This is a genomic window from Isoptericola sp. NPDC055063 (assembly GCF_053608125.1).
In genome coordinates, this window is sequence record NZ_JBSGUW010000014.1 from 46,107 (window position 1) to 102,830 (window position 56,724).

Genomic DNA, 56,724 nt, shown 5'->3' on the forward strand with positions numbered 1-56,724 from the left:
TCCCGATCCTTCTCCCTTGCCGCCCTTCCCCCCCCCCCCCCCCCCCCCCCCCCCCCCACCCCCCCCCCCCCCCCCCCCCCACGCTCGTCGTCAGGTGCGGTTCGCGTCCACGACGTCGGGCGTTCGTTCGGTGCCTGCTGTGCCGTGGGCGGGGCGTGATGGGATGGCCTCGTGACTGAGATCTCCGAGCCCGAGCAGCCCGCGCTGCTCGGGCTCGACGACGTCCCGGCCCCGCGCACGACGGGCAGGGCGGGCAAGGGCGGCACGGGTGCGAAGCGCCGGAAGGCGGCACTGGGTGCCACGCCCGTGGCCGACGAGCTGCCGGTGGCCCGGGTCGTGCTCGACCTGCAGCCCGCGCACCTGGACCGGCCCTACGACTACCTCGTGCCCGCCACGATGGCCGACGACGCCCGGCCCGGCGTGCGCGTGCGTGCCCGGTTCGGGCCGCAGGAGGTGGCCGGGTACGTCGTGGAGCGTCGGGAGACGTCGGACCACGACGGGCGGCTCGTGCCCCTCAAGCGGCTGGTGTCCGCCGATCCCGTCCTGTCGGAGCCGGTGCTGCGCCTCGCGCGGGCGGTGGCCGACCGGTACGCCGGGACCCTCGCCGACGTCCTGCGCCTGGCGGTGCCGCCGCGGCACGCGCGCGTCGAGAAGGAGGTCCTCGCCTCCCTGACGCAGGGTGCCCCGCAGGACGCGTCTGAGGCCCCCCAGGACGCCGCGGAGGACGAGTCGGCGGGCCTCGTGACTCCTCGGGCGGTACGGGCCCTGACAGCGGGCTCCACGGCCGCGTGGGAGTCCTACCTGGGCGGGGAGGCGTTCTGCCGCCACCTGCTGGCCGGGCAGGCGCCGCGCGCGGTGTGGACGCCGCTGCCGGGACTCGCGCCGCCGACGGGCGACGGGCCCGCGCACGTGCCGCACTGGGCGGCCGCCGTCGCGCAGGCCGCGCGCTCGACCCTCGCGGGGGGACGGCGCGTCCTGGTCGTCGTGCCCGACGCCCGCGACGTGGAGCGGACGGTCACCGCGCTCACCGAGGCGGGCGTCGACGACGTGGTCCGCCTCCTCGCCGACGACGGTCCCGCCCCCCGCTACCGCGCCTTCCTGCGCGCCCGGCACGGCCTCGCCGACGTCGTCGTCGGCACCCGCGCCGCCATGTTCGCGCCCGTGCCCGACCTGGGGCTCGTCGTGCTGTGGGGCGACGGGGAGGACACCCTCGCCGAGCCGCACGCCCCCTACCCGCACGCCCGCGACGTGCTCGCCCTGCGCAGCGAGCTCGAGGGCGCCGCGTACCTGCTCGCGTCGCCCGGGCGCACCGTCCAGGCCCAGGCGCTCCTGGCCGCCGGGTGGGCGCGGGAGATCGCCGCACCGCGCGACGTCGTGCGCGCCCGTGCCCCGCGCGTGCGCGCCCTGACGTCCGTGGAGCTCGCGTCGGAGGGACCGGGTGCGGCCGCGCGCCTCCCCACGGCGGCGTGGCGGGCCGCGCGCGACGGACTGACCCGGGGTCCCGTCCTCGTCCAAGTGCCCCGCACCGGGTACCTGCCCGTCGTGGCCTGCGCCCGCTGCCGCACCGCCGCCCGCTGCGGCGCGTGCCACGGGCCGCTCGGCATGCCCCGCCACGGGTCGGCGCCCCAGTGCTCCTGGTGCGGGCGGCTCGCCGGCGGCTGGCGCTGCGACGAGTGCGGCGACACCCGGGTGCGCGCCGTGCGCGTCGGGTCGGACCGAACGGCCGAGGAGCTCGGCCGCGCCTTCCCGGGCACCACGGTGCGGGTGTCCGCCTCCAACGCCCCCGGGGGCGTCCTCGACCGCGTGGGCGCCCAGCCGGCCCTCGTCGTCGCGACCCCCGGGGCGGAGCCGGTCGCCGACGGCGGGTACGCCGCCGCCCTCCTGCTCGACGCCGCCGTGTCGACCGCCGGGACCGGGCTCGCGACCGCCACCGAGGCCCTGCACCGCTGGCTCGCCGCCGGAGCCCTCGTGCACCCCTCGCGCGCCGGGGGGCAGGTGCTCCTCGTGGGGGACGCCGCACCCGCCCCGACGAACGCCCTCGTGCGGTACGACCCCGGCGGCCTCGCCGACCGCGAGCTCGCCGAGCGCCGCGAGCTCGCGCTCCCGCCGTCGGTCCGCGTCGCCGCCGTCACCGGGGACCGGGGCGCCGTGGACGCCCTCGTGGGCCGGGTGGCGCTCGCGGGCCCCGAGACCGTCCTCGGGCCCGTCGAGCTGCCCGACGGCGCCGACCCGCGCCGCAGCGGCACCCTCGAGCCCCAGGTGCGCACCGTGCTGCGCGTCCCCCTCGCCCAAGGTGCCGAGCTCGCCGCCCAGCTGCGCGCCTCGCTCGCGGTGCGCTCCGCCCGGCGCGAGGGGGGCAGCGTCCGCGTGCAGATCGACCCCAAGGAGATGCTCTAGATGACGCAGGACGTCCCGACCGGCAGGCCGGGCCCGGAGACAGCGCGACCCGAGGATGGCCGCCCCGGGGTCGACGGTCCCGAGATCGACACCGTGGTGCTCGACTTCGGCAACGTCCTGGTCGGCTGGGACCCCTACGGCGCGTTCCCCGGCCGCTCCCGCGCCGAGGTGGACGCCTGGATGGCCGAGATCGACTTCCCCGCCTTCAACCTCGCCCAGGACGCCGGGCGCAGCTGGGCCGACGCCCGCGCCACCCTCGCCGACCGCCCCCACCTGCAGCCCCTGCTCGACGAGTACGTCGAGCGTTTCGCCGGCACCCTCACCGGCCCCGTCCCCGGCTCCGCCGAGCTCGTCGACGAGCTGCACGACGCTGGCCTGCGCCTCCTGGGCCTGACCAACTGGTCCGCCGAGCTGTTCCGCCACGCCGCCCCCGCCGCGCCCGCCACCACCCGCATGGAGCAGGTCGTCGTCTCCGGACGCGTGGGACTCGCCAAGCCCGACCCCGCGATCTTCCGCCACCTCGCCACCACCCACGACGTCGACCCCGCGCGGGCCGTGTTCGTCGACGACAGCCCCGCCAACGTCGCCGCCGCCCAGGGGGTCGGCTTCCACGTTGTCCGGTTCACCACCACCCCCGCCCTGCGCGCCGCGCTGCGCGACCTCGGGCTCCCCGTGCAGCCGTAGGGGACGTGGGAAGCCACCTCAGGTGGCAGAGGCCTCCGGCCCGCGCAGCCCCACGCAGTCCATCCGCCAGAACACGTCCGGGTACACCAGCGCCCCCGCCATCCACGGCTCGTGGCGCTCGCGGACCAGCACCTGGAACGCGGCGGGCGGGATGCGGTCCGACGGCGGGCGGAACCCGCGCGTCCCGCCCGGCACGAACCCGAACCGCGGGTAGAACCCCGGGTGCCCCTCCAGGAACACCAGCGGCTCCGCCCGGCCCGCCGTGCCCTCCAGCGCGTGCCGCACCAGCGCCGACCCGACGCCCGCCCCCTGCGCGGCCGGGACCACCGCCAGCGGGCTGAGCACCAGCACGTCCACCAGACGCCGAGGAGCGTCGAGCCACGCCCCCGTCAGCAGCACGTGCCCCACCACCTCGCCGTCCCGCTCCGCCACGAACGACAGGTCACGCCAGGCGTGCGACTCCCGCAGCGCCAGCACCAGGCGCGCGACCAGCGCACCCTCGTCACCGAACGCCGCCCGCACCACCGCCTCCACCGTAGTGATGTCCCCGGGACGCTCCCGCCGCAGGAGGAGACCTTCCCGGGGAGGGGGCGAGACCCCACCACCTTGCCCGCCGGAGGAACCTCGCCCGCGCCCGTCGACCGTCATGCGCCGCAGGCTAAGCGCCCCGGCGCTCGCGGACGCAGCGCAAATCCGCACGACTACGATCGGGTGGTGCGCCTGCTCTTCGCCGGAACCCCCGAACCCGCCGTCCCGTCCCTGCGTGCCCTCCTGGGGTCCCGCCACGAGGTCGTCGCCGTCCTGACCCGCGCCGACGCGCCCGCCGGCCGCGGCCGCCGCCTCGTGCCCAGCCCGGTCCGCCTGGCGGCCGAGGAGGCCGGCGTCCCCGTCCTCACCGAACGCCCCCGGGGCGAGGAGTTCCTCGCGACGCTGCGCGAGCTCGAGATCGACGCCGCCCCCGTGGTCGCCTACGGGCACCTGCTGCGCCCCGACGTGCTCGCCGTGCCCCGCCTCGGCTGGGTGAACCTGCACTTCTCCGTGCTGCCCGCCTGGCGCGGCGCGGCCCCCGTGCAGCACGCCGTGCTCGCCGGCGACGAGGTCACCGGCGCCACCACCTTCCTCCTCGACGAGGGGATGGACACCGGGCCCGTGCTCGGCACCGCGACCGAGACCATCCGCCCCCGCGACACCTCCGGCGACCTCCTCGGCCGACTCGCCGTCAGCGGCGCCGACCTCCTCGTCGCCACCCTTGACGCCCTGGAGGACGGGACCCTCGCCCCGCAGCCCCAGCCCGCCGACGGCGCCTCCCTCGCCCCCAAGGTGACGACCGACGACGCCCGCGTCCGCTGGGACGACCCCGCCCTCGCCGTCGACCGCCGCGTGCGCGCCGTCACGCCCGCCCCCGGGGCCTGGACCACCCTGCCGTCCACCCCCGGCCCGGACGCCGCCCCCGGCGCCCGCCTCGGCCTCGGCCCCGTGTCCCCGCGGCCCGAGGTCACCGACCTCGCCCCCGGCCAGGTGCGGGTGGGCAAGAAGGAGGTCCTCGTGGGCACCGCCACGCACGCCGTCGCCCTCGGGCACGTGCAGCCCGTGGGCAAGAAGCCCATGCCCGCCGCCGACTGGGCGCGCGGCGCCCGGGGGCTCTTCACCGGCGACGCCGACGTGCGCCTTGGGCAGGACGCCCGATGAGCGCCGAGCGGGGCTCCGCCGGCCGGGGCGCCAGGGGACCCGGCGGGAGCGGAGATCGCCGCGAGTCCTCCCGAGACTCCTTCCGGGACAGCAAGGGACGCCAGCGGGGCGCCGCGCGCTCCCGCGGCGAGACGCACCGCTCCGCCCAGGCCCCGGGGGAGCGCCGTCGCCGCACCGACCCCGCCCGCACCGCCGCCTACGACGTCCTGCGGCAGGTGGACGGCTCCGACGCGTACGCCAACCTCGTCCTCCCGCCCCTGCTGCGCGAGCGGCGCATCTCCGGGCGCGACGCCGCCTTCGCCACCGAGCTCGCCTACGGCACCCTGCGCCTGCGTGGACGCTACGACGCGATCCTCGCCCACTGCGTCTCGCGCCCCCTCGACCAGCTCGACCCCGAGGTGCTCGACGTCCTGCGGCTCGGAGCCCACCAGCTCCTCGGCATGCGCGTGCCCTCCCACGCCGCCGTCTCCGAGACCGTCGCCCTCACCCGCGACCGGGTGGGCGCCGGGCCCGCGCAGATGGTCAACGCCGTCCTGCGCGCCGTCGGACGCACCCCGCTCGACGACTGGCTCACCACACTGACCGACGAGGCCACCGACGTCGTCACCGGGCTCGCCACCACCGGCTCCCACCCCGTCTGGATCACGCGCGCCCTGCGGGAGGCGCTCGCGGGTCACGGGCGCAACCCGGACGAGCTCGGCGCGCTGCTCGACGCCGACAACGCCGCCCCCCGGGTCACCCTGGTCGCGCGGCCGGGGCTCACGGAGCCCGACGAGCTGCGCGCGCAGGCCGAGGACGCCGACGTGCGGCTCGAGGCGGGCCGCTGGGCGCCGACCGCCCTGGTGCTCGCGGGCGGCAGCGACCCGGCCGGGCTGGCCGCCGTCGCCGACGCCCGCGCGGGCGTGCAGGACGAGGGCTCCCAGCTCGTCACCCTCGCCCTCGCCGGCGCGCCGCTGGACGGGCCCGACGGTCGCTGGCTCGACCTCTGCGCGGGCCCGGGCGGCAAGGCCGCCCTCCTGGCCGCGCTGGCGGGGGAGCGGGGCGCCACCCTCGTGGCGAACGAGCTGCAGCCGCACCGCGCCCGGCTGGTGGAGCGCGCCCTGCGGGCGGTGCCGGGCGGCGTCGTCGAGCGCGTGCGCACGGGCGACGGCCGCGAGGTCGGGCACGAGGAGCCGAGCGCCTACGACCGCGTGCTGGTCGACGCGCCCTGCACCGGGCTCGGTGCGCTGCGGCGGCGCCCGGAGTCGCGGTGGCGGCGCACGCCCGCGGACCTGGGCACCCTGAGCGCGCTCCAGCGCGAGCTGCTCACCTCAGCCCTGGACGCGGTGCGGCCGGGCGGCGTCGTGGCGTACGTGACGTGCTCGCCGCACCTGGCGGAGACCCGCCTCGTGGTGGACGACGTGCTGCGCCGCCGCGACGACGCCGAGCGCCTCGACGCCCGGGCCGCGGTGCGCGGGGCGCTCGTGCCGGGCGCCGACATCGACCTCGGCGCGCAGGATGGCGGCGCAGGCGGGCTGGACGTGCAGCTGTGGCCGCACGTGCACGGCACGGACGCGATGCACCTCACGCTGCTGCGCCGCCGCGGGTAGCGACGTCGCCGGGCGGCGAGGCCGTCAGCCCAGCGACCGCTGCAGCAACATCGTGCTGACGCTGCGCCCGTGCTTGACGCCGACGTCACGCAGCACGCCCGCGACCTCGAACCCCAGCCGGCGGTGCAGGGGCAGCGAGCCTGCCGCGGCGGGGTCGTCGGCCACGACGGCGACGACCTGCCGCACCCCGGCGAGCGAGCAGGCGTCGAGCAGCGCCGAGAGGAGCCGGGTGCCGACGCCGCGGCCCTGGGCCGCGGGGGCCAGGTAGATCGTGTCCTCCACGGTGTACCGGTACGCGGCCTTGGGGCGCCAGGGGGAGACGTACGCGTACCCCACGACCTCGCCGTCGAGCTCGGCGACGAGGAAGGGCAGCCCGCGGGCGGCGAGGTCGGCGAGCCGCTGCCGCCAGACGGCGAGGTCCGGGGGCTGCTCGTCGAACGTGACGGCCGTGCCGCTCACGTACGGCTCGAGGATCGCCGCGACGGCCTGGAGGTCGTCGGTCTCGGCGGCGCGGACGACCGGCGGGGCGGACGGGGAGACGTCCGGGGAGGGCGGCCCTGCGGGGGAGGGGAGCGGTGGCACGGAGCGAGCGTAGTGGGTGCCGCGCCTAGGCTGGGCGCATGCCTGCGCTGATCAACCCGAGCATCCTGTCGGCCGACTTCGCGAACCTCGAGCGCGACCTGGGGGCCATCGCCACCGCCGACTACGCCCACGTGGACGTCATGGACAACCACTTCGTGCCGAACCTCACGCTGGGCCTGCCGATCTTCGAGCGGCTCGCGCAGGTCTCCCCGGTGCCGCTCGACGCGCACCTGATGATCGCGGACCCGGACCGGTGGGCGCCGGCGTACGCGGAGGCGGGGGCGGCGTCGGTGACCTTCCACGCGGAGGCCGCCACGGCCCCCGTGCGCCTCGCGCGCGAGCTGCGGCGCCTCGGGGCGCGGGCCGGAGTCGCGCTGCGCCCCGCGACGCCCGTGGAGCCCTTCCTGGACCTGCTCGGCGAGGTCGACATGATCCTCGTGATGACCGTGGAGCCCGGCTTCGGCGGCCAGTCGTTCATCGACGGCACGCTCCCCAAGATCCGCCGGGCGCGCCAGGCGGTGGGGGAGTCGGGGCTGGACGTCTGGATCCAGGTGGACGGGGGAGTGTCTCGCGACACGATCGAGCGAGCCGCCGACGCGGGGGCCAACGTCTTCGTCGCGGGGTCGGCGGTCTACGGCGCCGAGGACGTGCCCGGCGAGATCGCGGCCCTGCGGGAGCTGGCCTCCCGGCACTCCCACTGAGCAGCACGACGCATGGTCGGACAGCCCCGACCCCGTCGCCTCCAGGTAAAAATAGTGTGCCAAGCGCCCTGAACAACAAGGACGGACCGTCCCGAGGGACGAAACCCCGCCGGGAGGGCCGGGTCCCGGCGTCTAGGCTGGGCGGGTGAAGACGTTCGACTCCCTGTTCGCCGAGCTGACCGAGAAGGCCACCACCCGCCCCGCCGGGTCGGGGACCGTGGCCGAGCTGGACGCCGGCGTGCATGCGATCGGGAAGAAGATCGTGGAGGAGGCCGCCGAGGTCTGGATGGCCGCCGAGCACGAGACCGACGAGGCCGCTGCCGAGGAGATCTCCCAGCTGCTCTACCACCTGCAGGTGCTGATGCTGGCCAAGGGGCTGACGCTCGAGGACGTGTACACGCATCTGTGAGCGCCCGGACCGGGGCCGCACCGTCACGGTGCGGCCCCGTCGTCCGTCGCGCGCGCCCAGACGCCCGACACTCCACGACCCGATCAGAACGAGGTATCCGCTGTGCTCCGTATCGCCGTCCCCAACAAGGGGTCCCTGTCCGTCCCGGCCTCCGACATGCTGCGCGAGGCGGGCTACCGCCAGCGTCGCGACACCCGTGAGCTCGTCCTCGCCGACCCCGACAACGGGGCGGAGTTCTTCTTCCTGCGCCCGCGCGACGTCGCGGTGTACGTGGGCTCCGGCACCGTCGACGTCGGCATCACCGGGCGCGACCTGCTGCTGGACTCGGGTGCCGACGCCGTCGAGCACCTGCCGCTCGGCTTCGCGGCGTCGACGTTCCGGTTCGCCGCTCCCGCCGGCACCGTGACCGACGTCGCGCAGGTGGCCGGGCGCCGGGTCGCGTCGTCGTACGACACGCTGGTCCGCGCGTACCTGCAGGAGCGGGGGATCGAGCCCGCGGCGGTCGTGCACCTCGACGGCGCGGTGGAGAGCTCCGTGCGCCTGGGCGTGGCGGACGTCATCGCCGACGTCGTGGAGACGGGCACGACGCTGCGCGCCGCCGGCCTGGAGGTCTTCGGCGAGCCGATCCTGCGCTCCGAGGCGCTGCTGATCCGCCGCTCCGGCGCGGAGGAGCCGGCCGGGCTGGACGTCCTCACGCGCCGCCTGCAGGGCGTGATCACGGCGCACGAGTACGTGCTCATGGACTACGACGTGCCGATCGAGCTCGTCGACGCCGCCGTCGCGGTGACGCCCGGCTTCGAGTCGCCCACGGTGTCGCCGCTGCACAACGGCGAGTCGGCCGCGGTCCGGTCGATGGTGAAGCGCGCCGAGACGAACCGCGTGATGGACGCGCTCTACGAGGTGGGGGCCCGCGGCATCATCGTGACCTCCATCCACGCCAGCCGGCTCTGAGCCGGTGCCGTCCGCCGGCAGGAGCGGCGGCCGACCTGTCGAGCTCGGCACGACGGTGGCAGCGTGGTGGGCATGACGGACCCCAGGCAGCCCCGCGACACCGCCCGAGGCCGGTCGGCGCCAGACAGGTTCCGCACCTTCCGGCCCCTCTGGGGGCAGGTCGCCGCGTGGTTCGTCTGGGTCGTCGCCGGGGTGGGCAGCGTGGTGGTGGGTCTTTCCGCGAAGGGGCCGCTCGGCGCCGCGGCCGTGAACAAGGCGTCGTTCGTCGCGTTCGCCCTCGCCGTCACGTGGCTCCTGTGGCGGCTCGGCGGAGTGCACGCCGTGCCCACGCCCGAGGGTCTGCGCGTCCGTAACCTGCTGCGTTCGAGGACCCTGGTGTGGCCGGAGATCGTCGAGGTGCGGATGGGGCCGAACGACCCCTGGGTGCGGCTGGACCTGGCCGACGGCGGCACGCTAGCCGTGATGGGCATCCAGCGCGCGGACGGGGAGCGCGGGATGGCAGAGGCGCGCCGCCTGCGCGGCCTCGTCGTCAGCCTGGGCGAGGCCCCGGACCGGACCTGAGCACGGCGAGGACGCCGCGACGACGAACGCCCCCGAGCCAGCAGGCTCGGGGGCGTTCGTGCGCGGTTCCGGTGTCGTCAGGCGGTGCGGGCCGGACGGCGGTCGGTGCGCGGGCGCTCCGTGCGGGGTGCGCGACGCTCCGGCGCACCCTTGTCGAGGGAGATGCGCAGCGCCTTGCCGGCGACGTGCGCGCGGCCGATCCGGGTCATGGTCGCGTCGTCGAGCGGCCGGGTGATGTCCACCAGCGAGAAGTTCCCGAAGATGTCGATCTTGCCGATGTCGCTGCCGGACAGCCCGCCCTCGTTCGTGAGCGCCCCGACGATGCCGCGCGGCTGCGCGCCGTGGGAGTGCCCGACGGAGATCCGGTAGCGGGTCCCGTCGGCCGGGCGGCGGATGCCGCGACCCCGGTCGTCCCGGTCGGAGCGCGGGTGGCGGCCGGTCCGGTCGCCGTCCCGCTCGGTGCGCTCGGCACGGTGGGTCTCACGGGTGCGACCGCCCTTCGCCTCGGCGCGCTCCCGCTCGTGCTCCTCCTGCGCGGCACGCTGCTGGGGGCCGTCGTCGCCGACCGCGAGCGCCAGGAGGGCGGCCGCGACCTGGGTGACGTCGACGCGGGCCTCGGTACCTGCCTCGGTACCACCCTCGGCCTCGCTGTCGTCCTGCTGGGCGGCGGCCCGCTCCTGGAGCATGCGCGTGTACATCTCGAGGCGGCCGGACTCGATGCGGGTGCCGACGGCGTCGAGCAGACGGCGTGCGCGGTGCTCGGAGACGTCCCGCGGGGACGGGATCTCGACCTCGACGAGCTGGGCGCGGATGGTGCGCTCGATGTGCTTGAGCTTGCCGCGCTCGTGCGGGGTGACGAACGAGAGGGCGCGGCCGGTGCGGCCGGCGCGGCCGGTGCGGCCGATGCGGTGCACGTAGGCCTCGGCCTCGCGGGGGATGTCGAAGTTGACGACGAGCCCGATGCGGTCGACGTCGAGGCCGCGGGCGGCGACGTCGGTGGCGACGAGGACGTCGAGGGCGCCGGACTTGAGGCGCTCGACGATCTTCTCGCGTTCCTTCTGGGCGACGTCGCCGGAGATGGTGGCGGCGGAGGTGCCGCGCTCCACGAGGGCGGCGCCGACCTCCTCGGCGTCCTTGCGGGTGCGGGTGAAGACGATGGCGGCGTCGGCGTCGGAGGTGGCGAGGACGCGCACGAGGGAGCCGATCTTGTGCCGGAAGGGCACGACGGCGTAGGTCTGCTCGACGGTCGACACGGTGGACGACTGGCGGGAGACGGCGATCGCGACGGGGTCGTTGAGGTGCTGGGCGGCGACGGAGCGGATCGCGGGCGGCATGGTCGCGGAGAAGAGTGCGACCTGTCGCTTCGTGGGGGCCTGGCCGAAGATCGTCTCGACGTCCTCGGCGAAGCCCATGCGGAGCATCTCGTCGGCCTCGTCGAGGACGAGGAACTTCACGCCGTCGAGGGAGAGGGTGCCGCGCTCGAGGTGGTCCATGACGCGCCCGGGGGTGCCGACGACGACGTGGACGCCGTCGCGCAGCGCGCGCTGCTGGGGCTGGTACGGGGAGCCGCCGTACACGGAGGTGACGCGCACGCCGGGCAGGTGGGTGGCGAACGACTCGACGGCCTCGGCGACCTGGAGCGCGAGCTCACGGGTGGGGGCGAGGACGAGGGCCTGCACGTGCCCGCCGGAGACGTCGGCGGCGGGGTCGAGCGCGGCGAGCAGCGGGATGCCGAAGGCGGCGGTCTTGCCGGTACCGGTCTGGGCGACGCCGGTGATGTCGCGCCCGGCGAGGAGCTCGGGGATGGCGCGGGCCTGGATGGGCGACGGCGTGACGAAGCCGAGGTCGTCGACGGCGGCCTGCAGCGGGGCGGGGAGGCCGAGGTCGGAGAAGGTGGGCCCGGTGGGGGTCGTCTCCTCGACGGCGGGCGTCTGCTCGGGGTTCTGCTCGGGGTTCTGCTCGGTGGGCAGCGTGGAGTCAGGGGTGCTCAAGGCGGGGTCACCGTTCTGTGGGTGGTGGGGGAGGAGTCCTGCGTCGCCGAGCTGGCGACGCGGTCGCTCTGTCCCGGACACACACCAGCCCCGCTCTTGGACGGGGCGCAACGAACACGCGGGAGGCACGACGAACTCCGAAGGTGTCACCAGTCTACGGGGTGGGGGCGAGCCCCGGTTCGTGGGGGCCGGTGAGTTCGGCCACTGCGGGTGGTGCCGTGCGTAGGATGTGCGGGTGCACGAGGGCCGGGAGATCAGCAGCCGGGTCTTCACGATCCCGAATCTGGTGAGCTTGCTGCGGTTGGCACTGGTGCCCGTCTTCGCGGTGCTCATCGTGGTGGGCGAGGACGTGTGGGCCCTGGCGGTGCTGGCGTTCTCGGGGTTCACGGACTGGCTCGACGGCGTGCTGGCACGCCGCCTCGACCAGGTCACCCGGCTGGGGCAGATGCTGGACCCGGCGGCGGACCGGCTGTTCATCTTCGTCACCCTGGCCGGCCTTGCCTGGCGGGACGTGGTGCCGCTGTGGCTGCTGGTGGTCATCCTGGCGCGCGACCTGATGCTGGCGTGCCTGCTGCCGGTGCTCGCGCGGCACGGGTACGGGCCGCTGCCGGTGAGCTTCGTGGGCAAGGCGGGGACGTTCGCCCTGCTGTACGCGTTCCCGCTGCTGCTGCTCGCGACGGTGCCCGGCGCGCTCGGCTCGGCCGCCCATGTGGTGGGGTGGGCCTTCACGTGGTGGGGCGTGGGCCTGTACTGGGTGGCCGGCGCGCAGTACCTGCGCCAGGCGCGTGAGCTGGTCGGGGCCGCGAGCGCCGGTTCGGCCGCGGGCGGTGCCGAGGAGGAGCGCGCGTGACGGCGCCGGTGCGCCCGTCGGGGCGGCGTCGCCCGGACGAGTCGATGACGCTGCTGGTCGAGGTGATGGAGAAGCCTCTGGACCCGGGGTACGCGGAGGCGGCGCAGCGGCGTGCCGAGGCCGAGCGGGCGGGCCAGCCGCCGAGGCGGCGCGGGACGGGTGTGGCCCTGCTCGTGGTGCTCGCGATCGCCCTGGGGCTGCTGACGGTGTCGGCGGCGCGGCAGCTGCGAGCGCCGCAGGCGGACGTGGCCGCGGCGCGCGAGGTGCTGGAGACGCAGATCGTGGACCGGCGCGCGGAGGTGGATGCGCTGCAGCGCCGCTCGGTGGCGGCGAGCGACGAGATCGAGGCGTTGCAGCACTCCGCGCTGGCGAGCGAGGACCCCGCGCTGTTGCAGACCCTGCGGCTGGACGCGGTGGTGAGCGGTTCTGCGGCGGTCGCGGGTGAGGGCCTGGTGGTGAGCCTGTCGGACGGCGACGCAGCCCAGTCCGAGCAGGATCCCGATCCGAGTGCGCGGGTGCGGGACGCGGACGTGCAGACGGTGGTGAACGCGCTGTGGGCGGCGGGGGCCGAGGCGATCTCGGTGGACGACCAGCGCCTGACGTCCCTGTCGGCCATCCGCAACGCGGGGGACGCCATCCTGGTGGACCTGGTGCCCCTGCCCGGGCCGACCTACGTCATCCGCGCGATCGGCGACCCTGATGCGATGCAGACCGCGTACGCTCGGTCCGGCGCGCCCGCGTACCTGCAGCTCTTGGGGTCGCGCTACGGGATCGGTTCGTCCGTCACACCGCAGGGCGACCTGTCGCTCCCGGGGGTGGGCAGCCAGACCCTGAGGTATGCCGAGCCGTCGGCTGCGGGGGACTCCTCGCGGCCGGGCGCCGGGTCCAGCTCTCCGTCGTCCAGCACGCCGTCGTCCGACACCGAGGAGGAACGTCCATGATCGCCGCGATCGGGCTCGTGATCGGCGTGATCGCCGGTCTGGTGCTGCAGCCGACCGTGCCGGTGGCGCTGCAGCCTTACCTGCCGATCGCCGTCGTCGCCGCGCTGGACGCCCTGTTCGGGGGCCTGCGTGCCAAGCTCGACGGCCTGTTCGACGACAAGGTCTTCCTGGTGTCGTTCCTGTCGAACGTCCTGGTGGCGGCGTTCATCGTCTTCCTGGGCGACCAGCTCGGCGTGGGGGCGCAGCTGTCCACCGCGGTCGTGGTGGTGCTCGGCATCCGCATCTTCTCGAACGCCGCGGCGATCCGCCGCCATCTGTTCAAGGCGTGACGGGCCCGATGAGCGACCGCACGGGCGACCGCCCCGACGCCCCGGGGGACGAGGACCGCGAGGCTGCCGAGAGTGTCGAAGCCGCCGAGGCCGCGAGCGCCGGGGACACCGCGCCCGACGACGCGCCGCCCACGGGCGACGTCTCCGGTGATGCCCCGGGGCCCGAGCCTGCCGAGGCCGCCCCGACGGAGGCCGTGCCGCCCGTCGCATCGACGGACGGCCCTGCCCAGGACCCGGAGCCCCTCGTGTCGCCGGCCGAGGAGGACGACACCGACGACGCCGACGACACCGGCGACACCGGCGACACCGGCGACACCGGCGACACCGGCGACACCGGCGACACGGAGCGCGCTGACGCCGCTGACCCCGCTGACCCCGCTGACGACGCGCCACGGACGGCGGGCGCGGCGGGCGGCACCCCGAGCGGATGGCGACGGCTCGGCTCGGCCCTGCACCCGCGCGCCACCCGCTCCCAGGTGCTGGCGGGCGTGCTGTGCGCCGCCCTGGGGTTCGCGCTGGTCGTCCAGGTGCAGCAGTCCGCGTCCGACCAGCTCTCCTCGGCTCGCCAGGAGGACCTGGTACGCCTGCTGGACGAGGTGACGGACCGGGCGCAGCAGCTCGGCGACGAGGTGTCGGGGCTGGAGGCCACGCGCGACGAGCTGCGCTCCGGTACCGGCAAGGCGCAGTCCGCCCTCGAGCTCGCGCAGCAGCGGGCGGAGTCGGAGGGCATCCTCTCCGGCAGGCTGCCCGCGCAGGGCCCGGGCGTCGAGGTGACCATCCAGGACCCGGGCGGCCAGCTGCGCGCCTCGCAGATGTTCAACGTGCTCGAGGAGCTGCGCAACGCGGGGGCGGAGGTCGTCGAGCTCAACGATGTGCGCCTCGTCACGTCCACCTGGTTCGAGGACAAGGGCGACGCGATCGTCGTCGACGGCACCCGGCTCACGTCGCCGTACGAGTGGACCGTCATCGGCGACCCCGAGACGCTGGACCGCGCCCTGGAGATTCCCGGCGGCGCGCTGGCGACGGTGCGCACGGCGGGGGCGGAGGCGTCCACCACCCGGCAGGACAAGGTCACGATCACGGCCGTGACCCCGCCGCAGGAGCCGGAGTACGCGCAACCGGAGCGGGAGCAGGGCTGACGTGCGCCGACGGGCCGCCGGCACAGGGAGCGGGGTTCCCGGTCACGGCCCCGTCGGGGTAGGTTTGTCGGACGACGGCGCACGTCGGACGCACAGCCAGCCATCGACGGACACCGGTCCGGGGTCCACGACGGCGGCAGCGTCGCCCGACCCACCCGGCCCGACCTCACAGGAGGACTGATGACGGACCCCCGCGCTCTTCCGCCGCACCAGGCGGCCGCGGACACCACCGCGCACCTGGGGCGCGTGGGCGCGCCCGCGGAGGAGCAGTCGTTCCGGATCCCGCTGACCGCGGAGGAGGCGGCCGCCGTGGCGGCCCTGCCGCGGCACTCCGCGCTCCTCGTGGTGCAGTACGGGTCCGGCGCGGTCGGGGAGCGTTTCCTGCTCGACTCGGACCGCGCCGTCGCCGGCCGCAGCGAGCAGGCCGACATCTTCCTCGACGACGTGACCGTCTCCCGCAAGCATGCGGAGTTCGCTCGCGAGGGCGACCGGTTCGTCGTCCGGGACATCGGCTCCCTGAACGGCACGTACGTCAACCGCGAGCGGATCGACGCGGCCACGCTCACCACCGGTGACGAGGTGCAGATCGGCAAGTTCCGCATGTCGTTCCACGCCAGCCCGCAGGCGCCGCGGGATCCGCAGGCGCCCGCGTCGTGACGGCGGCGCAGGCCGCGCACGGCGAGGAGCCGGCCGGCCCCCAGGCGCCTGAACCGTGGCCGCGGGGCATCTCCCGCCAGGCGACGATGCGGATCTCCGACGTGCTGGGCCAGCTCGGCCCGGAGTTCCCGTCGGTGTCGCACTCCAAGCTCCGGTTCCTCGAGGACCAGGGGCTCATCGACCCCGTCCGCACGTCGTCGGGCTACCGGCAGTACAGTCCGGCGGACGTCGAGCGGCTGCGGTTCGTCCTCACCGAGCAGCGCGACTCCTACCTACCGCTGAAGGTCATCAAGGAGCGGTTGGCGGAGATGGACGCGGGGGAGCCCGCCCCCGGGCCGGCCCCGCGCCTCGCCGAGGCCGCCGGCGCGACGGAGGTGACCCGCCGCCGCTGGACCGCCGAGAGCGTGGCGGAGGCCACGGGCACCACCCCCGCGTTCGTCCAGGAGCTCGTGTCGTCGGGCGTGCTGCACTCCCGCTCCGGGAGCAGGCTCGACGCCGGGGCACCGGACGTCGTGCGCATCGCGGCACGGCTCGCGGAGCACGGCATCGAGCCGCGGCACCTGCGGTCGCTGCGCGCGTCCGCGGACCGGCACGTGGGTCTCGTGGACCAGCTCGTCGCCCCCTACCGCAGCCAGCAGACCCCGTCGGCGCGCGCCCAGGGCGCGGAGCTCGCGGCCGAGGTGGGCGAGCTCCTCGCCCGCCTGCACTCCACCTGGGTGCGGCAGGGCACCGGCGACCTCGTCTGACCTGGCGTTCCCCGCCACCGGCGGCCGCCCGCCGACGGCCACGTCCTCCCGCACGACGTGCGGCGACCGCGCGACGTACCGTGGGTCGGTGGAACCCGACGAGGCGAGCGACGCACCGATGGTCCCGGTCGAGGTCCTCGGGGTGCGCCAGCAGCAGCACGACCAGGAGATCGTGGTGCTGCTGCTCGACGCCGCGGCCAACCTCGCCGTCCCCATCGTGATCGGCGCGCGGGAGGCGTCGGCGATCGCGATGGCGCAGGCCGGCCTCGTCACCCCCCGACCCATGACCCACGACCTGCTGCGCGACCTCCTCGTCGCGGTCGGCGTGGAGCTCGAGCGGGTCGAGGTCGTCGCCCTCGACGGCGGCGTGTTCTTCGCCGAGCTCGTCCTGTCCAACGGCACCCGGCTCGACTCGCGGGCGTCGGACGCGATCGCGCTGGCCGTCCGTACTGCCAGCCCCGTGTTCTGCTCCGCGGAGGTCGTGGCCGTCGCCGGGGTCGAGGTCGTCGACGTCGAGCAGCAGCGCGAGGTCGAGAAGTTCCGCGACTTCCTCGACCACGTCACCGCCGAGGACTTCACCACTCCCGGCGGTCCCCAGGACCCCGGCGCGCCCGGCCCCCACGGGGGAGGGCGGCCCGACGACGCACCACCCTGAGACGGCGACGACGCAGGGTTCTCCCACCGTCGCGCCACGCCGAGGGCAACCCTCGACCTCGGGTCGAGCCTCAGGCTCGGCTACCGTAGGACCCGAACCTTCAACCAGTAGTCGATAGTTGAGGGTGAGGCGTGAGGTCCCCGGGCGTCGGGGAGGACGCGCGACACGCGGTCGCGCAGGCGCCGACGTCGTTGACGACCCCCCAGGGGCGTCCTAGCGTGGAGTCGAACACCAGGAGGCACAGTGAACAGCAGCGGTGAGGCAAGCGTCCCCACGGGTGCGTCGGTGCCGCACGGCGCCCAGGGCCTGCTCTTCGGCGAGGACCTCACGGAGCAGGACGCCGCCACCGGGTACCGCGGCACCACGGCGTGCCGCGTCGCCGGGATCACCTACCGTCAGCTCGACTACTGGGCGCGCACCGGCCTCGTGGAGCCGTCGATCCGTCCCGCGACGGGATCCGGCACCCACCGCCTCTACAGCTTCCGCGACATCCTCGTGCTCAAGGTCGTCAAGCGGCTCCTCGACACGGGCGTCTCCCTGCACCAGATCCGCAGCGCCGTGACGCACCTGCGGGAGCGGGGCGTCGAGGACCTCGCGCAGATCACGCTCATGAGCGACGGCGCTTCGGTGTACGAGTGCACGTCGCCCGACGAGGTCGTCGATCTCGTCCAGGGCGGCCAGGGCGTCTTCGGCATCGCCGTCGGACGCGTGTGGCGCGACATCGAGGGCACGCTGTCCGCGATGCCCACGGAGTCCCTGGAGGACGAGGAGCCGGCGCCGCACGAGGGCGACGAGCTCGCCGCCCGTCGTGCCGCGCGCACCGCGGGCTGACCCACCACCCGCAGACAGCAGAGAAGGGCCCGCCGTCTCCGGCGGGCCCTTCTCGTGCGCGGGCGGACGCGTCGAGCTGGATCAGAGCAGCGGGCGCAGGGGCGACATCAGACGCTCGGCCACCTTCGACAGCGGGTGCCGTCGCCGCCACTCGTCCAGGGTCAGCTCGCGCGAGTTGGACTCGTCCATCCGGAACGCGTCCTCGAGCTGGGTCGCCAGGCCCTCGTCGACGACCTCGAGGTTGATCTCGTAGTTCCCGGTCAGGCTCAGCCGGTCGATGTTCGCGGTGCCCACCGTGGTCCAGCGGCCGTCGATCGTCGCGGTCTTCGCGTGGATCATCGCCCCCTGGTACAGGAAGATCCGCACACCGCCGCGCAGCAGGGTGGAGTAGTGGCCCCGCGCGAGCCAGTCCGCCACCACGTGGTTGGACCGCTCCGGGACCAGGACGCGCACGTCCACCCCGCGCGCCGCCGCCGCCAGGAGGCCGGCCTGGATGTCCTCGTCGGGGATGAAGTACGCCTGCGTGATGTAGACGTGCGAGCACGCCCGGTCCATCGCGTCGAGGTAGATCCCGCGGATGGGGAAGACGAGCTCCGAGGGCGCGTTGCGCGCCGCCCGCAGCTGCGGCAGCCACAGCGACGTGCCCACGTCCTGCAGCACGGGCAGCTGCGGGCTGCGCCAGCGGTTCCAGAAGTCGACGAACGCGTTGCGCAGCTCCCACGCCGACGGGCCCGTGAGGCGCAGGTGGGTGTCGCGCCACTGCGTCGCGTACAGGGAGCCGATGTTGTACCCGCCCACGAACGCGGTGTCGTCGTCGACCACGAGGATCTTGCGGTGGTCGCGGCCAGAGCGCCGCACGTCCAGCATGAGCAGCCCGGGCCGCATCGCGGGGAAGCGGAGCATGTGCACGCCCGGCATCTCGTAGAACCGCCGCGGGACCACGAGGTTCGCGAACCCGTCGTAGACGACGTACACGGCCACACCGCGCCCGGCGGCCTCCGCGAGGGCCTGCTTGAACTGGCGGCCGACCTCGTCGTCCTTCCAGATGTACGTCTCGAGGAAGATCTCGCGCTGCGCGCCGCGGATCGACTCGAGCATCGCCTCGTAGAGGTCCGCGCCGTAGGTGTAGAGGGTCGCGGTGGTGTCCTCGACCTCGGTCGACGACGGCGGGGCGGTGGGGAACGGGGTGTCCAGCGGGTACTGGTGGCGGCGGAACCGCTCGAGCCCCATCACCGTCGCGGCCGCGGCCACCGGGACGGCGGCCGCGAGGAGCGCCCCGCGAGTCGCGTAGCGGCGCAGCGAGGGCCAGTCGATCTGGACACGGACGGGCTTGCGGAGGCGGGGAAGGCGAGGCGGCACGAGCCTCACGGTAGCCAGGGGGCCGGGTCGGCGCGCGCCGAACTGTCGGGTTGGTCGGTGATGTCACCCGCCTCCCGAGCATCGGGCGACGTGGCCGGCCCGGCCGGTTCGGCCGGACCGGACGCCTCCGGCGCCTCCGCCCCGACGTCCGTGGGGACGGCGAGGTCCGCGGAGAGCGGGTGGGAGCGGATCGCCGCGGCGAGCTCGCCCTCGATGCGGTCCAGGTACACCCCGGTGGTGGCGATGGAGCGGTGCCCGAGCAGCTCCGCGACGACCTTGACGTCCCAGCCCTCCGCGACGAGGAGGGTCGCGGTGGTGTGCCGCAGGGCGTGGGGCGTCGCGGGACGGCGGTAGGGCGCGGGCATGCGCTCGACCGCGCGGGCCAGGAGCGCGCGCACGGCCTGCGTGTCGACCCGGCGGCCCCGCCAGGTGAGCAGGAGGGCGCGCTGCGCGTCGGGGTCGTCGGGGCGGCGTGCGGCGAGCCGGGGCCGGAGCTCGGCGAGATAGTCCTCGAGCGCGGCGGCCAGGGGCGGCGAGAGCGCCACCGTGCGGATCGAGCCGCCCTTGCCGACGATGCGCCAGCGCGTCTCCTCCGGCTCGCGGGTGAAGTCCGCGACGTCGGCGCGGGCGAGCTCGGAGACCCGGGGGCCGAGGACCAGCAGGAGCGCGACGACGAGCCGGTCGCGCAGCACGAGGGCCTGATCCGTGCGGGGCGCGCGCGACCCGAGGGCTCCCTGCGTGGCGGACGGGCGGGGCGTCGCCGCGGCGGACGCCTGCAGGAGGGCGCCGGCTGCGGTCGCGGACAGCGCGGTGCGCTCCACCCGCAGCCGGTCGCGGGACCGGGCGGGCGGGGCGGCCCACTGCATCGGGTCGGCCTGCACCCAGCACTGCCGGGTGGCGTGGGCGAAGAAGCGGCTGACCGACTGGCGGAAGCGGTTCACGGTCGCGACAGAGCGGCCGGGACCACCCTTGCGGGCCGGGTCGCTGTACCGCTGATCGGGGGTGGCCTGGTAGCGCACGAGGGCGTCGTCGACGTCCTCGCCCGTGACGTCGTCGAGGACGCGATCGCCTCCGACGAGCCGGCCGAGCTCCCGCACGTCCCGCTCGTAGCTGCGCGCGGTGGCGGGGGAGAGGACCCCGCGCACGCTCTCCACCCGGACCGTGGCGAGGTACCGCTCGACCGCGGTCGCGACGTCGACGCGGTCCAGCCGGGGCGGGGCGACCATGCTCGTCCTCCTGGGTGCCTTGGCGGCCGGGCGCGGACCACCCGCGCACCGGTGACCTGCGGCGACGCCCACCGCACGGCCCGGCCCCAGGGTAGGCGGCCGCACCGACATCCCGTCCGGCGACGGGGCGCCGACCGACAAGGACCGGGGGGCGACCCGGTCAGCGGCCGAAGAGGCTCACAGGTCGAACAGGGTGGGCTGCTCGAGGTGGACGCCCTCGGCGTCGAGCATGCGCAGCTTGGTGCGCCGGCCGCCGCGCGCGGAGAAGCCGCCCACCCGGCGCCCCGCGGCCAGGACGCGGTGGCACGGGACGATCGGCGGGAACGGGTTGCGCCCGAGCGCCTGCCCGACGGCCTGGGCGGCGCCGGGGCTGCCCAGGCGGGAGGCGACCTCGCCATAGGTGAGCGTGGCGCCCGCGGGGATGGTGCGCACGACCTCGTAGACGCGACGGTCGAAGTCCGCGACGCCGCTCATGTCGACGTCGATGGCGGACAGGTCCCCGGCCCCGGACCCGAGGAGTCCCGCCACGGCGGAGACCGCGTCGGCCAGGTCACCGTCCGGGGAGGACTCCCGCGCCGACGGGTACCAGCGGCGGACGGCGTCGCGCGTGCCCTCGGCGGAACCCTGGGGGAGCGCGGAGCCCACGACGCGGCCGGGGGAGCGCCACACCAGCGCGCAGTGCCCGATCGCCGTCGGGAAGATGCAGAAGGCGAGCCCGTCGCGGGGTGCGGCCATGTCGTTCACCGTAGGGCCGGGCACCGACACCGCCTCCGCGCCGGGGCAGGCGACGTGCGGAGTCGTGACAGGGGAGCCGCGGATCGCTCCTGCGGCAAAACCACTGTGTTGTGTCATACACAATGGTTTGAGGCGTATGTCCGAATTAGCCTAGCGCGGATCGCGGGCGATGGCGAGGGGTCGATCGGCGGCAGGTCAGGTTGCCCGGCATGGCCGCAGGATGCGCCGCGGCCTGGGCCCGGCAGTCTGCCGGACAGCGCCGGACCGCCACCCGGGGGACCGCGGGGACGAGGTCGCGTCAGGAGCGATGACGAGCGAGGCGCGAGCGACGGCACGGGCGGCCTGCGGGCGCCGGAGAACGCGCGGGGTGCGTCGCAGTCATGACCGTCGGCGCACGGTGGCGCGTGGCGAGGCCTGAGGTCGGATCTGAGGCGAGAACGTCGCAGGTGGTCGATGTCGACGCCGCCCAGAGGTTTCCCGTCAGATTCGTCGTCCGATCGTCGTCCGATCGTCGTCCGATCGTCGTCCGATCGTCGTCCGATCGTCGTCCGATCGTCGTCCGATCGTCGTCCGATCGTCGTCCGATCGGCGTGCGTGCCGCTCGTGCGCCGTGGGCGCGAGCCGCCGGGACGCACCGTCGCCACCCACGGTCGGCGCGGCTCGCCGTCCAGCCGGGCACGCCTATCCGGCGCGACGTCCGGCAGTCGACGCGGGGCGGGTTGTCCGCCGAGAGGGGGCCGCTCTCGAGCCTCGTTCTCCTCCGCGTAATGACATAATGTGCATTATCGGCCATGCATTCAGGATGGCCGCTCCCGCCGAGAACGCCGTCGGGACGCGTCAATCCAGCTCGCGCAGCTCGGCCGTCATCTCACCGCCGGCGTCGCCGGTGTTGACCGTGCCCTGCGGCTCGAACAGCAGCGCGTGCGTCTCCTCGTCGGCGCGCGGACAGTGCTCGACGCCGCGCGGCACGACGAACACGTCCTGCGGCCCCAGCACGACGTCCCTGTCCCGCAGCTGGATCGTCAGCCGCCCGCTGATCACGACGAACAGCTCGTCGGTGTCAGGATGCGTGTGCCACACGAACTCGCCCTTGAGTTTGACGACCTTGACGTCGTAGTCGTTCACGGACGCGAGCCGGTGTGGCTGCCAGGGCTCCGGGACCCTCGACAGGGCGGCGGAGATGTTGCGGACGTCGTCACTCACGCCTCGACGATACGACGTCGGCCTCGGCGGCGGCTCCAACAGGGGCTCGGCTCCCCCGGTACTCCCTGGGCCAGCGGCTCGGGCCCCCCGAGACGCGAAGCTCGAGCTGGCGGAGTCCGTCGTGGCCCGCTACCACGGCGCGGTAGCGGCGGCCGACGCCCGGGCGGCGAACACGCGCCGCGGGCCGACGGTCTTCGTCCAGGCGGTGAACTTCGCCATGACCTCTGGGATCGGGCGCGCGCCCTCGGTCGCGGCCGCCCAGACCGACGGCGGCTGGGTGTCGAACCAGTCCAGCGTGTCCGGGTTCGGCGCGGCGCCGGGCAGCGGCTCGAGCACCGCCTCGAACTCGTCCACGACGCGCTCCCCCGGCCGCCGTCGACCGGTCCAGGACGACAGCGATGTCCACGACGACATGTCCACGACGGGTCAGCGGCCGGGGTGCGACCGCCAGTGCCCGGCGACGGGCCGGCCGGCGCGCTCGTGGGGCGGAACCCAGGTGGCGGCGGGGCCGGTGCCCGCTCCCCCGCCCCGCGTCCTGCCGAGGGCTCGCGCGACGTCGGCGGAGCGGGCCGCCGCGCGGTCGGCGAACCGTGCGGCGACGTCGGCGGAGACGAGGTCGCGCTCGCCGGCCGCGGCGTCGCGCACGGCGTCCGGCCAGGCGGCCGCGTACGCGGCGGCGGTGCCCAGGAGCCAGCCCGCGTCGACGCCCAGCTCTCCGGCGGCGCGCTCGACGTTCCGGGCGCCCAGCGCGCGCAGCCGGTACTCACCGCCGAGCTTCATGGCGAGCCGCGCCTTGAAGCGGACCTCGTCGGCGGGCCACAGCAGCGCGGCGCTGACCAGGTCGTACAGGGGCGCCAGCACGGTGCGGGCCCCCACGTGCAACAGGGCGAGGTTCTTGGCGTGCGCGTCGGTGCCGGCGACCACCCAGTTGAGGACGACGGAGCGTGCCAGGTCGTCGCGGGAGCGGGCGAGGTCGCGCCGGTCGACGGCCCGCGCGACGACGGCCGCGACGTCCCGCACGCCCGGGCCGCCGTCGGACTCGTACTTGGCGGAGCGCCACAGGCCGAGGGCTTGGCACAGGTCCTCCTGGTGCAGCCGGCGCGCGCCGCCGCCGGGCGTCGGCACGCGGTCGAACCTCTCGACCACCACGGCGCCCTGGTCCTCGAACCAGGCCGTCTCCACGCCCGCGACGGGGAGCCCGAGCGAGCGCGCTGCGCGCATGGTCACGAGCTCGGCCGCGGCGGAGTCGGCGACGCCGTCGACGCCGATCTTGAAGATGTGGGTGCTGGCGCCGCGCCCGGTGGGCTGGTGCCAGGTGCCGTCGGCGGCGCGAGCCAGCGCGAACTTGCCCTGCTGCCCACCCAGGGAGAACCGGCCCCCGTGCCGCTCGAACGCCCACGAGCTGTCGTCGGCGCGCAGCTCGCGCAGGTGCGCCGCGACCTCCGCCTCGTCCAGGGGGCGCGAGCCGGCGCCGTCGTGCGGCTCCTCGCCCTCGGGCACCACCTGCACCGCGCCCGCGCAGTCGGCGCCCATGTGGCGCAGCAGGGCGAACGCCGTCGCGCGCCGCTCGTCGAACTGCGCGGCCCAGCGGGCGCGGACGGTGTCGCTGTCGGGCAGGAGGTTGTCGATCCACGGCATGACGACGTCCGGGCCGTGCTCGGTGACGTGCCGGGGCATACTCACCGACAGCGACGGCGCGGCGCGCAGCGTCTGGTAGGCGGGCACGTAGGCGAAGGTGACGTCGCCGCCCCGCCCGCGCCGCAGCGTGCCAGCATGGGCGCCGTCGAGCCAGACGTCGAGCCGGTCAGCCACGCGCCCGCCCCAGGACGGTCTCGAGCGCGTCGTCCGGCTCGTCGGGGACGACGTCGACGACGAGGTCGACGGCGCGCAGCGCGTCCAGCACCAGGTCGAGCCGCGCGGTGGGCGCCCCCGCCTCGGCCGCGATGACCCACTGGCGGGACACGTCGACGGCGGCCGCGAGCTGGGCCTGCGTCATTCCCTTGTCCTTGCGGGCGCGGCGCAGCAGCGCGCCGAGCTGCTCGGCGTCGGCGACGATCATGGTCCCCTCCCCTGCCCCGCGGACGGATGTCAGCGGTAGACGACATCTGGTGCGATGTCAACGCTAAGTAACATTGGTCCAGATGTCAACGAACGGTGACATCGATGCCCCAGCGACGCTTCCACCGGGGCGCCCAGTCGTCATCCATGAAAGTTCCTTTCGCCGCCGGGTGGTGCCGGGGGCAAGTCTTGACGTCGCCCGGGGGCGGTCCTAACTTTCAGGTCAGGCGCACCCGGACAACGACGTCCCACGGTCCCGCACCGTCGCGCGCCAGTCCGACACAGGAGGACCTCGTGAAGGATCTAGGAACCAGGCGCCTCGTGCGCTCGACGGCGGTGCTGGCGGGCGCGGGCCTGCTGCTCGCCGCCGTCTCCCCCGCCCAGGCGCAGACCACCGCCCCGACCAGCACCACCGGCAGCCCGGCCGCCGCGGCGTCGAGCGCCGACATCGCGGCGATGGTCGACGCCATGACGCTCGACCAGAAGATCGGCCAGATGACGTGGACCCACGTCTACGGCTCGTCCGCGCACGACACGTCCATGGCGGCCAGCAACCAGGCCCGCTACGGGGTGGACACCCCGGCCGAGGTGGTGCAGAAGTACGACCTCGGCGGCGTGCTCTACTTCGCCTGGTCGGGCAACACGAACAACCCGCAGCAGGTCAACGGGCTGTCCAACGGCCTGCAGGACGCGGCGCTCGCGGACGGCGGGCCCGGCATCCCGCTGGCCGTCACCATCGACCAGGAAGGCGGCCTCGTGGCCCGCGTCGGGCCGCCGGCCACGGCGCTGCCGGGCAACATGGCGCTCGGCGCGACCTTCGACGCGGGCCTCGCCCGCGCGCAGGGCGACATCCTCGGCTCGGAGCTGAAGGCGATGGGCGTCAACGTCGACTTCGCCCCCGTGCTCGACCTCAACACCAACCCCGACAACCCCGTCATCGGGGTGCGGTCGATGGGCGCCGACCCGGCGACCGTGAGCAGGCTCGGGGTGGCCCAGATCCAGGGCATCCAGCAGCACATCACCGCCACCGCGAAGCACTTCCCGGGCCACGGCGACACCGAGACCGACTCCCACTACGGGCTGCCCGAGGTCACCTACGACCGCGCGACCCTGGACAAGCACCTGGAGCCGTTCCGCGCCGCGATCGACGCAGGGATCGACATGATCATGACGGCGCACATCGTCGTCGACGCGATCGACCCCGACCTGCCGGGCACCCTGTCGCCCAAGGTCCTCACCGGGCTGCTGCGCGACGAGATGGGCTTCGACGGGATCATCACCACCGACGCCCTCGACATGGAAGCGATGACCGACAACTGGTCGCAGGAGGAGATGTCCGTCAAGGCCATCCAGGCCGGCTCCGACATCCTGCTCAACTCCCCGGACGTGGACGCGTCCATCGCCGGTGTGAAGCAGGCCGTGGCGGACGGGGCGATCACCGAGGCCCGGCTCGACCAGTCCGTCACCCGGATCCTGGAGTGGAAGGCGAAGCGCGGCATCCTCGCGGACCCGTACGCCGACCCGGCCCAGGTCGGGCAGGTCGTGGGCTCCCCCGCGCACCTGGCCACGGCCGCGACCATCGCGGACCGGTCCATCACCAACGTGCGCAACGAGGACCGGGTTCTCCCGCTGCAGCCGGGCGAGGACTCGGTGCTCGTGGTGGGCGCCGGGTCCGGGTGGCCCGAGCGGCTGGCCCCGCTGCTCGCCGCACGCGGGTTCGAGGTCACCACCGAGCTCGAGAACGGCAGCTCGCCGTCGGCGGCCTACCGGGCCCGCGCGGTCGCGGCAGCAGCGGGCGTCGACGCCGTCGTCTTCACCTCGTACAACGCGAGCGGCAACCCCGCGCAGCAGGCGATGGTGGACGCGCTCGCGGCGACGGGCAAGCCCGTGATCGTGGTGGCCTCCCGCAACCCGTACGACATCAACGTGTTCCCGGCCGCGGACGCCGTGCTGAACAGCTACGGGTACGCGGTCGTGAACTACCAGGCAGTGGTGCGGGCGATCGCTGGCGACATCAACACCCTCGGCAAGCTGCCGGTCGCGGTGCCGACGGCGGACGGGACACAGACGCTGTTCCCGCTCGGCTTCGGCCACCGGTACCCGAGCTGGCCGCACCTTCCCGGGTCGGGCAAGCCCGGGAAGTGACGGCCTGAGGTCGCACGCGACGGCGGGCGTGGGGTGCTCCCCCACGCCCGCCGTCGTGCGAGGTCGTCCCTGTGCGGCCCTCGCGTGCGGTGTCGCACTCAGACGCCGCCGAGGCGCTCGAAGCTGAGGAGCGGGCCGACGGTGATGCCTCCGTCGACGGGCAGCGTGACGCCCGTGATCCAGCCGGCGTCGTCGGAGGCGAGGAACGCGATGGCGGCGGCGACGTCCTCGGGCTCACCGACGCGGCCGAGCGGGTACAGCGGGGTGAGCTTGTCCGGGCCGCCCTGGTGGTCCCACACGCGCGTGCGGACGGTGCCGGGCGCGACGACGTTGATGCGCACGCCGCGTTCCCCGAGGCGGACGGCGAGGTTCCGCGCGAGGGAGACGAGCCCCGCTTTCGCCGCGGAGTAGTCGTCGCCGCCGAAGGCCTGCAGCCCGTTCACGGATCCGACGAGCACGATCGCCCCGCCGCGGGGCAGGTGCGGCACCGCCGCGCGGACGCAGCGCACGGGTCCGGCGAGGTTGAGGTCGAGGCCGGCCGCCCAGGTGGCGTCGTCCATCCCCTCGACCACCGACGGGTGCGGGGTGTCGCCGCCTGCGACGCCGACGAGCGCGTCCAGGCGGCCGTGCCGCTCGAGGACGGCGGCGACCGCGGCGTCGACGGACGCACGGTCGCGCACGTCGCACGGGACGGTGCTGGCTTCGGCCTGCCCGGGCCCGGCGGGCGGGAGGTCGTCGACGGTGTGCCGCGCGGCGTCGTGGTCGAGATCGGCGACGACGAGGGTGGCGCCCTCGTCGTGCAGGCGCCGCACGGTGGCGGCGCCGATGCCGTGCGCGCCGCCGGTGACGAGCACCACGCGTCCTTCGAAGCGTCGGGTCACGGTCTCCTCCTCATCGAGTCCAGTCGTGTCCTGCCGGGTCCTGCCGTGCGTTCTCGTGCCCACGGGGCGTCAGAGCGTGAGGCGGTAGTACCGCTCCTCGCCGTACCGCTCGAAACCCGCCTTGCGGAGGATGCGCGCGGAGGTGCTGACGCGCCCCTTGACGAGCGCGAGGGTGGCGCCGGCGGCGTACGCGATGCGGAGCCGCTCGACGAGGACGGCGCGGTACGCGCCGCGCCCGCGCCGGTCGGGCAGGGTGCCCGCGCCCCACAGCCGGGCGACGGTGCCGAGGTCGGGGCGCGGCCCGGGCGCGAGGGTGAGGCCGGCGGTGGCGACGGGCTCGTCGTCGAGGTAGGCGACGACGCGGGCCTCGTGGCCGCCGTCGGCGAGGAGGGTGCGCGCGTTCTCGGCGAGCCGGTCGTCGTCCATGGGCTGCTGGTCCCACACGACGGTGTCGACGCGGTCGGCGTCGCGCAGACCGTCGATGTCGGTGACGCGCCGGACGACGACCCGCTCGGCGGCGTCGCGGGGCGGCTCGTCGAGGGCGCGGGCGAGCACGTCGACGGTGTCCTCGAGGCGGGCGCCGCGCGCGAGCAGCTCCGCGGTGACGTCGGGGGTGCTGCTGGCCGACACCCACACGCCGAGGGTGTCGCTCTTCCACTCCCGGGCCTGGTCGACGGCCCCGCGCAGGACCTCGGCGGGCGTGCGCTGCGAGGCCAACCCGGTCAGCACCACCCGCCCGTGCGCCCAGGCGGGCCACCGCGTGAGGGTGACGTCGGTGGTGCGGCACTCGGCGTCCGGCGGCACCCACGACCAGTCGGCAGCGGCGCGCAGCACGGTCGAGGCGTCCCAGGCGTCGCTCATGACGGCAACCTAGCGAACGGCGCCGGACGGCGGGCGGCGGCGCGCGGTTCCCCCGGACCGGCGCGGACGCGGCCGCTCAGAGGCCGGCGGCGAGGGAGCGCACGACGTCGGCTGCGGGCCCCGTGGGCGCCGCGCGGTGGCCGGCGCCGGCCCACAGGTGGAGGCGGTCGGCGTCGCCGGTCGCGGCGGCCCGGCGGCGCAGCTCTCGGGTGAGGTGGTGCACCTGCGGGTACCCGAGCGGGGCGGCCTCGTCGTGCCGGCGGACGAAGCCGTTGCGCAGCGCGCGGGCGGGGCGCCCGGTGAAGGCGCGGGTCACGGTCGTGGCGTCGAAGCGGGGGTCGACGAGCGCGTCGCGGTGCGTGGTCGACGCCCCCGACTCGTCGGTGCGCAGCAGCAGGGTGCCCATGGCGACGGCCTGCGCCCCCGCCGCCAGCAGCCGGGCGGCGGCGCGAGGGCCGTCCACTCCCCCGGCGGCGACCAGCGGCAGCCGGGTGCGCGCCGCCACCGCCGCGACGACCTCCGCCGTGTCGGCGTCGCCCACGGCCCGGGCGGGGTCCCAGGCGCCGCTGTGCCCGCCCGCACGAGGTCCCTGCACGACGAGCCCGTCGGCGCCGAGCTCCTGCGCGGCCGCGGCCTCCTGCGGCGTCGTGACCGTCACCAGGACGAGGGACCCGACCGCCTGCAGGGCGGCGACGTCGGCCGCGGGCGGCGGCCCGAACGTGCACGACACGACGGGCACCGGGTCACGGCGCAGCACGTCGACCTTGGCCGCCCACGCGTCGTCGTCGGCCGCGGGCACCGCGCCCGGGTCGAGGGTCACGCCCAGCGCCGCGGCCTCGGGCGCGAGCCTCCGGGCGTAGGCCGCGAGCGCCGTGGGGTCGAGGGTGGGGGTGCCGGTCGGCGGCGGGACGAAGAGGTTGACGCCGAAGGGGCGTCCGTGGGCGTGGGCGGCGCGGACCTGTGCGGCGAGGGCGTCGGGGGTCTGGTAGCCGCCGGCGAGGAAGGCGAGGGCGCCGGCGTCGGTGGTGGCGGCGAGGAGGTCGTGCGTGGTGGCGCCGCCGGCCATGGGGGCGGCGACGAGGGGCAGGTCGGTGTCGAGGAGGCGGGTGGCCGTCGGTGGCGTGGTCGGCATGCTGCCATCGTGCCCCCGTGCCGTCGTAGGGTCCGGTCATGACGCGGACGGACGATGCCAGTTCCCGGAGCTCTGTGCCTTCGTCGGAGGGGTCGCCCTCGGGGAGTCCGCTCTCTGGGCGGTTGGCCCTCGGGCGGCTGGTCTCGCACGTGCGGCAGGCGGGTGACGGTGTGGTGTCGACGCTGGGGCCGGACGGGGGGCCGCAGGCGGCGTACCTGGCGGTGGCGGTGACGGACGCGGGTGAGCTGGTGTTCGACGCTCGGGTGGGGTCGCGCAAGGTGGTGAACGTGGCCCGGGACGCACGGGTCGCCGTGGTGGTGGGCGGCGCGGGTGGGACGACGTTGCAGGTGCAGGGGGTGGCGGACGTGCCGTCGGGCGTGGACCGGGAGCGGTGTGTGGCGGCGTACGCGGCGGCGTTCCCGCAGTTCGCGGGGTCGTTGGCGGACCCGGGGATCGTGGTGCTGCGGGTGCGGGTCCGGTGGGCGCGGTGGGGTGACTTCCGGGTGTCTCCGCCGGTGCTGGAGGAGGCGTCGGGGGGTGTGCGTGCCTGACGGTCCCCGTGTGGTGCGGCTCGTGGATCCGCCGGGGGTGAGGTGCGTGCCCGGCCGTCCTGTCGGGACGGGTGCCCTGGTGCTGGCTGGGTCGAGCGGTCGGGTGGACGAGGGGCGGGCGCGACTCCTGGCCCGGCACGGGGTGCTGGCGGAGTCGGTGCGCTGGTTCGGGGGCCCTGGGCAGCACGCCGGCGCGTGGGAGATCCCGGTGGAGACGTTCGTGCGCCGTGTGGAGGCGCTCGTGTCCGGGTGGGTGCCGGCCGACGACCCGCCGTCGTTCCGGGAGCTGTACCGGTTGTCGAGGGAGGCCGATCCCGGGCGGGTCGCCGCGGCCGCGATCGCGGCGGAGCGCGTCCCGGAGGTGGTGCTCGTCGCGGGTGGCGACGACCGGGTGTGGCCGGCGGCGGCGCACGCGGAGGCGATTGCGGCGCGCCGGGCCCGGCACGGGCTGGCGACGACGGTCGTGACGGATGCCGAGGCGGGTCACCGGGTGGTGCTGCCGGGCGAGCCCCGGGTCGCGGGCGGGATGGCGATGCGCCGGGGCGGCACGGAGGCGGCGGACCGGCGGCTCGGCGCGGCCGCGTGGGCGGCCGTGCGCGAGGTGCTGCGGCTCCCCGGTGTCGAGGCCTGACGGGGTGTGACCCTGCCCTTGATCCCGATGTCCCGGACCGGCCGGGCGGTCAGCGCCAGCCGAGGGCGGGCGCGACGTGCTGGACGACGTTCTCGATGATGTGGGCGTTGTAGTCGACGCCGAGCTGGTTGGGCACGGTGAGCAGCAGGGTGTCGGCGGCGGCGACGGCTTCGTCGGTGGCGAGGTCGGCGACGATGGCGTCGAGGTCGCCGGCGTAGGTCTTGCCGAACCGGGAGCGGACGCCCTCGAGGAGGCCGACCTGGTCGGTGCTGGCGGTCTCCGTGCCGAAGTAGGCGCGGTCGCGGTCGTCGGTGAGGGGGAAGATGCTGCGCGAGACGGAGACGCGGGGCTCGCGCTGGTGCCCGGCGGCCTTCCAGGCGTCGCGGTAGCGCTGGATCTGCTCGGCCTGCAGGCGGTGGAACGGCACGCCCGTGTCCTCGGACAGCAGGGTGGAGCTCATGAGGTTCATGCCCTGCGCGGCGGCCTGTTCGGCGGTGGCGCGGGTGCCGGCACCCCACCAGATGCGCTCGCGCAGCCCCTCGGAGTGGGGCTCGACGCGCAGCAGGCCGGGCGGGTTGGGGAACATGGGGCGCGGGTTGGGCTCGGCGAAGCCCTCGCCCTCGAGCACCTCGAGGAACCGGGCGGTGTGGCGGCGGGCCATGTCGGCGTCGGACTCCCCCGGCCGGGGCTCGTGCCCGAGGTGGCGGTACCCGTCGACGACCTGCTCGGGCGACCCGCGGCTGATGCCGAGCTGCAGGCGCCCGCCGGAGATGAGGTCGGCGGCGCCGGCGTCCTCCGCCATGTACAGGGGGTTCTCGTAGCGCATGTCGATGACGGCGGTGCCGATCTCGATGCGGCTGGTGCGGGCGCCGACGGCGGCGAGCAGCGGGAACGGGGACGCGAGCTGGCGGGCGAAGTGGTGCACGCGGAAGTACGCGCCGTCGGCGCCGAGCTCCTCCGCGGCGACGGCGAGGTCGATCGACTGCAGGAGGGCGTCGGACGCGGAGCGGGTGGCGGACTGCGGGTGCGGTGTCCAGTGGCCGAAGGAGAGGAATCCGAGGTTCTTCACGGGGGCGTCAACCTCCTGGGCGTCGGGGGGCTTCCCGGTCGTTCTCGATCCTTGCCGTGGTCGGCCCTGTTCGCCCGTGCGACGTCGCTCCGCCCAGGTGGTGGCGCACCTTCGGAGCGCTCCGAGGGTGCACGACCGCCTGCTCGGTGGTGTGGCGGCGACGGCGTGGCGGCATCCCGGGTGCTTTTGCCCGTGCCGCGGGGTCCGCGGCGCCCCTAGCCTGGGCGCATGACCCTCGCTCACGACGTCGCCGGTGACCCCGGCGCGCCCGCCGTCCTGCTGGTGCACGCCGGCGTGGCCGACCGCCGCATGTGGGACGCCGTCGTCCCCGCCCTCGCCCGTACGTTCCGGGTGATCCGCCCCGACCTGCGCGGCTTCGGCGACTCGCCGCTGCCGGTGGGTGCCGGCCCGACGGCGGACGGCGAGCCCGCCCACCGGTACACGAACGCGGGCGACCTGGCCGCCCTGCTGGACGAGCTCGGCGTGGCCGATGCCGCTGTCGTCGGTTCGTCGTTCGGTGGGAAGGTCGCCCTCGAGCTGACCACGGCACACCCCGGGCTGGTGCGCGAGCTGGTGCTGCTGTGCCCGGCGGCGCCCGGCGTCCCCGACACGGACACGTCCGACGCGTTCGACGCCGAGGAGGGGCGCCTGCTCGAGGCCGGCGACGTGGAGGGTGCGGTACGGCTCAACGTGGCGACGTGGCTCGGCCCGGACGCCGACGACGCCGCCCGGGACGCGCTCGCGACCATGCAGCGGCGGGCGTTCGAGGTCCAGCTCGCCGCGGACGCGGCCGCGAGCGCCGCGGGGGCGCCGGAGCCGGGCCCGGACGGCGTGGAGGTCGACCTGCCGGGGATCCACGTGCCGACGTTCGTCGTCCAGGGGGCGCACGACATGGACCTGCTGCGCGCGTGCGCCCGGCACGTGGCCGACGAGGTGCCGGGGGCCGAGCTGTCGGTGCTGGACTGGGCGGGGCACCTGCCCGTGCTGGAGCGGCCGGACGCGGTGCAGGCGCTGCTGCTGGACGTGCTGCGCGACGACCCGACGGTGCACGCCCCCTGACGGCGCCGTCGACCGGCGTGGGGTGACCGGGAAGCCCTGCATGGTGGCCCGGGCCCGAGGGCGAGGTCAGCGGGCGAGCCACTGGTCGTGCACGATCTTGACGACGAGGCCGACGACGACGATCAGCAGGACGGCGCGCACGAACCCGGCGCCGCGGGCGAGCGCGGTGCGCGCGCCGACGATGCCGCCCGCGACGTTCGCCACGGCCATGCCCGCACCGAGCAGCCACAGCACGTGCCCGAGGAGGCCGAACAGGGCGAGCGCGCCCAGGTCGCTGCCGATGCTCACGACCTTCGCCATCGCAGACCCGCGCAGGAAGTCGGTGCCCAGCGCGGTGACGAACAGGGCGACGAGCAGCACCCCCGTGCCGGAGCCGACGACGCCGCTGTAGAACCCGACCGTCGAGGCCCCGACGGCGAGCACGAGGGTGGGCCGCCACGCGGGCACCGCCGTGCCGGCGCAGGGTTGAGGCCGAGGGTCGGGGCGCGGGTCGGGGTGTGCCCGGTCCCCCGGCCGGGCGACGACGGCCCACACCCCGACGGCGACGAGGGTCGCCGCGACGACGAGCACGATGACGTCGCGTGGCAGGTGGGAGGCGGTGACGGCGCCGACGAGGGCGGTGGGCAGCCCCAGGGCGGCGGCCACGAGCGCGCGCCGGCGGTCGAGGCCCACCCGGGTGACGTAGGTGACGGCGGCGCCCGACGTCCCGGTGATGGCGACGAGCTTGTTGGTGCCGAGCACGGTGGCGACGGGCACGGACGGCAGCGCCAGCATGAGCGCGGGGACCTGGACGAGCCCGCCCCCGCCGACGACGGCGTCGAGCCATCCGGCCGCGAAGGCGACGGCGATGAGCAGGCAGATGGCGGCGGGGTCGACGTGCAGGCCCATGGGGTGCTCCTCGGTGCGTGCTGCGGTGCGTTCCTCGCCGGCGTCCACCGAGCCTGGCCGTCCGGCGGGAGCCTCGGGCGGCGGGGACCGGGGGTCCACCGTCCGGTGGACGACACGGCCCGGGGGTGCGGTCGACGATGGTGCGGACGGTGGTGCGGACGGTGGTGCGAGGGACGAGGGTGGAAGGCAGGTGGCCGCTGTGCTGGCCGCTGGGTCGGTGACCGGGTGCCGGGGGCGCCGGGGGTGCGGCGCCGCCGTACACGGAGCCAGAGGGTGACTCGCGGCGCGGTGACACGGACCGGGCGCACATTCGACGAGGGTGCAAGGTCGGGTGCCCGGTGCCGGGGGCGACTAGCGTGGGACGGCGGAGACCAGGGCGGTGGCGGCATGCTCACGATCGACCTCACGGCGGAGGACCTGACGCGCCTGCGCGTGGCCGCCCGCCCCGACCCGATGTGGGACGTCGTCCTGAGCCTGCACCTGCTGCAGAACCGGCAGGCCGCGATCGCGTTCGACCCGTGGCGCAGCCAGGTGCGCGCGCGGGTCGTGGAAGCGGGGCTGGCCCGGACCGTCGCGGCGCTGGCCCGGCTGGCGCCGTGGGCGTCCTACTTCCCCGACTTCCTCACGCCGACCCCGACGGATCTGGGCAGCGGCTCCGCGACGCCGGTCGAGGTGGCGGTGGACCGGGTGGCGAGCACGCCGCGGCAGCGGCTGACGCGCGAGCTCGCGGTGACGTTCCCGGCGGGCGCGCCGTCGTGGGTGCGGCGCATCGCGAGCGGGGAGACGGAGGCGATGCGCTGGCTCGCCGGGGCGCTGCACCGCTACCACGACGTGGCCGTGGCCCCCTACGCGCCGGCGACGGGCGTGGCCGTCGCGGCCGACCAGGTGGCCCGCGACGCGGCCCTGCGGCGCGGCGGCGTGCGGGGTCTGATGGCAAGCTTCGACCCGGTGCTGCGGCGCGTCGACGACGGCACGTGGGCCGGCCGGTACCCGGTGACGCGGGCCCTGCCGCTGCGGGGCCGGCCCCTGACGGTGATCCCGTCGGTGTTCTGCGTGCTCGCGCCCGTGGCGCTCGCGGACGAGGCCCTGGACCCGGCGCTGGTGTACCCGGTGGCCCCGGCGCCCGGCTGGCTGGCCTGCGCCGACGCCGTCGACGGGGAACGGCCCCCGGTGGCGCACCTCATCGGCCCGACCCGAGCCCGCGTGCTCGAGGTGCTGGACGTGGGCCGCACGACCACGGCGCTCGCCCGGGTGCTGGACCTGACCCCCGCGACCGCGAGCCGGCACGCGACGGTGCTGCGCGAGGCCGGGCTGGTCTCCTCCCAGCGGCAGGGCAACTGCGTGGTGCACACGCGCACCCCGCTCGGCGACGCGCTGCTCGCCGGGCACCTCGCCTGACCGCGCGTCTCGCCTGAGCGGGCCAACAGCTCAGCGCGGACGACACCTGGGCAGGCGACACCTGGGCGAAACACGCGCGGGGCAGGATGTGGGCGTGATCATCGCCCCCGAGGTGCCGGGCCGGGCGGACGTGCGCGCCCTGCTGGCCGAGCACCTGGCCGACATGCACGCCACGTCCCCCGCAGAGTCGGTGCACGCGCTCGACCTCGCCGCGCTGCGGGCCCCCACGGTGACGTTCCTGACGGCGCGCGACGCCGACGGCGTCCTGCTCGGCTGCGGGGCGCTGAGCGAGCTGGAGCCGGCGGCGCCCGACGGTGGGCCAAGCAGACCAAGCGGGCCAGGCTGCCGGCCGGGAGGCCACGGCGAGGTGAAGTCGATGCGCACGGCGCGCACGGCCCGTGGCCGGGGCGTGGCGGGAGCGGTGCTGGGGCGCCTGGTCGACCTGGCGCGCGAGCGCGGGTACGCACGGGTCAGCCTCGAGACCGGCCCGCAGGAGTACTTCGCGGCCGCGAGACGGCTGTACGCGCGGCACGGGTTCGTCCCCTGCGGGCCGTTCGGCGCGTACTCCCTCGACCCGTGCAGCGTGTTCTTCGGCCTCGACCTGCGCCGCGACGGCGACGCCCTCCCGGGGCCGGTGCGCGCCGAGGGTGTCGGCCCCGCCGCCTAGCCTCGCGGGATGGGCGACACCGGCCGCACCCCACCGACCTCCGCCACGGCGAGCGCCGCGAGCGCCGTGGGCGCCGACGCCCCTGGGCCGCGAGCGCCCGCCGGGCAGGACGTGCTCCTGGACCGCCGGTTCGTGTGGCGGGGCCGTGCGGTCGCGTGGACGGCGTTCGGCTCCGGCCCGCCGCTCGTGTTCTGCCACGGCACGCCCTGGTCGTCGTGGCTGTGGGAGCCGTACGCGCGCGCCCTGGCCGCCGAGTTCACCGTGCACCTGTGGGACATGCCGGGCTACGGCGCGTCGTCGATGGACCCCGATCACGCCGTCGACCTGGGGGTCCAGGGCGAGGTCTTCGCCGCTCTGCTGGAGCACTGGCGCCCCTCCTGGTCGGCGCCCGGCGTGCCGCCCGGTGCCGTGCCCGTGCCGCACGTCGTGGCCCACGACTACGGCGGTGCGGTGAGCCTGCGCGCCGCGCTGCTGCACGGCGCCCGGTACGCGTCCCTGTGCCTGGTGGACGTCGTCGCGCTGCGTCCCTGGGGCTCGCCGTACTTCGCGCTCGTGCGCGAGCACGCCGACGTGTTCACCCGCACGCCCGCCGTCGTGCACCGCGGCGCTCTCGAGGCCTACGTGCGCACGGCCGCGCACCGCCCCCTGTCCGACGCGGACCTGGACGCGCTCGTGGCCCCGTGGACCGGGCCGCAGGGGCAGGCCGCGTTCTACCGGCAGATCGCCCAGGCCGACGAGCGGTACACCGCCGAGCTGGAGCCGTTGCTCGGCGCGCTGGAGGTGCCCACGCGCGTGCTGTGGGGCGCCGAGGACGCGTGGATCCCCGCCGACCGGGCGCGGCGCCTGGCCGACGCGCTGCCTCGCGCCGACATGCGCCTCGTGCCGAGCGCCGGCCACCTGGTGCAGCTCGACGCGCCGGTCGCGCTCGCCGTCGAGCTGCAGCGGTGGCTGTCCGCGCGCGGGTGATCCGGCGTGACCGGGGTCAGTACCAGGACGCGCGCGCGTGCTGGAAGATCAGGTTGGTCTCGGTGAGGGCCACGTCCGGGTCGGTGGACAGGTGCTCGATGACGAACTCGTTGAGCGCGTCGGAGTCCGCGGCGGCCACGTGCACGAAGAAGTCGTGCACGCCGCCCAGCAGGAAGACGTTCAGCACGCCGGGGAGCTCCGCGAGGCGCGCCAGGTAGGTGCTGAGCCGGGTGCGTGCGGCGCCCCTCATCTGCACGGCGATCATCGCCTGCAGCGGGTGGCCGGTGCGCGCCGGGTCCACGTCGGCGTGGAACCCGCGGATCACGCCCCGCTCGCGCAGCTGGCGCACCCGCGTCAGGCAGGTGGACGGCGCCACCCCCGCCCGGGCGGCGAGCGCGTTGTTCGGCAGGCGGGCGTCCTGCGCGAGCGCGGCGAGGATGCGCTGGTCGACGTCGTCGAGGCGCTCCGGAGCGGGGCCGCGCCGGTCCAGGCCCCACGACGGGTCGGGACGAACATCCTTCGGTCGTGACGCCCGCGCCGCGGGCCGAGACTGCCCCATGTTCGACATGGGACGAATCTACCGAAGGATGTTCGCAATCGTGGTGTCGTGCCGAATCGCGGCCTCACACTGGGAGGTGAGCGGGGTCACACACCCACGCGACCCACCGACCGACCGCGACCGCCGGCCACCGCCGCGCGGCCGCGGTCACCGAGCCTCGAAGGCGAGCTCCCATGCGCATCGGCGTCCCGAAGGAAGTCAAGAACCACGAGTACCGGGTGGCCATCACCCCGGCAGGCGTGCACGAGCTCGTCGGCCGCGGCCACCAGGTCGTCGTCCAGGCGGGCGCCGGGCTCGGCTCCGCGATCACCGACGACGAGTACCGCGCCGCGGGCGCGGACCTCGTCGACAACGCGGACACCGTGTGGGCCGGCGCCGAGACCGTGCTGAAGGTCAAGGAGCCCGTCGAGCAGGAGTACCACCGCCTGCGCCCCGGCCTGACGCTGTTCACCTACCTGCACCTCGCCGCCGACAAGGCCCTCACCGAGGAGCTCCTCGCGAGCGACGTCACCGCCGTCGCCTACGAGACGGTCCAGACCCCCGACGGGCGGCTGCCGCTGCTCGCCCCCATGTCGGAGGTCGCCGGCCGCCTCGCCCCCCAGGTCGGCGCCGCCACCCTGCTGCGCGCCGCCGGCGGGCGCGGCATCCTCCTCGGCGGCGTGCCCGGTGTCCCCGCGGGGCACGTCGTGGTCATCGGCGCCGGCGTCTCCGGCATGAACGCCGCACGCATCGCCGTCGGGCTGGGCGCGCGCGTCACCCTCCTGGACACCAACGCCGACGCCCTCAAGGCCGCCGACCGCGAGCTCGGCGGCCGCGTGCAGACCCTCGCGTCCAACCGGCTCACCCTCGCCGAGGCCGTGCTGGAGGCCGACCTCGTCGTGGGCGCCGTCCTGGTGCCCGGCGCGAAGGCCCCCGTGCTCGTCCCGAACGACCTCGTGGCGCGCATGCGCCCCGGCGCCGTCCTCGTCGACATCGCGATCGACCAGGGCGGATGCTTCGAGGACTCGCGCCCCACCACGCACGACGACCCCACGTTCCGGGTGCACGACGCGGTGTTCTACTGCGTCGCGAACATGCCCGGCGCCGTGCCGCGCACCTCCACCTACGCCCTGACGAACGTGACCCTGCCGTACGTCGTGGCGCTCGCGGACCACGGCTGGCGCGAAGCCCTGCGCCGTGACCCCGTGCTCGCGGGCGGGCTGAACGTGCACGGCGGCCGCGTCACCAACGCCGGCGTCGCGGAGGCGCACTCCCTCGAACGGGTGGACGTCGCCGACGTGCTCTGACCTTGCCGGTCGTGGGGCTGGGGCCGGGAGGCGGGAGGTTTCTTGTCGCGAGGCGCGCCATCCGGAGGCTCGTTCCTCGCCTCCTCCCGCCAGGCCCGACCAGCCTCGCGACAAGAAACCTCCCCCTCCCGGCGCTGTCACCTGTCCTTCGCGCGAGGTCCGGCCGACGAAGGAAGACCCGACGAAGGAGGCTGCCGGTCGGCGCCTGCGGGGGGAGGCAAGGGTCAGTGCCGGCGGGGCGGCAGCGGGACGCGGTCGAGGTCGGAGGCGACGGTCAGGCCGCCGTCGAACACCTCGCGGGCCTCGCGCTCGAACTCGTCGGGGAGCTCGTCGGGCACCCGGTAGCGCTGGGAGAAGTGCGTGAGCACGAGGTGTCGCACGCCGGCGCGGGCGGCGACCACGGCGGCCTGCCGGCACGTCAGGTGGGCCCAGCGGGCCGCGAGCTCGGCGTCGCGGTGCAGGAACGTCGACTCGATCACCAGCAGGTCGACGCCGTCGGCGAGCTCGAGCACCGCGTCGCACAGGCGCGTGTCCATGACGAACGCCACCGACTGTCCCGGGCGCGCGACCGAGACGGCGTCGCGCTGGACGGTGCGGCCGTCGGCCAGGGTGAGGCTGCCCTCGCGCAGCAGCCGTCCCACCGCCGGACCCGGCTCGACCCCTGCGGCCGCGAGCGCCGCCGGGTCGATCCGGACGCCGTCGGGCTCGTCCAGGCGGTAGCCGACGGCGTCGATGCGATGGTCCAGCGGCCGCGCCGTGAGGACGGGGGCGCCCGGGCCGGCGCCGCGCTCGCCCTCCACCCGGGGCAGCGTCGCAACCCGGGCCGCGACGGAGGCTGCGTCGGGCGCAGCGCTCGTGGTGGCCGGGGCGGGGCCGGTCGACGGGAAGGACACCGGCCGGAAGGCGACGCGCTCGTGGTGGTCGTAGGCGCTGGCGTGCAGCAGGTGGCGCACCCACTCCTCGCCCGAGGCGGGGAAGGAGATCGGGACGGTGTGGCGCACCTGGTCCCCCGACAGCCGCTGCGCGACGCCCGCCAGCCCCAGGGAGTGGTCGCCGTGCAGGTGGGTGATCGCGATGCGGGTGAGGTCGGTGGCCGAGACCCCGGCCAGCGTCATCTGCCGCTGGGTGCCCTCGCCGGGGTCGAACAGGATCGCGGCGTCGTCGAAGAACAGGACGTACCCGTTGTGGTTGCGCGCGCGGGTGGGCACCATGCTCGCCGTGCCGAGCACGACCAGCTCGCGTCGGGACACGTCGTGACGCGCCCGCCGCTCAGCGGCCCAGGGCGCGCCCGACGACGCGCACCAGGCCGGTGGTGACGTGCTGCACCGGGCGCCACAGGTCGCGGTCGAACACCGCAGTGCGGGTCAGCGGGCGCGGGCGCAGGCGCCCCGCGAGCCGGGGCGTCGACGACGTCGACGATGTCGACGATGTCGACGCAGCGGTCGGCGCCGGCGCGACGGCCGCGGGCCGCAGCGACGGCAGGCCCGCGAGCACGGACGGCCGGTACCGGGCACCCGGGTCCCACCGCTGGTGGAGGCGCTGCGTCGCGTCGTCGCGCGTCGGGTCGGGCATGGGGTCATCGTGGCGCGGCGGGCAGGCCCCCGCAAGGCCGCACGACGACCCGCGGCCGGGCCCGTGCGCTCAGGCCCCGGGGAAGCCCTGCGGGTTCTCCGACTGCCAGCGCCACGTGTCGGCGCACATGTCGTCGATGGTCTTGACGGCGCGCCACCCGAGCTCGTTCTGCGCGCGCGTGGGGTCGGCCCAGAAGGCGGCGAGGTCACCGGCGCGGCGCGGGCCGACCTCGTACGGCAGCTCGCGGCCCACGGCCCGCTCGAACGCGTGCAGCATCTGCAGCACGGACGTCCCCGTGCCGGTGCCGAGGTTGAAGGCGCGCACCGGCTCGGTCATCGCGTCCAGGTGGTCCAGGGCGGCGACGTGCCCGGCGGCGAGGTCCTCGACGTGCAGGTAGTCGCGCTCGCAGGTGCCGTCCGCGGTCGGGTAGTCGTCGCCGAAGACGACGAGCTTGTCGCGCTTGCCGACGGCGACCTGCGCCAGGAACGGCATGAGGTTGTTGGGGATGCCCTGCGGGTCCTCGCCGATCTGCCCCGACGGGTGCGCGCCCACGGGGTTGAAGTAGCGCAGCAGCGCCACCTTGAGCCTGCCGACCGCGACCGCGGCGTCGGCCATGATCCGCTCGATCATCACCTTCGTCTGCCCGTACGGCGAGGAGGACGACAGGTACTCGTAGTCCTCGCGGTAGGGCACGGGGGCCTTCTCCCCGTACACGGTGGCCGAGGAGGAGAACACCAGCCGCGGCACGTCGTGGCGGCGCATCGCCTCCAGCAGCGACAGCGTCGAGTCGAGGTTGTTGCGGTAGTACTCCAGCGGCTTCGCCACCGACTCCCCCACGGCCTTGAAGCCGGCGAAGTGCACGACGGCGTCGAACTTCTCGTGCGCGAACAGCCGTTCCGTCTTCTCCGCGTCGGTGAGGTCGATCGCGTGCACCGGCACGTGCACCCCCGACAGCGACTCCACGCGGCCCATCACCGTGGGCTTGGAGTTGGAGAAGTCGTCGACAACGACGACGTCGTGCCCGGAGGCGACGAGGGACAGGACCGTGTGGGAGCCGATGTACCCGGCGCCGCCGGAGACCAGAACGCGCATGGGCCCAGCCTAGGGCGTGGGGCCGCCGTCCTCGGACGGCGTCCGCACCCCGGGCCGGGCCCGTGCGCGTCGTGCTCTTCTGTGACCGTCAGCGGCCCGTCGGCGGCCCGTCAGCCGCCGAGGAGCTCGGTGAAGCTCGGCGTGGCGGCGAACGGGTCGGCGGGCCCCTCGTTCTCCCGGCGGGCGACGCGCTGCGCCAGCTCGCGGCCGGCGCGGGCGATGCGCTTCGGCAGGCCGGCGCCGGGGTCGTCGGCGCTCGCGGCCCAGTCGTCCGTGGCCGCGAACACGCTGGTGGGCACGACGTCGGCGCGCAGGTAGGTGAACAACGGGCGCACGGCGTACTCGAGGGCCAGGGAGTGGCGGGCGGTGCCGCCGGTGGCGCCGAGCAGCACGGGCATGCCGGTCAGGGAGTCGGGGTCGACGACGTCCCAGAACGACTTGAACAGACCCGAGTAGCTCGTGGTGAAGATGGGCGAGACGGCGACGAGGCCGTCCGCGCCCGTCACGGTCTCCAGCGCGCGGGCCAGGTCGCCGGTCGGGAACCGGGTCAGCATCGCGTCGACGACGGCGTGGGCGACGTCGCGCAGCTCGATCGTCTCGACCCGCACGCTGTGCCCGGCGTCCTGGAGCTCCCGCACGGTGGCGTCCGCGAGCCGGTCCGCCAGCAGCCGCGTGGACGACGGCTGCGACAGGCCCGCCGAGACGACGGCGAGGGTGCGGGTGGGGGTCTGGATGCCCGAGGGCCCCGAGGACATGGTCATGCGCGTGCCTCCTGCTGGGTGGTGCCTGCCGTGCCGGCGGCGGGCTGGGTGCCCTCGGCAACGGTACCGGTGTACGGGTCCGAGGTGTCGCCGACGTGGGTGGCGCCGGCCTCGCCCGTGGCGCGGGCGGCGGCGACGCGCTCGGCGTGCGTCGGCGGGTTCAGCGGCACGTCGGCGGGGCGCTTGGCCTCGACGATCTTGCGCAGCTCGGGCACGACGTCCTCGGCGAGGAGGTCGATCTGCTCGAGCACCGACTTCAGGGGCAGCCCGGCGTGGTCGACGAGGAACAGCTGGCGCTGGTAGTAGCCCACCTCGTCCACGAACGACGCGTACCGGTCGATGACCTGCTGCGGGGAGCCGACCGTCAGCGGCGTCTCGCGCGTGAAGTCCTCCATCGACGGGCCGTGCCCGTACACGGGCGCCTCGTCGAAGTAGGGGCGGAACTCGTTCCACGCGTCCTGCGAGCGCTTGCGCATGAACACCTGGCCGCCGAGGCCCACGATCGCCTGGTCGGCGCGGCCGTGGCCGTAGTGCTCGAACCGCTGGCGGTAGAACCGCACCATCTGCCGCGTGTGGTGCATGGGCCAGAAGATGTTGTTGTGCAGGAAGCCGTCACCGTAGAACGCGGCCTGCTCGGCGATCTCGGGGCTGCGGATCGAGCCGTGCCACACGAACGGCGGGACGCCGTCCAGCGGCCGCGGGGTGGAGGTGAAGCCCTGCAGCGGGGTGCGGAACTTGCCCTCCCAGTCCACGACGTCCTCGGTCCACAGGCGGCGCAGCAGCGCGTAGTTCTCCACGGCCAGCGGGATGCCCTGGCGGATGTCCTGCCCGAACCACGGGTAGACGGGCCCGGTGTTGCCGCGGCCCATCATGAGGTCCATGCGCCCGTCGGAGATGACCTGGAGCATCGCGTACTCCTCGGCAAGGCGCACCGGGTCGTTGGTGGTGATCAGCGTGGTGGCCGTCGACAGGGTGATGTGCTTCGTGACGCCCGCCAGGTAACCGAGCATCGTCGTCGGCGAGGACGCCACGAACGGCGGGTCGTGGTGCTCGCCCGTGGCGAAGACGTCCAGGCCCGCCTCGTCGGCGTGCCGGGCGATAGTGAGCATGTTGCGCACCCGCTCGGTGTCGTCCGGCGTGCGGCCCGTCGTGGGGTCGGTGGTGACGTCGCTGACGGAGAAGATTCCGAACTGCACGGCTGCGCTCCCTGCTCGTGGACTGCTCCTGGGTCCTGACCTGACGCCCAGGTCCATGCGTTTGCATGTACATGCGGCTGAACCGCGGCACCCGCCCCGTTGTTCCCCGCCGTCCGCCGACCACAGGTGACGTCGCGCACAAAGGGCGCCCGCAGGGCGGTCTCGAGTTGCGTCAGACGCGCCGACTGGCCAGCCTGAGGGGGCAACCGTCACGTCCACCGCCACCATGCCCATTCTCCGGCACTCGGTGTGGACCGTGCTTCACGGGACCTTCACGGACCGCCGGAACATCCCCCGGTAGGGCCGCGTTGGAACCTCAGGCCCCTTCCCACCGACCTCCAGGAGGACGACATGCCCGACCGGTCCCTGCGCGGCATGAGCATCGGCAGCAAGAGCATGGAGTCCGACGAGGGCGTGGACTTCGCCCCGCGGTTCCAGGCCCACTACGACTGCCCCAACGGTCACACCATCATCCTGCCCTTCTCCACCGAGGCCGAGGTGCCGCCGGTGTGGGAGTGCCGGTGCGGCGAGGAGGCGCTCCTGCGCGACGCCGAGCGCCCCGAGGTGAAGCCCGGCAAGCCGCAGCGCACCCACTGGGACATGCTGCTCGAGCGCCGCACCGTCGCCGAGCTGGAGGAGCTCCTCGACGAGCGCCTCGAGCTGCTGCGCGCCGGCAAGCTGCGCCGCAGCGCCTGACCTGACACGCCAGAAGGGCGGGCACCCCACCGGGGTGCCCGCCCTTCTCGCGTGTCACCGGGTTCACCGGGGACGTCAGCGCCGTCGTGCCCGCACCGCGGACACGATCCCGCCCAGGACGAGCACCACGGCCGCGGCCCCGACCGCCCAGCCCGGCCAGTAGCCTGCCCGCACCGCCGGCGTCAGCTCCGTGCGCAGCGGCAGGTCGGCCACCCAGTGGTCCGGCGTGAACAGCTGCGTGCGCGCCACCAGCGTCCCGTCCGGCGCCACCACGCCGCTCACTCCCACCGTCGAGACCTGCACCGCCGCCCGGCCCGTCGTGATCGCCTGCATCCGCGTCATCGCCAGCTGCTGCGTCGACTCCGCCGTGTACCCGAACGACGCGTTGTTCGTCGGCACCACCAGCACCTGCGCACCCCGCTGCACGGCGTCGCGCACGATCTCGTCGTACGCCACCTCGAAGCAGATCACCGTCGCCATCGGCACCGTCGCCGGCCCCGAGCCGCGGCCGATCGCCGCGCCGTCCACCCGCAGGTCGACCACCGCCGGCTCCGTGCCCGGGATCATGTCCGTCGTGACCCGGTCCACCTGCGCGCTGAACAACCGCACGAAGGAACGGATCGGGATGTACTCCCCGAACGGCGCCGGGTGCTGCTTCGCGTACCGCTGCGTCACGCCCTGGCCCGGCTCCCACAGCAGCGCCACGTTGTAGCGGCCACCCGTGGCGGGGTACTCCTGCGCGCCCACGAGGATCGGCGCGTCCACCGCCCGGGCCGCCGCGTCGATCGCGTCGCCCACCTCGGGTGTCGTCTGCGGGTCCAGGTCCGAGCCGTTCTCCGGCCACAGCACCACGTCGACGCCGTCGGTCGGGCCGTCGCCGAAGTCGCCCGCCGCCTGCTCGTCCGCGATCGCGTACGTGCCGTCCAGGTGGTTGTTCAGCACCTCCGCCCGGTTGGCGAAGGAGCCCTCCCCCGGCTCCGACACGTTGCCCTGCACCCCGCCCGCACGCAGCACGCCCGCCTGCGCCGTCCCGGTCCCGGCGTCCACGACCGTGCCCTGGTGCCCCGGCTCGTTCGCGTCCGTCACCTCCCGGGTGCCCGCGTCGTGCGCCAACGGCAGCAGGAGCGGCCCGAGGACCAGCGCCGCCGCCGCGACGACCATCGCCCCGGCGCTCGCGGACCCGCGGGCCCGCTGCGCGGCGTCGCGCCAGTCCGTGCGCAGCACCCGGCCGACGGCGAGCGCGAGCAGCACGCCCGCGGCCGCGACGAGGAGCGACACGAGCGTCGTGCCGCCCAGCCACGCGGCGCGCCCGGTGGGGGCGCCGGCCACCGTCCAGGCGAGCCGGCCCCACGGGAACCCGCCGAACGGGATCTCCGAGCGCCACTGCTCCACCGCGACGAACAGCACGGCGAACACCAGGCCCTGCGCGAGCGGGTGCCGCCGCACCCAGCCCCAGCGGCGCGCCCACGTCCACAGCGCGCCGAACCCCGCCAGGAACAGCGCCTCGAGGGACGCGAGCGCGATCCACGGCACCGTGTCCGTGGCGAAGTTGGCCCACCAGATGTGCGGCAGCCAGAACGTCGCCCCGGCCACGAGGCCCACGAGGAAGTTCCAGCCCGCCGCGCGGCGTCCGTCGCGCCGCAGCGCGGCGAACAGCAGCGCCACCCCGACGAACGCCAGCGGCCACGCCCCCACGTCGGGGAACGACGCCCACAGCGCGACGCCGGACGCGACGGCCAGCAGCAGCGTCGCCGGACGGCTCGCCCACCGGTCCGACGGCGTGGGCGCGCCGGTCCGGGCACGAGCCTCGTCGCCCCCCTGGCCGCGCTCCGGGCCACGCCGCTGATCGTGCGTCGGGTCGCTCTCAGGGGCGCGGTCCGGTGCCGGGTCGGACCCGCTGTCGGAGGGCCCCTCGAGCGGGGTCGGGCTCACGTGCAACACCCCCGCAGGGTACGTGAGAACCGACGCCCCTCGGGCGCGGCTCGGGTCGGCCCCGGGCGGTGGGAACCGTCGGTCGGGGCCGCCGGGTCAGTCGAAGGTGTCGTACAGGACGACGCCGTCGCGCACCGTCTGCAGGCACACGGGATCCGGCTCGCCGGGCGACAGGTCGGGCAGCAGGGGCTGGCCCGCGCGCGCCTCGGGGTTCCATGCGGACAGGCGGCCCTCCGGCGCCTGCACGGACAGGGCGTCCGCCCGCCACACCGCCAGGTGCGCGGGGGCGCCGACGCGCAGCTCGCCCGCGCCCGTGTGGTCGAGGCCGGCGAGCCGCCACCCGCCGCGCGTGTGCGCCCGGAACGCGGAGCGGGCGGAGATACGTTGCGTGGCGTCCTCGTGCGTGAGGGTGGCGCGCACCGCCTGCCACGGGTCCAGCGGGGTGACCGGGGTGTCCGACCCGAACGCAAGCGGGACGCCCGCGCCGGCGAGGTCCGCGAACGGCGACAGGGTGGACGCGCGGGCCACGCCCAGGCGCGCGGCGTACATGCCGTGGCTGCCGCCCCACGCGGAGTCGAACGCGGGCTGCACCGACAGCGCCACCCCGTACAGCAGGAGGGCGGCCAGCGCCGACGCGTCGACGAACAGCGCGTGCTCGATGCGGTGGTGCCCGGAGCGCAGCAGGCCCGGGCCGTGCTCGGCGGCCGCGAGCTCCAGGCCGCGCACCACCTCGTCCATCGCCCGGTCGCCGATGACGTGGAAGCCGCCCTGGGTGCCCGCGGCCGAGCAGGCCGCCAGGTGAGCGGCGATCTCCTCGCCGCGCAGGAACAGGCGCCCGTCGGCCTCGGCCGCCCCCGGGCCGGCGAGCAGGTCCGCGTACGGGTGGCGCAGCGCCGCCGTGCGGGAGCCGATCGACCCGTCGGCGCACAGGTCGCCGGCGATGCCGGTGAGGAACGGCAGCTCCGCGAGCATCTGCCGCGCGTCGTCGGCCGTGGCGCACAGCTCGCCCCGGTAGGCCACGACGTGCGGCAGCGCGCCCGCCGGGTCGGCGGTGAGCGCGACGAGCTCGGCCAGCCCCTCGCGGGTGTCCATGTTGGGCTCGCTCATCTCGTGCACGCTGACGATGCCGCGCGCCGCGGCGTCCTCGAGGGCCCGCCGGTAGGCCCGAGAGCGGCGGGCGGGCGACACCTGGCGCACCACGGCCGCGGCCGTGTGATGCGCGTCGGAGGTAACCATGCCGGACGGGTCCCAGCCGGGCAGCCGGTCGAGGCCCGCGGACCGCGCGAACGACCCCGACACCACGGCGGAGTGCCCGTCGACGCGGGCGGCGTACACGCGGCGGCCGCCGCACGCGGCGTCGACCTCGTCGGCGGAGGGGGCGCGCCGCTCGGGCCAGGTCTGCTCGTCCCACCCGAACGCGAGGAGCACCTCCTGGCCGCCCGGGTCGGCGGCGTCCAGCTCGCGCGCCCCGCGCGCCAGCGCGTCCAGCGCCGTCGCGAGCGACGTCACCGCCCCGGCGGTGAGGTCGACGGACTCGGCGGCCAAGCCTGTCTCCAGCAGGTGCACGTGCGCGTCGACGAACCCGGGCGCCACCAGCGCCCCGTCGAGGTCGATCACGCGGTCCGCGCGCGCCGCGAGCCCGACGGCCGTGTCCTCCGCCCCGATCCAGGCCACGACGCCGTCGTCGACGAGCAGCGCCTCCGCGAACGGGTCGGCGGGGGTGTGGACGGCTCCGTTGCGGTAGAGAGTGGACGTCACGGCTTGCACTCTAGGGCACCGGCCCACGCACGACCCCCGCCGGACGGACACGACTTCGTCACCTCGGCGCGGGACCGAGGTGACGAAGGGTGAACGGGGGCGACGGGGAGGGCGACGGGCCGGCGGCTCAGACGCTCGAGTAGGCCACCACCCCGCGCAGCACCGCCGTCTGCGCCTTGCGGGCGGTGGTCCGCAGCGCCGGCCGCGGCGCCGCCTTCGCCAGCTGGTCCAGGACGTCGAGGACCTGCTTGCACCAACGCACGAAGTCGCCGGCGGCCACGTCCGTGCCGCGCAGCACCGTGTCGAGGTTCTTGCCCGACGCCCACCGGTGCACCGGGGCGACCAGGCCCAGGTCCAGCGGCCCCGTGGCCTCCAGCCGGTGCGCGGCCTCCAGGTCCGTCACCTCCGACCAGATGCGGGTCGTGGCGTCCAGCACCTGCGCGAGCCGCCCGTGCGGGCCGCCCGGCACGTACGGCTCCGCCGCCTCCTCCCGGCGCCCGGAGTACACGACCGTCGACACGGCCGCGGCCAGGCCCGGGGCGTCGAGCTCGTCCCAGACGCCGCGCCGCAGGCACTCCGCGAGCAGCAGGTCGTCCTCGGCGTACAGGCGCCCGAGCCAGCGCCCGTCCTCGGTGACGCCCAGCGCGCCGTCGCCGTCGGACCCCGCGCCGCCCGCCGGCGTCGCCAGGTAGCCGAGCCGTGCCAGGACGTCGCAGGTGCGGTCGAAGGTGCGCGCGATGGACCCCGTGCGCCCCTCGACCCGGTGCACGAGCTGCTCGTGCTCGCGCCGCAGCCGCTCCCACCGCTCCGCCCAGCGGGCGTGCTCGTCACGGTCCGGGCAGCCGTGGCACGGGTGCGCCCGCAGCGCGGCCCGCAGCCGCTGCAGCTCGGCGTCCGAGGCCGCGTCCCCGCGGCGCCCGGCCCGGCCGCCCGACGACGCCCCGCCCTTGCGGCCCGGGTGCCGGCCGGACCCCGCGTCGCCCGCGAACGCGCCCAGCGCGTTGCGCATGCTGGATGCCAGGTCGCGGCGCTGGTCCGGGCGGCGGGCGTTGAACGACTTCGGGATGCGCACCGTCGCCACCACCGCCACGCCGTCCGGCGCGTCCGCGAGGGTCAGCTTCTTGACCTGCCGCTCCTGGGTGAGGACGGTGGGCCGCGGCCCGTCGAAGCTGCGCTCGTCCTTGCCCGCGTCCAGCACGACGACGTACCCGCGACGCCGCCCCGACGGCACCTCCACGACGTCCCCGCGCCGCAGCTTCTCGAACGACTCCACGGCGTCCGCGCGCCGGGCGCCCGACGCGGCCCGCGACAGCTCCTTCTCCCGGTCCTTGATCGCGACCCGCAACCCCATGTACTCCGCGAAGTCGCCGCGGTCGCACGCCATGGCCTCCGCGTACCCCTCCATGGCCTCGGCGTGCGCCTGCGCCTGCTTCGCGAGCCCCACCACGCCCCGGTCGGCCTGGAACTGCGCGAAGCTCGTCTCCAGCACGTCGCGCGCCCGCTCGCGACCCACCTGCCCCACCAGGTTGACCGCCATGTTGTACGTGGGGCGGAAGCTGGAGCGCAGCGGGTACAGCCGCTTGGACGCCAGGCCCGCCAGGGCCACCGGGTCCAGGCCCGTGTGGTCCACGACCACTGCGTGCCCCTCCACGTCGATCCCGCGGCGGCCCGCGCGGCCCGTGAGCTGCGTGTACTCCCCCGGCGTCACCGGCTGGTGCGCCGTGCCGTCCCACTTGACCAGCTTCTCCAGCACCACCGACCGGGCCGGCATGTTGATCCCCAGCGCGAGGGTCTCGGTGGCGAACACGATCTTCACCAGGCCCCGGGAGAACAGCTCCTCCACGGTCTCCTTGAACACCGGCAGCATCCCCGCGTGGTGCGCCGCCACGCCCCGCGACAGCGCCTGCACCCACTCGAAGTACCCGAGCACGTCCAGGTCCTCCGCCGGGATGGTGGCGGTACGCTCCTCCACCACCCGACGGATCTGCGCCTCCTCCTCCGCGTTCGTCAGCCGCAGGCCCGCGCGCAGGCACTGCTGCACCGCCCCGTCGCACCCCGCGCGCGAGAAGATGAAGTAGATCGCGGGCAGCAGCGCGTCCGCGTCCAGCGAGTCCACGACGGCGAACCGCGGCGGCGTGCGCCGGTGCGCCACCGGCCCGCCCGCGCCGGGCCGGTTCCCGCCCCGGCCCCGGTAGCCGCGGTCGCCGCGCCCCCGGTGCCCGTGCCGCCCGTGCGGGCCCTGTGCCCGCGCCGACGTGCGGAACATCGCCTGCAGGTCCGGGTTGATGGGCGGGTTGGTGCCCGGGTCGGTGGGGTCCACGTGCCCCGCGTACAGGTCCATCAGCCGCGGCACGCCGCGCGGCTCCGGCGCGGAGACCACGACGTGCTGCCACAGCGGCACCGGACGGCGCTCGCTGACCACCACGGCCGTGTCGCCGCGCACGGTGGCGAGCCAGTCGCCGAACTCCTCCGCGTTCGACACCGTCGCCGACAGGGAGACCAGCTGCACGTGGTCGGGCAGGTGGATGATGACCTCCTCCCACACAGGGCCGCGGAACCGGTCGGCGAGGTAGTGCACCTCGTCCATGACGACGTACGCCAGCCCGTCCAGCGCGGACGACCCCGCGTACAGCATGTTCCGCAGCACCTCGGTGGTCATCACCACGACGGGCGCGCCCGCGTTGATCGACGTGTCCCCGGTGAGCAGGCCCACGTTCGCCGCCCCGTGCCGCGCGACGAGGTCGGTGTACTTCTGGTTGCTCAGCGCCTTGATCGGCGTCGTGTAGAACGCCTTGCTGCCGCCGGCGAGCGCGAGGTGGACGGCGAACTCCCCCACCACCGTCTTGCCGGCGCCCGTGGGGGCGGCCACGAGCACGCCGCGGCCCTCCTCGAGGGCGACGCACGCGTCGACCTGGAACGGGTCGAGCTCGAAGCCGACGACCTCGCGGAAGCGGCGCAGCTCGCCCTCGGCGTCGGCACGGTCACGCGCGCTGCGGGCCCGCGAGGCGGCGTACCGCTCGGCCGGGCTGAGGACGTCCTGGCCGGCGTCGGGGCGGGGGTGGGCGGTCATGCCGCCAGCCTAGGCGCCGGACCCGACGCCACGGTGCGACGCCCGGCCGCAGGCGGGCACGAGCGCCCCTTCGCCCGGCCACCTGACCGGCGACCGCGCTCAGCGGGGAGCGACCAGCACCTCGACGGCCCGGGCGCGCGCCTCGACGCGCAGCGGCAGGGGGCCCAGGGGCTCGCCGTCGGCGTGCGCCACGGGCAGGGGCCGTTCGCCGGCGACCCAGGCGTCGGGGCCGGGCTCGACCGTGACGGCGCGCGCCCGCACCACGTGCACCTGGTGGTGGTGCACGTGCCGGCCGGTGAACATGCTGGGGAACAGGGCGAGGGCGCCGGGGCGGGACAGGTCGGTGGCGACGACGACGTCGAGCAGGCCGTCCTCGAGCGACGCCCCGGGGGCGACGCGGATCCCGCCGCCGATCTGGGGGCCGTTGGCCGCGGTGACCAGCGCGGCGCGGCCGGTCCACGTCGCCGTGCCCGCGGGCCCCGGGCGCAGGCGCAGCGCCCCGCGGGCCGGCGGTGGGCGGTGGCGCCGGGCCCGCACGCCGGAGCCCTGGGCGTCCCCCGGCCCGCGCTCGTCGGTGCCGTGGTCGACGACGCCGTCGAACGTCAACCGGTACGACCAGGGCCGGTACCGCACCAGCTCGAGCGCCGCGGCCACGGTGTACCGGGCGCTGCCGCGGGGGTGGCTCAGCAGGTTGGCGCGCGCGTTGACGGCGGCGTCGAGCCCCGTGGACACGGCGCCCGCGACCCACCGCCCGCCCGGCGGCACGCCCGGGCCGGTGACGAACGCGGCGTCGAGGGCGCGCCGGCCCGCGGGCCCGGCGTCCAGGGCCCGGCACAGGGCCTGCCCGGCGGCGGCGGGGTGGCGCACGGGCAGCCCCAGCGTGGCGGCGAAGTCGTTGCCGGTGCCGACGGGGACGATGCCCAGCGGCACGCCCGTGCCGGCGACGGCCTGGACCCCCAGGTGCACCATGCCGTCGCCGCCGACCACGACGAGCGCGTCCACGCCCCCCGTGCTGCCGGTGCCGTCGACGGCGGCGCGGGCGCGGGAGAGCGCCATGTCCGCGTCGGGGCCGGACAGGTCGACGACGTCGTGCCCGGCGCGCCGCAGCCCCGCGAGGACGCCGACGCCCGCGTTCGCGGCGCGCCCCTTGCCGGCGGTGGGGTTGACGACGACGCCGAGGCGGCGGGGGCCCGCGCCGGTCCGTCGCGCGTCAGACAGCGGGGGCGACCCGTTGCTTGTCGACGCGCCGGTCGTGCAGGACGCACAGCCCGAGGGCGCCGAAGTAGAGCACGACGATCGGCGCGGCGACGAAGATCATCGTGAGCGCGTCCGGCGTCGGCGTCATCACCGCGGCGAACACGAACGCGACGAGCACGGCCCACCGCCACCCCTTGGCGAGCGTCTCGTGTCGCAGCACGCCGGCCATGTTCAGGCCGACGAGGAACACGGGCGACACGAACGCGATGCCGAACGCCAGCACCAGCCGCATGACGAAGCTGAGGTACCCCTGCGCGTCCGTGAAGTTGGTCGCGCCCTCGGGCACGAAGCCCGCGAGGATGTCCACGGCGTGCGGCAGCACCCACCAGGCCAGGGCGGCGCCGCCGAGGAACAGCGGGACGGCCGCGCCGAGGAACCCGTACGCGTACCCCTTCTCCTTGCGCGTCAGCCCCGGGGTGATGAACGCCCACAGCTGGTACAGCCACCACGGGCACGACACGATCACGCCCAGGAACAGCGCGACCTTGATCTTCATGTCGAGCGCGGACGCCATGCCCGTGAAGTTGAGCGCGATCGTCTTGCCCTGCTCCTCCGCCGCGACAGCCAGGGGCGACTGCAGCGCGGACAGCAGCGGTTCGTACAGGACCCATCCGGCCGCGGCACCCACGACGAGCCCGCAGGCGGCGAGGAAGAGCCGCTTGCGCAGCTCCAGCAGGTGCTCGCGCAGGGGCATGCGCCCCTCGGGGTCCCGGGTGTCTCCGGGCACCGACTACCCCCGCGGGTGGTTCGGGTCGACCAGACCCGGGATCTGCTCCTGGCCGGCGCCCGTGCCCGGGTTCGCCTGCGTCGGAGTGGTGGTGCCGCCGGCGACCGGGGTCGACGGCGCCTGTGCCGTCTGGTCGGTCTTCGGCTCGTTCGAGTCGTTGAGCTTGCCGTCGTCCGTGAGGTCCTTGACCTCGGACTTGAAGATCTTCATCGACTGCCCGACGCTTCGCGCCAGGTCAGGGAGCCGGCGCGCCCCGAACAGCAGCAGGATCACGACGACCAGCACGATGATGTGCCAGGGCTTGAGCATGCCCATGAGAGTGGCTCCTCGTTCTCGACCGCCCGTGGGCGGGGTGTGTCGGGTTCAACCCTAATGGGTCCTGGGAGTGCTGGGTGTCGCGCGTCACAGGTTCGCCGCCCGGCGGGGTCGCGCGGCAGTCCGTCCACCGGCGCGTCCGCCGGCCCGGGACGCCTTCTCCGCGGTGCGGCGATCGAGCCAGGCCTGCGTGCCCCAGCCGCGCCAAGTGTCCTCCTGGCGGGTGCGGCGCACCGCCGCCCGCTCGGCGCGCCGGCGGCGCTGGTCGGCCACACGCTCGCGCAGCACGACGGGGTCGTCGAACATCGTGGGGGACGTGTCGGCCCGGTGCGCCTGGGCCTCGGCGACCGCGGCCGTGATCCGGTCCGAGGCGGACCCGAGAGCCTCCCCGGCCCGCGACGCCTCGCGCAGCGCGCGCATGCCCGCGCGCCACAGGTGGCGGCCCAGGAAGAACGCCCCGACGAGCGCGCCCACGACCAGCCCGGCCCAGATCCAGCCCCACATGGCGGTCAGCCTACGGTCCCGGTCGCGGTGCCGGGACCCATGCCCGTTTCGGTGCCCGTGGCGGCGTACGCGTCGAGCGCGCCGCGCGCGGCCTGCGCGACGTCGCGGGCGACGTCCGGCGGGTCCACCGCGACGACGTCGGGCGCGTTCGCGAGCAGCAGCCGGCGCAGCCACGCCGGGTTCGTCACCCGCAGCCGCACCTCCACGGTCCCGTCGGGAAGGTCCCGCACCGACTCCGCGGGCACCTCCTCCGCGACCCACCGGGCCGCCGACGCGAGCGTCAGGGTCGCCACGGGCGCGCCGCGGTGCGCGACCGACGCCCACACGTCCGCACCCAGGTCGCCCGCGACCGCGACGTCGTGCTCCGCGGCCGCCTCGTCGAGCACGTCCGCCGCGAGGATCCGGTCCACGCGGAAGGTGCGCCGCCCCGAGACCCGCAGGCACCAGCCCAGGAGGTACATCGCGCCGTCCTGGGTGAGCAGGCGCAGCGGGTCGACGTCCCGCTCCGTGGTGACGTCCGCCGCGTTCACGTAGCGCAGGTGCAGACGGCGGCCCTCGGCGAGCGCGGTCGTGACCGCGGCCACGACCTGCGGGTCGCCGTCGCCCTCGAGCTGCACGTCCACCGCGCCCGCCGCCTCGCCCGTCGCGGCCGTCAGCTTGTCCAGCGCGGACGCCACCACCGCGGCGCGCCCCCGGTCCGCCTGCACCGCCGGGGAGGCGTGCATGGCCCGCAGCGCCGCCACCAGCGCCACGGCCTCCCGCGTGCCCAGCCGCAGCGGGCGCGTCATGCCGCGCGCCTGCGTCAGGGACACGACGCCGTCCTCCAGCGAGTAGGCGTCGAAGTCGATGAGGTCGTCCGGCATGTACCCGGGCGTGCCCGACACCCACAGGGCGTCCACGTCCTCGCGCACCTGCCGCGGCGTCACGCCGAACCGGTCCGCGAGCTCCTCCACCCGCACCGGGCCGGCGCCGTCGAGGAACGCGACCAGCCCCAGCAGCCGCACCAGCCGGTCGTCCGCCCGCTCAGCCATCCGTCCCCTCCATGGTGTCCGTGGCGTCCTCGGTGTCCGTGTCGAGCGTCGCCGCCGCCTCCAGACGCCGCAGCACGTCCGCGCGCAGCTGCGCCGGCTCCAGCACCACCACCGCGGGCCCGTACCCGGCCACCTCGTCCGCCAGCGCCGACAGGCTCCGGAACTCCACCTCGACGACGTCGCGCCCGTCGGCCCGGCCCGGCCTGCCGGCCTCGCCCTCCGCGGTGGCCGGCAGGGCCCGGGCCCGCAGCGCCTGCGCCCGCTCCGGCACCACCGCCAGCAGCGCGCGCTGCAGCACGCCCACCCGCTCCCCCAGCATCGCGTCCACGTCGACCTCGTCGGGCACGTCGAACGCGCCCGCCTGCCCCCCGACCCGCACCCGCCCGGCGATACGCGAGAGGCGGAACACCCGCGCCGCGCCCCGCGCCCGGTCGAAGCCCACCAGGTACCAGCCGCTGCCCCGCGCCGCGATCCGCCACGGCTCCACGTGCCGCGTCAGCTCCTGCCCCGTGCTCGCCGCCCGGTACCGGAACGACACGTCCCGACGCTCCGAGACCGCCTCCAGCAACGGCACGTACGCGTCGCCCGCCGCCCGCACCCGCGGCGCCAGGCCCGCCACCGCGTCCGCCGCAACCTCCCCCGCGCCCGCCGCACGCAGCTTCGTCATCGCGCGCGACATGTCCGTGCGCAGCGTCTTGTCCGACCACAGCTGCGCCGCAAGCGCCACCACGCCCAGCTCCGCCGGAGTGAGGTCCACCGCGCCCAGCGCGTACGCGTCGTTGTCGATCCGGTACCCGACCTCGTCGCTGTGCCCGCCCGCGTCCACCGTCACGATCGGGATGCCGAGGGCGCGCAGCGTGTCCTTGTCCCGCTCGAACATCCGCTCGAACGCCTCCGTCGACGGCGCGTCGCCGTACCCCGCCACCCCCGCGCGCACCTGCTGCTTCGTCATCGACGCGCTCGTGTTCACCAGGGCGATGACGAGGTTCAGGAGGCGCTCGGCGGGCGGGGTGCCCCGCGACGACGGCGGGGGGTCGGAAGGCGCGGCAGCAGGCGGGCCGGAGGCCGGGTCCACGGGGTTCGCAGGCATCGGGACCAACGTAGTCGCCGGTAGCCTTCCACGGGTGACGACAGCGCCGAACCAGCCCCAGCCCGCCACGCCGCAGCACGCGCCCCGCGACACCCCGACCGGGCACGTCACCTGGCGCACCGGCACCGTCACCGCACGCGGCACCGCCTGGGCCGGCGCCCGCGAGGTCACCGTGCGCCTCGACACCCCCCTGCCCGCCCGCGACCTCACCACCGCCCCCGGCGAGGTCCGCGGCCTCGCGTACACCACCCTCGTCGGCGACCCCGACGTCGGCGACCGGCTCCTGCTCAACGTCTCCGCCCTCGCCCGCGGCCTCGGCACCGGCGGGTACGCCCTCGTCGTCGGCCCCGCCGGCAGCACCCCCGCCGCCCTGCCCGCCGACCCCCCGCCCGGCCCCGGCCACCTCGTCAAGGCCCGCTACACCCCCCTGCAGGCCATGGTGCTCGGCGTCGACGAGCAGGAGTCCGCCCACCACGACACCCTCCGCGACGCCGACGACCTCGCCGGCCTCCCCGTCGTCGTCGCCGACCTGCACTCCGCCCTGCCCGCCGTCGTCGCCGGCGCCCGCCACGCCGCCGAGACCGCCGGACGGCCCCACCCTCGCATCGCCTACGTCATGACCGACGGCGGCGCCCTGCCCGCCGCCTTCTCCCGCACCGTCGCCACCCTGCGCGAGGTCGGCTGGCTCGCCACCACCGTCACCGTCGGCCAGGCCTTCGGCGGCGACCTCGAAGCCGTCACCGTGCACACCGGACTCCTCGCCGCCCGCCACGTCGCCGGCGCCGACCTCGTCGTCGTCACCCAGGGACCCGGCAACCTCGGCACCGGCACCCGGTGGGGCTTCTCCGGCGTCGCCGCCGGCGAGGCCGTCAACGCCGCCGCCACCCTCCGCGGCCGCCCCGTCGCCTCCCTGCGCGTCTCCGGCGCCGACCCCCGCGACCGGCACCGCGGCATCTCCCACCACAGCCTCACCGCCTACGGCCGCGTGGCACTCGCGGCCGCCGACGTCCCCGTCCCCGACCCCACCCCCGAACTCGAGGCCCTGCCCGCCTGGGGCGCCGAGCTCACCGCGCAGGTGCGCGAGCAGGCCGCCACCCTCACCGGCACCCCCGCGCGCCACCACCTCGTCGACGTCCCCGCCGACCCCGCCCTCCTCGACGCCCTCCGCGGCTCCCCCGCCCGCCTGTCCACCATGGGCCGCACCCTCGACGGCGACCCCGCCTCCTTCGTCACCGCCGCAGTCGCCGGTGTCCACGCCGCCCGCCTCGCCCAGGACACCCACGACGACCCCGCCGCGTCCTGACGGTCCGCACCACCGACCCCACCCACGCCACCCACGCCACCCAC

The 56,724-nt window shown here is 75.6% G+C and carries 56 protein-coding genes; 26 read left to right on the forward strand and 30 right to left on the reverse strand.

All coding sequences use genetic code 11. From position 1 onward, the window contains the following. The first annotated feature begins 171 nt into the window (after positions 1–171). Positions 172–2,397: a primosomal protein N' gene (locus tag ACWF41_RS16960; RefSeq protein ID WP_380325144.1), complete on the forward strand. Its 2,226-nt coding sequence runs from the start codon at positions 172–174 to the stop codon at positions 2,395–2,397. Then, complete coding sequence (locus tag ACWF41_RS16965) at positions 2,398–3,081, forward strand: HAD family hydrolase (RefSeq protein ID WP_380325141.1); 684 nt, start codon at positions 2,398–2,400, stop codon at positions 3,079–3,081. Positions 3,082–3,099: 18 nt separating this feature from the next. Here ACWF41_RS16965 and ACWF41_RS16970 read toward each other — a convergent pair whose 3' ends face one another. After that, positions 3,100–3,648: a GNAT family N-acetyltransferase gene (locus ACWF41_RS16970; protein ID WP_380325147.1), complete on the reverse strand. Its 549-nt coding sequence runs from the start codon at positions 3,646–3,648 to the stop codon at positions 3,100–3,102. A gap of 147 nt (positions 3,649–3,795) precedes the next feature. Between ACWF41_RS16970 and fmt the strand changes: the two genes are divergently transcribed. Together fmt and ACWF41_RS16980 are read left to right on the forward strand one after the other, a co-directional pair. Further along, positions 3,796–4,770, forward strand: coding sequence for a methionyl-tRNA formyltransferase (gene fmt / locus ACWF41_RS16975; protein WP_380325138.1), 975 nt, complete (start codon positions 3,796–3,798; stop codon positions 4,768–4,770). After that, positions 4,767–6,359 (forward strand): RsmB/NOP family class I SAM-dependent RNA methyltransferase, encoded by a 1,593-nt coding sequence (locus ACWF41_RS16980; RefSeq protein WP_380325135.1) that lies wholly within the window; start codon positions 4,767–4,769, stop codon positions 6,357–6,359. The genes fmt and ACWF41_RS16980 overlap by 4 nt, the downstream gene beginning before the upstream one ends. Before the next feature lie 24 nt (positions 6,360–6,383). Here the strand turns inward: ACWF41_RS16980 and ACWF41_RS16985 are convergent, their stop codons facing one another. Beyond that, entirely contained in the window at positions 6,384–6,941 is a 558-nt protein-coding gene (locus ACWF41_RS16985; RefSeq protein ID WP_380325132.1) for a GNAT family N-acetyltransferase, read from the reverse strand. 38 nt (positions 6,942–6,979) lie between these two features. Between ACWF41_RS16985 and rpe the strand changes: the two genes are divergently transcribed. From rpe to ACWF41_RS17005, 4 genes are all read left to right on the forward strand, one after another. After that, a complete protein-coding gene (gene rpe, locus ACWF41_RS16990; protein WP_380325129.1) occupies positions 6,980–7,642 on the forward strand; it encodes a ribulose-phosphate 3-epimerase in 663 nt (220 codons plus the stop codon). 145 nt (positions 7,643–7,787) lie between these two features. Beyond that, positions 7,788–8,051 carry a phosphoribosyl-ATP diphosphatase gene (locus ACWF41_RS16995; protein ID WP_380325126.1) on the forward strand — a complete coding sequence of 88 codons (264 nt, stop codon included), beginning with the start codon at positions 7,788–7,790 and terminating at the stop codon, positions 8,049–8,051. Positions 8,052–8,153: 102 nt separating this feature from the next. Beyond that, on the forward strand, positions 8,154–9,002 hold the full coding sequence (hisG, locus tag ACWF41_RS17000; RefSeq protein WP_380325123.1) for an ATP phosphoribosyltransferase: 849 nt from the start codon (positions 8,154–8,156) through the stop codon (positions 9,000–9,002). A gap of 72 nt (positions 9,003–9,074) precedes the next feature. Continuing rightward, on the forward strand, positions 9,075–9,563 hold the full coding sequence (locus tag ACWF41_RS17005) for a PH domain-containing protein (protein ID WP_380325120.1): 489 nt from the start codon (positions 9,075–9,077) through the stop codon (positions 9,561–9,563). A gap of 77 nt (positions 9,564–9,640) precedes the next feature. Here the strand turns inward: ACWF41_RS17005 and ACWF41_RS17010 are convergent, their stop codons facing one another. Continuing rightward, entirely contained in the window at positions 9,641–11,554 is a 1,914-nt protein-coding gene (locus ACWF41_RS17010) for a DEAD/DEAH box helicase (RefSeq protein WP_380325670.1), read from the reverse strand. Between the two features lie 235 nt (positions 11,555–11,789). On the opposite strand from ACWF41_RS17010, the gene ACWF41_RS17015 reads away from it, so the two are divergent. The 8 genes from ACWF41_RS17015 (at position 11,790) to ACWF41_RS17050 (ending at position 17,702) form a co-directional block, all read left to right on the forward strand. Beyond that, positions 11,790–12,404, forward strand: a complete 615-nt coding sequence (locus ACWF41_RS17015; protein ID WP_380325667.1) for a CDP-alcohol phosphatidyltransferase family protein — start codon at positions 11,790–11,792, stop codon at positions 12,402–12,404. After that, positions 12,401–13,345, forward strand: coding sequence for a DUF881 domain-containing protein (locus ACWF41_RS17020; protein ID WP_380325664.1), 945 nt, complete (start codon positions 12,401–12,403; stop codon positions 13,343–13,345). The genes ACWF41_RS17015 and ACWF41_RS17020 overlap by 4 nt, the downstream gene beginning before the upstream one ends. Continuing rightward, a complete protein-coding gene (locus tag ACWF41_RS17025; protein ID WP_380325661.1) occupies positions 13,342–13,674 on the forward strand; it encodes a small basic family protein in 333 nt (110 codons plus the stop codon). Before ACWF41_RS17020 ends, ACWF41_RS17025 begins: the two co-directional genes overlap by 4 nt. Positions 13,675–13,682: 8 nt before the next feature. After that, positions 13,683–14,813: a DUF881 domain-containing protein gene (locus tag ACWF41_RS17030; protein WP_380325658.1), complete on the forward strand. Its 1,131-nt coding sequence runs from the start codon at positions 13,683–13,685 to the stop codon at positions 14,811–14,813. 180 nt (positions 14,814–14,993) lie between these two features. Then, a complete protein-coding gene (locus ACWF41_RS17035; protein WP_380243804.1) occupies positions 14,994–15,470 on the forward strand; it encodes an FHA domain-containing protein in 477 nt (158 codons plus the stop codon). Next, positions 15,467–16,216 carry a transcriptional regulator FtsR gene (gene ftsR, locus ACWF41_RS17040; RefSeq protein ID WP_380325655.1) on the forward strand — a complete coding sequence of 250 codons (750 nt, stop codon included), beginning with the start codon at positions 15,467–15,469 and terminating at the stop codon, positions 16,214–16,216. Before ACWF41_RS17035 ends, ftsR begins: the two co-directional genes overlap by 4 nt. Positions 16,217–16,334: 118 nt before the next feature. Next, positions 16,335–16,871, forward strand: a complete 537-nt coding sequence (locus ACWF41_RS17045) for a bifunctional nuclease family protein (RefSeq protein ID WP_380325673.1) — start codon at positions 16,335–16,337, stop codon at positions 16,869–16,871. 243 nt (positions 16,872–17,114) lie between these two features. Then, positions 17,115–17,702, forward strand: a complete 588-nt coding sequence (locus tag ACWF41_RS17050) for a MerR family transcriptional regulator (RefSeq protein ID WP_380325652.1) — start codon at positions 17,115–17,117, stop codon at positions 17,700–17,702. Between the two features lie 81 nt (positions 17,703–17,783). Here ACWF41_RS17050 and ACWF41_RS17055 read toward each other — a convergent pair whose 3' ends face one another. The 7 genes from ACWF41_RS17055 to ACWF41_RS17085 form a co-directional block, all read right to left on the reverse strand. Next, positions 17,784–19,061 carry a phospholipase D-like domain-containing protein gene (locus ACWF41_RS17055; RefSeq protein WP_380346928.1) on the reverse strand — a complete coding sequence of 426 codons (1,278 nt, stop codon included), beginning with the start codon at positions 19,059–19,061 and terminating at the stop codon, positions 17,784–17,786. A 5-nt stretch (positions 19,062–19,066) separates the two neighbouring features. Next, positions 19,067–20,287: a tyrosine-type recombinase/integrase gene (locus ACWF41_RS17060; protein ID WP_380325429.1), complete on the reverse strand. Its 1,221-nt coding sequence runs from the start codon at positions 20,285–20,287 to the stop codon at positions 19,067–19,069. Between the two features lie 177 nt (positions 20,288–20,464). Next, positions 20,465–21,022, reverse strand: a complete 558-nt coding sequence (locus ACWF41_RS17065) for a methylated-DNA--[protein]-cysteine S-methyltransferase (RefSeq protein WP_380325432.1) — start codon at positions 21,020–21,022, stop codon at positions 20,465–20,467. A gap of 837 nt (positions 21,023–21,859) precedes the next feature. After that, positions 21,860–22,225 carry a cupin domain-containing protein gene (locus ACWF41_RS17070; protein WP_380325435.1) on the reverse strand — a complete coding sequence of 122 codons (366 nt, stop codon included), beginning with the start codon at positions 22,223–22,225 and terminating at the stop codon, positions 21,860–21,862. A 129-nt stretch (positions 22,226–22,354) separates the two neighbouring features. Further along, complete coding sequence (locus tag ACWF41_RS17075) at positions 22,355–22,579, reverse strand: hypothetical protein (RefSeq protein ID WP_380325438.1); 225 nt, start codon at positions 22,577–22,579, stop codon at positions 22,355–22,357. A 72-nt stretch (positions 22,580–22,651) separates the two neighbouring features. Further along, entirely contained in the window at positions 22,652–24,037 is a 1,386-nt protein-coding gene (locus tag ACWF41_RS17080; protein WP_380325441.1) for a HipA domain-containing protein, read from the reverse strand. Beyond that, positions 24,030–24,284, reverse strand: coding sequence for a helix-turn-helix domain-containing protein (locus tag ACWF41_RS17085; protein WP_380325444.1), 255 nt, complete (start codon positions 24,282–24,284; stop codon positions 24,030–24,032). Before ACWF41_RS17085 ends, ACWF41_RS17080 begins: the two co-directional genes overlap by 8 nt. A 293-nt stretch (positions 24,285–24,577) precedes the next feature. On the opposite strand from ACWF41_RS17085, the gene ACWF41_RS17090 reads away from it, so the two are divergent. After that, positions 24,578–26,428, forward strand: a complete 1,851-nt coding sequence (locus tag ACWF41_RS17090; RefSeq protein WP_380325447.1) for a glycoside hydrolase family 3 protein — start codon at positions 24,578–24,580, stop codon at positions 26,426–26,428. Positions 26,429–26,526: 98 nt separating this feature from the next. Here ACWF41_RS17090 and ACWF41_RS17095 read toward each other — a convergent pair whose 3' ends face one another. The 3 genes from ACWF41_RS17095 to ACWF41_RS17105 form a co-directional block, all read right to left on the reverse strand. Further along, positions 26,527–27,309 (reverse strand): SDR family NAD(P)-dependent oxidoreductase, encoded by a 783-nt coding sequence (locus ACWF41_RS17095; protein WP_380322755.1) that lies wholly within the window; start codon positions 27,307–27,309, stop codon positions 26,527–26,529. A 69-nt stretch (positions 27,310–27,378) separates the two neighbouring features. Further along, positions 27,379–28,170: a GNAT family N-acetyltransferase gene (locus ACWF41_RS17100; protein WP_380322752.1), complete on the reverse strand. Its 792-nt coding sequence runs from the start codon at positions 28,168–28,170 to the stop codon at positions 27,379–27,381. A 76-nt stretch (positions 28,171–28,246) separates the two neighbouring features. Then, positions 28,247–29,302: a nitronate monooxygenase gene (locus ACWF41_RS17105; RefSeq protein ID WP_380322749.1), complete on the reverse strand. Its 1,056-nt coding sequence runs from the start codon at positions 29,300–29,302 to the stop codon at positions 28,247–28,249. 170 nt (positions 29,303–29,472) lie between these two features. Between ACWF41_RS17105 and ACWF41_RS17110 the strand changes: the two genes are divergently transcribed. After that, positions 29,473–29,853 carry a pyridoxamine 5'-phosphate oxidase family protein gene (locus ACWF41_RS17110; RefSeq protein WP_380322746.1) on the forward strand — a complete coding sequence of 127 codons (381 nt, stop codon included), beginning with the start codon at positions 29,473–29,475 and terminating at the stop codon, positions 29,851–29,853. A gap of 46 nt (positions 29,854–29,899) precedes the next feature. Continuing rightward, on the forward strand, positions 29,900–30,484 hold the full coding sequence (locus ACWF41_RS17115) for a hypothetical protein (RefSeq protein ID WP_380346932.1): 585 nt from the start codon (positions 29,900–29,902) through the stop codon (positions 30,482–30,484). 49 nt (positions 30,485–30,533) lie between these two features. Here ACWF41_RS17115 and ACWF41_RS17120 read toward each other — a convergent pair whose 3' ends face one another. Further along, positions 30,534–31,553, reverse strand: a complete 1,020-nt coding sequence (locus ACWF41_RS17120) for an LLM class flavin-dependent oxidoreductase (RefSeq protein ID WP_380322740.1) — start codon at positions 31,551–31,553, stop codon at positions 30,534–30,536. A gap of 228 nt (positions 31,554–31,781) precedes the next feature. Here ACWF41_RS17120 and ACWF41_RS17125 point away from each other — a divergent pair, with 228 nt between their 5' ends. After that, positions 31,782–32,612, forward strand: coding sequence for an alpha/beta fold hydrolase (locus tag ACWF41_RS17125; protein ID WP_380322737.1), 831 nt, complete (start codon positions 31,782–31,784; stop codon positions 32,610–32,612). Between the two features lie 66 nt (positions 32,613–32,678). Here the strand turns inward: ACWF41_RS17125 and ACWF41_RS17130 are convergent, their stop codons facing one another. Next, positions 32,679–33,500: a sulfite exporter TauE/SafE family protein gene (locus ACWF41_RS17130; protein ID WP_380322734.1), complete on the reverse strand. Its 822-nt coding sequence runs from the start codon at positions 33,498–33,500 to the stop codon at positions 32,679–32,681. 387 nt (positions 33,501–33,887) lie between these two features. Between ACWF41_RS17130 and ACWF41_RS17135 the strand changes: the two genes are divergently transcribed. The 3 genes from ACWF41_RS17135 (at position 33,888) to ACWF41_RS17145 (ending at position 36,531) form a co-directional block, all read left to right on the forward strand. Further along, on the forward strand, positions 33,888–34,898 hold the full coding sequence (locus tag ACWF41_RS17135; RefSeq protein WP_380322731.1) for an ArsR/SmtB family transcription factor: 1,011 nt from the start codon (positions 33,888–33,890) through the stop codon (positions 34,896–34,898). Between the two features lie 94 nt (positions 34,899–34,992). Further along, entirely contained in the window at positions 34,993–35,565 is a 573-nt protein-coding gene (locus ACWF41_RS17140) for a GNAT family N-acetyltransferase (protein WP_380322728.1), read from the forward strand. 9 nt (positions 35,566–35,574) lie between these two features. Continuing rightward, positions 35,575–36,531: an alpha/beta fold hydrolase gene (locus ACWF41_RS17145; protein WP_380322725.1), complete on the forward strand. Its 957-nt coding sequence runs from the start codon at positions 35,575–35,577 to the stop codon at positions 36,529–36,531. Positions 36,532–36,547: 16 nt separating this feature from the next. Here the strand turns inward: ACWF41_RS17145 and ACWF41_RS17150 are convergent, their stop codons facing one another. Further along, the gene (locus ACWF41_RS17150; protein WP_380322722.1) at positions 36,548–37,099 is read right to left on the reverse strand and encodes an Lrp/AsnC family transcriptional regulator; all 552 of its coding nucleotides are present in this window, start codon (positions 37,097–37,099) and stop codon (positions 36,548–36,550) included. A gap of 164 nt (positions 37,100–37,263) precedes the next feature. On the opposite strand from ACWF41_RS17150, the gene ald reads away from it, so the two are divergent. After that, a complete protein-coding gene (gene ald, locus ACWF41_RS17155) occupies positions 37,264–38,376 on the forward strand; it encodes an alanine dehydrogenase (protein WP_380322719.1) in 1,113 nt (370 codons plus the stop codon). Positions 38,377–38,600: 224 nt separating this feature from the next. On the opposite strand, the gene ACWF41_RS17160 is transcribed toward ald, so the two are convergent. From ACWF41_RS17160 to ACWF41_RS17180, 5 genes are all read right to left on the reverse strand, one after another. Beyond that, on the reverse strand, positions 38,601–39,626 hold the full coding sequence (locus ACWF41_RS17160) for a ribonuclease Z (RefSeq protein ID WP_380322716.1): 1,026 nt from the start codon (positions 39,624–39,626) through the stop codon (positions 38,601–38,603). A gap of 19 nt (positions 39,627–39,645) precedes the next feature. Next, the gene (locus ACWF41_RS17165; RefSeq protein ID WP_380322713.1) at positions 39,646–39,948 is read right to left on the reverse strand and encodes a hypothetical protein; all 303 of its coding nucleotides are present in this window, start codon (positions 39,946–39,948) and stop codon (positions 39,646–39,648) included. A 69-nt stretch (positions 39,949–40,017) separates the two neighbouring features. Continuing rightward, entirely contained in the window at positions 40,018–41,040 is a 1,023-nt protein-coding gene (gene galE / locus ACWF41_RS17170; RefSeq protein WP_380322710.1) for a UDP-glucose 4-epimerase GalE, read from the reverse strand. A gap of 110 nt (positions 41,041–41,150) precedes the next feature. Beyond that, positions 41,151–41,801: an FMN reductase gene (locus ACWF41_RS17175; protein ID WP_380322707.1), complete on the reverse strand. Its 651-nt coding sequence runs from the start codon at positions 41,799–41,801 to the stop codon at positions 41,151–41,153. Then, positions 41,798–42,997, reverse strand: coding sequence for an LLM class flavin-dependent oxidoreductase (locus ACWF41_RS17180; RefSeq protein ID WP_380322704.1), 1,200 nt, complete (start codon positions 42,995–42,997; stop codon positions 41,798–41,800). Before ACWF41_RS17180 ends, ACWF41_RS17175 begins: the two co-directional genes overlap by 4 nt. Positions 42,998–43,348: 351 nt before the next feature. Here ACWF41_RS17180 and ACWF41_RS17185 point away from each other — a divergent pair, with 351 nt between their 5' ends. Further along, positions 43,349–43,693, forward strand: coding sequence for an RNA polymerase-binding protein RbpA (locus ACWF41_RS17185; protein WP_079575180.1), 345 nt, complete (start codon positions 43,349–43,351; stop codon positions 43,691–43,693). 75 nt (positions 43,694–43,768) lie between these two features. Here the strand turns inward: ACWF41_RS17185 and lnt are convergent, their stop codons facing one another. The 9 genes from lnt to ACWF41_RS17230 all read right to left on the reverse strand — a co-directional run bounded on the left by lnt (position 43,769) and on the right by ACWF41_RS17230 (position 55,377). Beyond that, entirely contained in the window at positions 43,769–45,625 is a 1,857-nt protein-coding gene (gene lnt, locus ACWF41_RS17190; protein WP_380316370.1) for an apolipoprotein N-acyltransferase, read from the reverse strand. Positions 45,626–45,721: 96 nt separating this feature from the next. Next, complete coding sequence (locus tag ACWF41_RS17195) at positions 45,722–47,383, reverse strand: amidohydrolase (RefSeq protein ID WP_380316367.1); 1,662 nt, start codon at positions 47,381–47,383, stop codon at positions 45,722–45,724. A gap of 127 nt (positions 47,384–47,510) precedes the next feature. Next, on the reverse strand, positions 47,511–50,453 hold the full coding sequence (locus ACWF41_RS17200; RefSeq protein WP_380316364.1) for a DEAD/DEAH box helicase: 2,943 nt from the start codon (positions 50,451–50,453) through the stop codon (positions 47,511–47,513). Between the two features lie 99 nt (positions 50,454–50,552). Next, positions 50,553–51,671 (reverse strand): diacylglycerol/lipid kinase family protein, encoded by a 1,119-nt coding sequence (locus tag ACWF41_RS17205; protein ID WP_380316382.1) that lies wholly within the window; start codon positions 51,669–51,671, stop codon positions 50,553–50,555. Continuing rightward, entirely contained in the window at positions 51,664–52,404 is a 741-nt protein-coding gene (gene tatC, locus ACWF41_RS17210) for a twin-arginine translocase subunit TatC (RefSeq protein ID WP_380316379.1), read from the reverse strand. The genes ACWF41_RS17205 and tatC overlap by 8 nt, the downstream gene beginning before the upstream one ends. Positions 52,405–52,440: 36 nt before the next feature. After that, positions 52,441–52,746: a Sec-independent protein translocase subunit TatA gene (tatA, locus tag ACWF41_RS17215; protein WP_380316361.1), complete on the reverse strand. Its 306-nt coding sequence runs from the start codon at positions 52,744–52,746 to the stop codon at positions 52,441–52,443. A 93-nt stretch (positions 52,747–52,839) separates the two neighbouring features. Then, positions 52,840–53,256 (reverse strand): hypothetical protein, encoded by a 417-nt coding sequence (locus ACWF41_RS17220; protein ID WP_380316358.1) that lies wholly within the window; start codon positions 53,254–53,256, stop codon positions 52,840–52,842. Between the two features lie 5 nt (positions 53,257–53,261). Further along, positions 53,262–54,287, reverse strand: a complete 1,026-nt coding sequence (locus ACWF41_RS17225; protein ID WP_380316355.1) for a helix-turn-helix transcriptional regulator — start codon at positions 54,285–54,287, stop codon at positions 53,262–53,264. Continuing rightward, a complete protein-coding gene (locus ACWF41_RS17230) occupies positions 54,280–55,377 on the reverse strand; it encodes a helix-turn-helix transcriptional regulator (RefSeq protein ID WP_380316352.1) in 1,098 nt (365 codons plus the stop codon). The genes ACWF41_RS17225 and ACWF41_RS17230 overlap by 8 nt, the downstream gene beginning before the upstream one ends. A gap of 34 nt (positions 55,378–55,411) precedes the next feature. Here ACWF41_RS17230 and ACWF41_RS17235 point away from each other — a divergent pair, with 34 nt between their 5' ends. Beyond that, positions 55,412–56,680, forward strand: coding sequence for a DUF3866 family protein (locus ACWF41_RS17235; RefSeq protein WP_380316349.1), 1,269 nt, complete (start codon positions 55,412–55,414; stop codon positions 56,678–56,680). Positions 56,681–56,724: the final 44 nt, after the last annotated feature.

Coding starts and splice junctions, on each gene's coding strand:
- ACWF41_RS16965 (WP_380325141.1), top strand. CDS start 2,398: ATGACGCAGGACGTCCCGACCGGCAGGCCGGGCCCGGAGACAGCGCGA.
- ACWF41_RS16980 (WP_380325135.1), top strand. CDS start 4,767: ATGAGCGCCGAGCGGGGCTCCGCCGGCCGGGGCGCCAGGGGACCCGGC.
- rpe (WP_380325129.1), top strand. CDS start 6,980: ATGCCTGCGCTGATCAACCCGAGCATCCTGTCGGCCGACTTCGCGAAC.
- ACWF41_RS17005 (WP_380325120.1), top strand. CDS start 9,075: ATGACGGACCCCAGGCAGCCCCGCGACACCGCCCGAGGCCGGTCGGCG.
- ACWF41_RS17025 (WP_380325661.1), top strand. CDS start 13,342: ATGATCGCCGCGATCGGGCTCGTGATCGGCGTGATCGCCGGTCTGGTG.
- ACWF41_RS17030 (WP_380325658.1), top strand. CDS start 13,683: ATGAGCGACCGCACGGGCGACCGCCCCGACGCCCCGGGGGACGAGGAC.
- ACWF41_RS17035 (WP_380243804.1), top strand. CDS start 14,994: ATGACGGACCCCCGCGCTCTTCCGCCGCACCAGGCGGCCGCGGACACC.
- ACWF41_RS17045 (WP_380325673.1), top strand. CDS start 16,335: ATGGTCCCGGTCGAGGTCCTCGGGGTGCGCCAGCAGCAGCACGACCAG.
- ACWF41_RS17060 (WP_380325429.1), bottom strand. CDS start 20,287: ATGGTCGCCCCGCCCCGGCTGGACCGCGTCGACGTCGCGACCGCGGTC.
- ACWF41_RS17065 (WP_380325432.1), bottom strand. CDS start 21,022: ATGGCCGCACCCCGCGACGGGCTCGCCTTCTGCATCTTCCCGACGGCG.
- ACWF41_RS17085 (WP_380325444.1), bottom strand. CDS start 24,284: ATGATCGTCGCCGACGCCGAGCAGCTCGGCGCGCTGCTGCGCCGCGCC.
- ACWF41_RS17100 (WP_380322752.1), bottom strand. CDS start 28,170: ATGAGCGACGCCTGGGACGCCTCGACCGTGCTGCGCGCCGCTGCCGAC.
- ACWF41_RS17105 (WP_380322749.1), bottom strand. CDS start 29,302: ATGCCGACCACGCCACCGACGGCCACCCGCCTCCTCGACACCGACCTG.
- ACWF41_RS17125 (WP_380322737.1), top strand. CDS start 31,782: ATGACCCTCGCTCACGACGTCGCCGGTGACCCCGGCGCGCCCGCCGTC.
- ACWF41_RS17130 (WP_380322734.1), bottom strand. CDS start 33,500: ATGGGCCTGCACGTCGACCCCGCCGCCATCTGCCTGCTCATCGCCGTC.
- ACWF41_RS17135 (WP_380322731.1), top strand. CDS start 33,888: ATGCTCACGATCGACCTCACGGCGGAGGACCTGACGCGCCTGCGCGTG.
- ACWF41_RS17145 (WP_380322725.1), top strand. CDS start 35,575: ATGGGCGACACCGGCCGCACCCCACCGACCTCCGCCACGGCGAGCGCC.
- ACWF41_RS17150 (WP_380322722.1), bottom strand. CDS start 37,099: ATGTCGAACATGGGGCAGTCTCGGCCCGCGGCGCGGGCGTCACGACCG.
- ald (WP_380322719.1), top strand. CDS start 37,264: ATGCGCATCGGCGTCCCGAAGGAAGTCAAGAACCACGAGTACCGGGTG.
- ACWF41_RS17165 (WP_380322713.1), bottom strand. CDS start 39,948: ATGCCCGACCCGACGCGCGACGACGCGACGCAGCGCCTCCACCAGCGG.
- galE (WP_380322710.1), bottom strand. CDS start 41,040: ATGCGCGTTCTGGTCTCCGGCGGCGCCGGGTACATCGGCTCCCACACG.
- ACWF41_RS17175 (WP_380322707.1), bottom strand. CDS start 41,801: ATGACCATGTCCTCGGGGCCCTCGGGCATCCAGACCCCCACCCGCACC.
- ACWF41_RS17185 (WP_079575180.1), top strand. CDS start 43,349: ATGCCCGACCGGTCCCTGCGCGGCATGAGCATCGGCAGCAAGAGCATG.
- ACWF41_RS17200 (WP_380316364.1), bottom strand. CDS start 50,453: ATGACCGCCCACCCCCGCCCCGACGCCGGCCAGGACGTCCTCAGCCCG.
- tatC (WP_380316379.1), bottom strand. CDS start 52,404: ATGCCCCTGCGCGAGCACCTGCTGGAGCTGCGCAAGCGGCTCTTCCTC.
- tatA (WP_380316361.1), bottom strand. CDS start 52,746: ATGCTCAAGCCCTGGCACATCATCGTGCTGGTCGTCGTGATCCTGCTG.
- ACWF41_RS17220 (WP_380316358.1), bottom strand. CDS start 53,256: ATGTGGGGCTGGATCTGGGCCGGGCTGGTCGTGGGCGCGCTCGTCGGG.
- ACWF41_RS17225 (WP_380316355.1), bottom strand. CDS start 54,287: ATGGCTGAGCGGGCGGACGACCGGCTGGTGCGGCTGCTGGGGCTGGTC.
- ACWF41_RS17230 (WP_380316352.1), bottom strand. CDS start 55,377: ATGCCTGCGAACCCCGTGGACCCGGCCTCCGGCCCGCCTGCTGCCGCG.